We start from the raw sequence: 57,671 nt of genomic DNA, 5'->3' as shown, positions 1-57,671 counted from the left end.
GGGCGCTGTCTGGTTCGTCTCCAACATGAACATTACGCCCATGGCGACTGGTGTTGCAGCTGTCTCCATGGGGGCTCATCAAAGCCTGATGTGGACGATTGTTGCGACGGTCGTGGGGGCTTTGTTCGGTACCATTTTCATGGCTTTCCATGCTTCGCAAGGGCCTCATCTTGGTTTGCCACAATTGGTGCAGTCACGTCCTCAGTTCGGTTATGTAGGTGCAGCCATATCTGTATGGATATTCGCACTGATCAACTACGGTGCCTACAATATTTCGGATGCCATTATTTCGGGCTCGGCAGGGGAGTATCTGTTTGGAACGCCCCCTTGGGTCGCGTATCTGCTCTTTGGCGGAATAGGAACGATCATCGCTATCATGGGCTACAAGATGATCCATTTGATCAACCGCATCATGGCCATTCCGCTGATGCTGGTGACCGTCTTTATTACCATTGCAGCGTTCTATCATGTGGATCTGAGCTGGTCGATGCTCTCATTCAACCAATTCAATGCGGTTGATTTCTTTTCCATATTTGTAGTGGTGAGTGGATTCCAGCTGGGCTGGGCACCGTATGTCTCTGACTACTCACGTTACCTGCCTGCCAACACGCCCGTAAAAAGCATCTTTTTCTGGACCTATTTCCCCAGTGTGCTGGCAGGTGTTTGGGTCTTCATTATTGGTATTCTGGCGGGCAGCAAGGCACCTGGAATGGACCCCAGCACTGCGGTTGCCATCGCATGTAATGAATTTGTTCATGGGGGTGGCACGATTGCATTGCTCACCATGGTGATCGGCCTCGTCTCCATCATGTCGCTGAACCAGTATGGCGGTAGTTTGACGCTGATCTCGATTCTGGATTCGTTCATTCCGGTCAAACCTACGCGCACACTTCGTGTCGTTTCCGTGCTGGTCCTTTTTGCCGGTATCTCCGTCATTGCGCAAATGATTGGTCCCAGTGGCTTTAATACTTTCTACGCCAACGTGATGATCTTTATGGCTTATGTTTTCACGCCATGGACAGCCGTTAACCTGGCAGATTACTTTCTGGTCAGACGCGGGCGCTATGTCATCAGTGAGATATTTAACCCGAAAGGCATCTACGGACGCTGGGGGTTCCGTGGTATCTTTGCGTATCTGGTGGGATTGTTGGCGATGGTACCCTTCATGGTGACCGAGCCCTTCACTGGTTTTGCTGTCAAATATACTCACGGTATCGATATTTCGATGTTCATTGGGCTTCCGGTGGCCGCCATCGTGTACTGGCTGGTATGCCTGAATCTTGACGTCAAGAAAGAAGCCCGTATGGCTGTCAAGGAAGGTAAGGTGGACGAAGAGCTAGTTTAAAAAGCGGTAAGCCATCACTGAGAAGTGCCTTGTTAAAAAGGCACTTGTAGAAAAAGCCACGTTGTCAGCAGATTTTGCTTTAACGTGGCTTTTTTATGTGCGGAAGAGTAAACCTTCCCTGGGCGTGAGCCCCATCAGAGCAACAAGTGCTAAAACGGCAGCCGTCAAAAAAGTGGTATGCTGCCATGAATACTGAAACAGGAACCACATACCAAAGGGCCTTTATGAGCCAGCTCAGTTACGGAATTGATGTCGGAGGCACGAAGATGGAAATGGCCGTCTTCGATGAACAGTGGCAGTTACTGGACCGGTGGCGTGAACCTACTCCCGTCGATGACTTCGATGCCTTTGCTTCTGTATTGAACAGGATGGTCTCGGAAGCCGATCAACGCTTTGAGGTCAGGGGAAGTGTGGGTATGGGAGTTCCCGGTGTTGTCAAGCAGGATGGTTCTATCCTTTCGGCCAATATTCCGTGTCTGAATCAACCTGACGGCCAAGCGCTTTTAGCAGACAGAATCGGGCGTTCGCTCTCGATAGACAAAGACAGTGTCTGTTTCACTCATTCCGAAATGCATGCCGGTGGTGCTGCTGAAGGTTACCAACAGGTAGTCGGGGCAATACTGGGTACAGGGGCAGGTGCGGGTATTGCGATCCGCGGTGTTGTAGTGAATGAGCTTATGGGTGAGTGGGGGCATTTGCCGTTGCCTGCGCAATTGCAGTCGCTTTATACATTGCCATTACTCACGTGTGGTTGTGGCCTAACGGGATGCCTCGAAAAGTACATTGCCGGCCCCGGGTTGGCAGGGCTATATGAACGGCAGGGTGTAACGGGCGCAACCACACAACGATGGGTGGCTGATCTCAGAAATGGAAAAGCCGAGGCGCGGCGGGTCTTTGATATTCATCAGGATATCCTGGGGAGCGCATTGGCTAATCTGGTCAAACTGATCAACCCTCAGGTTATCGTATTGGGTGGCGGCATTTCGCTCATTGACGAAGTGGTCGCGGGTATACCGGCCGGTATTCGTAAACACTATTTCCCGGATACACCGCTTCCCCTGGTACGCCGAGCGACGCAAGGGGATTCCAGTGGCGTTCGTGGCGCCGCCATGTTTGGTCGGCAACTGGCAGATCAGTAGGCTGATAATGTTCGTGCAGGATGAAAGAACAGGTAACAACGGGATAATCAGGTAGAACAATGAACACATTAACCGGCGCTATTTTGACACCTCGGGGCTGGATTCAAGGGACGCTTTATTGGGAAGGCGAAACACTAGTCCGCATTGAGGGGAATACGGTAGAAGAACACGCCATACAGCCGCCCTACATTCTCCCCGGGTTTATTGATCTCCATGTCCATGGTGGCGGTGGGCGTGATGTGATGGAAGGCGGGGACGCCCTTGAGACTATTGCAAAGACCCATGCACAACATGGAACGACCACATTGTTGGCGACGACGATGACCGCCAGCCATGCCGATATTCTTAATGCGTTGGAGGGTATTGCAGCCTTTAGGAGGCGGCAGTCTGAATCATCTTCATCAGGAACTATCAGTACCGCAGATGTCATTGGTGTTCATTTGGAAGGGCCCTATATCAACCCGAAGAAACTGGGGGCTCAACCGGATGCGACGCGTGTCTGTACGATTGAGGAACTGCAGCAGTATCAGCACCTTGTGCCTCTCAAGGTCATTACGTTGGCGCCTGAATGCTTACAGAATAACGGCGCATTGGAGTGGCTGTTGGCACAGGAAGTCCGTGTGCAGGCCGGTCATACGCTGGCCGACTATGATACGGCAGCACACTATTATCATGCAGGAGTGGCAGGCTTTACCCACCTCTATAACGCGATGACGCCCTTTTCCCATCGGGCACCGGGTATTTTGGGCTTCGCATTGGCAAACGCCGAGTATGCCGAAGTGATCCCAGACCTTGAACATGTGCATCAAGGTGCGTTGAATGTGGCCTTCAGAGCCATTCCTAATCTGTATGCCATCACCGACGGGACGGCTGCCTGCGGTATGCCCGATGGGGAATATCGACTTGGGACTCAGCAGGTTTTCAAGCATGGCCGGTGTGTTCGATTGGCAAATGGGGCCTTGGCAGGCAGTACGTTGACGCTGGATCAGGCCGTACGGAATCTCGTCAGTATTGGTCGTTCCCTTGCCGATGCCAGTGCACGTGTGGCGACGATACCCGCGCAGTATCTTGGTCTGGAGGATAGAGGGCAATTAAGGGAGGGATATCGTGCTGACATGGTTGTGCTGGATGAACACCTTGAATTACAGCGAACCTACAGCGCTGGGCAGATGGTGCTCTAATTGGATTCTGTTTTCACCATTCGCCATGTCATTTTGAGACGACTGTAACATTACCGTCATTTGAGGCTTTCATACTGTACATAAAGAAACGATGATGAGCACACTGCTGCGTGCTCCCCATTTTTCAATTGTCCGAGTGAGAGTCGATGAATATTGCTGTAGAGTCCTCTACTTCATTCCGGGGTAAAACAGTCCAGGAGTATATTGACGAAGTCCCGTCATGGCCGGATGGTTCTCCTTCCCGTTCTACACCCATGTCTTCCATGCAGTGGGCTATCTGGGCGCTGGCTGCCGCTGGCAAGTTCTTTGAAGGGTTCGTTGTCTTCATGGGAGGCGTATCCCTTCCCCTTATTGCCGCCCAGTTCCATATTGGTGCCACGGAAAAAGGGTTGATCACCTCTGCTACTCTGGCCGGTATTCTGGTGGGCTCTTTTCTTCTTGGGGGAATGTCGGATCACTTTGGCCGCAAGCGAATGTTTATTGCGGAAATGATCATCTTCCTTGCTTTTCTTGTCCTGCTTATCTGCTGTACCAGCTATACCATGTTGGTGGTATGCCTCTTCGGGTTGGGCATGGCATTGGGATGTGATTATCCTACGGCGCACATGATTCTTTCTGAAAACCTTCCCAGTCAGTCCCGTGGACGAATGGTGCTAGGGGCATTTGCCTTCCAGGCCATCGGGGCCATGTGCGGAATTGGAATCGGTGCCATCGTGCTGATCATGCATCCGGCACTGAATGCCTGGCGTTGGATGTATGCCACGGCGTTAGCCCCGGCGATTGTCATTACGGTTGCCCGTTTCTTTATCCCTGAAAGTGCGAACTGGCTGATTTCGCGTGGAGCATTGAGTGCCGCGGAAAATTCACTGTCGCGCCTGTTGAATAATCGTCAGTTGACAGTAGGGCAGATCAATCTGATTGCTTCCCAGACACGTACACAACAGGCCCATAAAGTCAGTTTCAGTAGTCTCTTCAAAAAACCGTACCGTCGTGCCACTGTTCTGGCCGCTGTGCCCTGGTTCCTGCAGGATCTGGGCACCTACGGTATCGGTGTATTTACCCCAACCATTCTGGTGACGGCCTTTGGGCATGGCCATGAAGTGCATAGCCTGCAAGACATGATTGCCAATAGTATTCGCTCTGCCGAAGGCTCGGCATTGACGACCTCGCTGTTGATTGTCGGTATTCTTGTCGCGATTGCACTGGTGGAGTTTATTGGTCGTATCAAACTACAGGTATTCGGCTTTATTGGCTGCGCTATCGGGCTTGCAGTGGCGTCCCTCTCCATGTTCACCTCGGGGGCTTCACAGCTGGTATTGATATTCTCAGGCTTCATGCTGTTCAACTTCATGACCAATTTAGGGCCTAACTCTCAAACTTACCTGTTGGCAGGGGAAGTATTCCCTACACGAGTACGTGGTATGGGTGCTGGCTTTGCCGCCATGTTCGCGAAAATTGGTGCTGTTGCCACTACGTTCGGATTCCCCCTGTTACTCGCCGGTGTAGGTACTACTGCGGTGTTGTGGGGGCTGGTCGTTGCTTCCCTTGTCGGTGCCATTGTGACCTGGAAATATCGGATTGAAACCACCGGCGTGGATCTGGACAGTATCGGTCGGGAAGAAAAAACGGCTCATGCCTAATGCTGATATAAATCAGTACGCTGTATTGTGGGATCAGCTTGCATCAGTGATCACTTGATGACAGTAAAACTATAGTGGCTTCCATTCGGGAGCCACTTTTTTATTTTCCCAACCCCGCATCTTTTATCTCTTCCCATGGCCTCCTGTATTTTCTTGCCTGTATTATCGTAGAATCAGCAGTGGGGCTATCCTGTTCAGCGCTGCAAAACACTATGTGTGAACATGACATTCCTCAAACCATCGTTCATCAAACCAAACCGTCGTGAGCTGTAATTGCAGCTGGTAAAGGTATCTGGAGAGGCATTTTTGTGAAGATTCTGGTCGTTGATCCTGCTCATTGTTTGAGTCTGGCGCTTGTTGCCGAAACACAAGAGCGTCTGGATGTTGATCTTGAGCTGCACGATTGGACGAGTGTATTCTCCCTTGATGTCGGTGATGTCTACGCTATTATCGTACCGCCGCTGGCGCATTTGGACAGTATCTCCCAAGAGGCGATCGAGGCCCATGCTGAGGCTGTCGAACAATTGATTGATTTCTGCCGCCAGTCATTGATCGCGCTGGTATGGTGTGTCAGTGATGAAATCTACGAATATGGTTACGATGATGGTGCCATTGAAGAGTCCCTGATTCCTGAGCCTGTTTCTCCTTCACGTCGCCGTCTGGTGGCAGTTGGCAATCGTATGCGAACAGAGCTTCGTTATTTCCTCATGATTCGTCTTGGCCCCCTGTTCGGCTTAAAGGGAAAGGATGCCTGGCTACCTTCATTACTCGAAGGCCTGTACAGTGGACATATCGTTCCTGCCGAGGAAGATCTCTACATCGGACCAACCCCGGTGGATGCCTTGGCCCGAGGTATTTGTGGCATGCTCTTGCAACTCTATAACGGCGCTGACAGCTGGGGTGCGTACCATATGTCCGGGATCGAACCTGTCAGCGTCTACAATTTTGTACAGTATGTACACCAACAACTCGACAAACAGATGAAAGCCCTGGATCAATCGATTGACCACGTGGGGCATGTCGAGCCCGTAGAGCATCGGCTGGGGAATGTTCGTCGGGTGTTAAATTGTCGTCATATGTTGGGTACTTTCGGCGTACACCAGAAGCCCTGGCGCATTGAAGTGGAGCGTTTGACACATCGTTGGCTGGAAGCTCGTTTGGCATTGGGCTCAGAACTACCGTAATTCTGTGTTGCCTATCGAATGACCTGATGTGACCACAGCGCATTTCCAGAATATGACACTACATTGCCTAATCGGATGGAAACATCGTCATGTCATGTCATGTCATGTCATGTCATGTCATGTTTGTTACTGCTTTGATTGACGATCTTGATGTCTGTTCCGATACGTTGTCTGGATGTTTTTGATATAGTAATCACATTCGCATGATCAAGTCGGAATCTTTCAATGAACGCAATACGCAGTATTCTCTTCTACCTCGGTTATGGCGTCATAATGCTGATCACAGGATTGATCGTTGCACCTATCGCCTTGCTAACCTCCAAGCACCGCCGTTTCCGTATCCTGAATTTCTATAATTACGGAATCATGTTGTGGTTACGGATTACCTGTGGGATTCGAATCAAGGTGCATGGTAACCGTGATCTTCCCAAAGTGCCCTGTATTATTATATCCAACCACCAAAGTGAGTGGGAAACCCTTTATCTTCAGCTATTGAAGCCACCGACCTGTACTGTTCTCAAGAAGGAGCTGTTGAAGATTCCTGTATTTGGATGGCTTCTGCGTTTGATTAATCCCATCGCCATTGATCGCTCTCATCCCTCCAAAGCCTTCAAGGCCATGATGAAAGGCGGGCAGGAACGTGTGAAGGAAGGTTTTTCGGTGCTGATGTTTCCTGAAGGCACGCGCGTCCCCCCTGGTGACCGCAAACCTTTCAGTAAAAGCGGCGTTATGATGGCGCAGAAAGCAGGGGCACAGATTATTCCAGTGGCCCACAATGGGGGAGAGCACTGGCTGACGGGTTCATGGATCAAAAAACCGGGCGTGATTGATGTCGTGGTCGGCGAGGCGATTGATACCGTCGGACGCCCGGTGAACGACGTGCAGGATGAAGTGGTGAATTGGATAGATGCTCAGCTGGACGAGATTATCAGCGTGCCACGCCCTCAAATATCTCCCCAACAAGCTGAAGGCGACTCTGAATAGCTCACCGTTGCTTTTTCTACTGAATTTTTTGGGGGGATACGAGGGCTCAAAACCAGAGTTCGATTATAGGGCGTCTAAATATCTTCTTGTAAAGTGCCGAGTACGAATAGTTCTCGGCAGTACGGACGAGTCACTTTTCAGACGTCGTTCGTGAAAGTACGATCATGTCATCTGTCATCATAAAGTCCTCATAAAAAAACAGACCATGGGCGTGAAGCCTTCATGGTCTGTTTTGTTTGAACTAAACAGTTCATTACCCTTTGAAGGGAAGCAGATTATTTCTCTTTCAAACGCTCGAAGATCAGGCAGGCATTCGTGCCACCAAAACCAAAGCTATTCGACATGATACGGTTCAGGGTGACGCCATCACGACGCTTACGAACAATATCAAACCCCTCTGCATTTTCATCCAGTGAATCAATGTTGGCAGAAGCACAGATGAAGTCATGTTGCATCATGAGCAGGGAATAGATAGCTTCCTGAACACCTGTTGCCCCCAGTGAGTGTCCGGTGAGGGATTTGGTGGAGGAAATCGCAGGGGAATTGTCGCCAAAAACACTGCGCAGAGCCTTGAGTTCGGAAATATCGCCAACTGAAGTTGAGGTTCCATGCGTATTGATGTAATCAATAGGACCCTGTGTGGTAGCCAGGGCCTGCTGCATGCAACGCATACCGCCTTCACCGGAGGGCGCAACCATATCGTAGCCATCCGAGTTGGCAGAAAAACCTACCAGCTCAGCATAGATGTGGGCACCACGAGCCTTGGCGTGTTCATATTCCTCAAGTACGACCATCCCACCGCCACCGGCAATGACGAAACCATCTCGATCAGCATCGTATGGACGCGATGCTTTGGTAGGATCATCATTGAAATTGGTAGAAAGCGCACCCATCGCATCGAACAGGCAGGACATCGTCCAGTGTTCTTCTTCACCACCGCCAGCGAAGACAATATCCTGTTTACCAAACTGGATTTGTTCCATTGCAGCGCCGATACAATGCGCCGAAGTAGCACAGGCAGAGGAGATAGAGTAGTTGACACCCTTGATTTTAAAAGGTGTCGCCAGACAGGCTGATACGGTACTTCCCATCACACGCGTAACGCGGTAAGGGCCTACACGACGCAAGCTTTTGTGGCGCAGGGTATCTGCAGCTTCCACCTGATTGCTGGCAGAGGCCCCACCAGAACCTGCAATCAATCCCGTACGTACATTGGAGACTTCTTCGGGCGAGAGGCCTGAATCTTCAATGGCCTGTTGCATGGAGATGTAAGCGTAGGTGGCTGCGTCTCCCATAAACCGTAATTGCTTACGATCAATCAGGGATTCAGCGTCAATATCAATGGAGCCTGCGACATGGCTTCGCATGCCCATTTGTGCATATTCTTCCTTGAAGCGAATACCAGAGCGGCCTTCACGCAATGACTCCAGCACGGCATGCTTGTCATTACCGAGGCAGGAAACAATGCCAAGACCAGTAACTACAACGCGTCTCATGAGGATCCTCCCAATTAGACGCTCGCGGAGGAGCCGAACAGGCCCACGCGAAGATCGTTGGCCTGATAAATGCGCTCTCCATCCACGAGAAGTTCGCCATCGGCAATTCCAAGAATCAACCGACGCGTAATCACACGTTTAATATGAATATGATAAGTGACGACGTGGGCACTCGGCATAACCTGATCAGAGAATTTGACTTCTCCACAGCCCAATGCACGGCCACGGCCTGGGTTGCCCAGCCATGCCAGATGGAAGCCAACCAGCTGCCACATGGCATCCAGACCCAGACAACCGGGCATGACAGGGTCACCGGGGAAATGGCAGTCAAAGAACCATAGGTCAGGCTTGATATCGAGCTCAGCGATGATCTCACCCTTGCCATAGTGGCCGCCGGTTTCTCCAATATGCGTGATGCGATCCAGCATAAGCATATTGGGGGCTGGGAGTTGTGCATTACCTGGGCCGAAAAGTTCGCCTTGGCTGCACTTTAGCAGCTCTTCATAGCTGTAGGAATCTTGCTTGGTCACAAAAAACGTTCCGCAGATCGAAAAATAAAATGTACGTAATCATCAACATATTATCCCTTTTGCAAGGGATGACATGGACGCCGAGAGGCTTGCCCACTGTGACAAATGTCCGTGTTCAAGGCCAAAACATGACGTTTACTCAGGCAACCGGATCATACAGCACTTGTCCCGTTTCCCCTTCACTCTTTTGCAGTGCAATCGATGGGGCTGATGCATGCGTATTCGTTTGCATAGTATGCCACATCTAACCATGGCATGACTAAGCCAGTTGAATGTTTGAGCCAAAAAATTGAATCCTAGCGCTCAACTAGCAGTGGTGTCTTAGCCTAATGGAAGTCGCGCATCGGCTCAACTTTCACGTTTGAAGGCATCGGCAAAAACTTTCAAGGCGCGTTCACGTGCCGCTTTATGATCCACAATGGGGGCTGGATAGCCTAATTGTTTGCGCTGTTCTGCTGTAGGTGCATGTCGGTTTTTGGGTTCCAGTTGTTCAAAGCCTTTCAGCCAGGTCGCAATGAATTCACCCTGTGGATCAAAGCGTTGTGACTGTGTTGTTGGATTGAATAATCGGAAATAGGGTGAGGCATCCGTACCTGTCGAAGACGCCCATTGCCACCCACCGTTATTGGCACCCAATTCACCGTCTATCAAGTGTTCAAGGAAGAATGACTCCCCCCAACGCCAGTCAATCAGCAGATGTTTACTTAAAAACATGGCAACAACCATACGCAGGCGGTTATGCATCCAGCCTGTAGTCACCAGTTGTTGCATTGCAGCGTCTATCAATGGGTATCCTGTTCGACCTTCTTTCCATGCCTTAAGTTCATTTTCATCGTTACGCCAGGCAATATCCTTCCCTTCTTCACGAAAAGGCTGATGTTTGCAAACGCGTGGGTAACCCACCATTAAATGCTGGTAAAACTCTCGCCAGATGATTTCGTTGACCCACGTGGCCGTTCCCTTGTCACCATCGGCCAAATGTCCATGGTTTTGGTGCATCATCGCATTCAGGCACTGGCGCGACGAGATGGCTCCCACTGCAAGGTAGGCAGAGAGCTCGCTTGTTCCGGAGAGGTGGGGGAAATCACGATTTTCGCCATATCGGGCCACGCGCTTTTGAATGAAGCGGGCGAGTCGCTCTTGTGCGGCATCTTCACCTGCCGGCCACTTTTTCATGTCAATGTGTGGAGAAATTCCGGGCGCATTTAGCGTATCGCTACTAATCCCCCTGGGAGCGGATTGTTTGGAAGGCGGAGAAGAAGGGCTAAGTTGCTCGCTACTGAGGGAACGGTGCCAGTTTTTGGAAAACGGAGTGAATACTCCGTAAAAATCGCCTTTCCCTGTGCGTAAATCGCCGGGCGTGAACTGAATCATGTCGGTATAGCGGGTGACGGTGATGGATGCGTCTCTAAATGCTTTGGTCACTCGTACGTCTCGCGTCCTTTCATCAACGGCATATTCATCGTTGAAATACAAATGCGTGATACCTGCACCTTGGGCCTGTTTCAGCAATGCATCAGGAATGTCGCGGTATCGTTTTGTATCGATCACCAGCACAGGGATATTCAGTTTTTCCAACTGTGTCTTGAGCTTTTCTGCACAGGCATACCAGAAGTGAAGTTTGCTTGGGCCATGCCCATAATGCCTCCATTGTTCATAAGGAGGGGTAAATACTGCGACTATCTCACCATCGTCTTTGCCACTTTCGGCAGCCGCCGCCTTCAACGCGCGGTTGTCTTCAACTCTGAGGTCATTGCGAAACCAGACCAGATGACGTTGTTTCTCCATGTGTGGTTTCCCCGATGCAGGTGGATCAGTAAATGGCGTGTGGGTACGAAAATGATGTTCTGAAACTCTGATCGGAATCAACGATATGTTTATGCAGTCACATCCGATACAGCCCGTATTTGCCTTTCTTTGCTCAAATGAACGTTCTTCAGGAAATCGTAGCTGATGAAAGCACATTTTTCCTGGCTTTGTTCCCGCTGGATAAGGGGCGCTTTGCTTATACCGAACGTGCTTGTATCAAATGGGCAACCTCCTCTGTTCAGGGCTATGCATCTCAGGGCCATGCTTCGATAGAACCTGAGAATGAATGCGGTAGACGCCTGGCTAAAAGCACTCTAGGCTGACATATCATCACGTTCTGCCACGATCTCCGTGACGACATCGACGAATGCCGGATGCTGGCCAACCGGGGGGAGGAGTTCTATAGCCATGTGCGGGAACTCGGCTTTCAATGCTTCCAACTGTGCCGGTACGTCCTGACGCAAATGGCGTCCGGCGGCAAAGAACAAGGGGAGAACATCGACCCGATGAGGTTCATTTTGTGCCTGATGAGCCACGTCTTCGATCACTTCTTCCAGCAGTGGAGAGCACAACTCCATATAAGCAAGGCGTACGTGATCCCCCAAGCGCTCCTGAAGTCGGGTTTCCAGTATCTGAAATGGTGCCTGCCACGCGCGGTCTGTCGAGCCATGGGCTAACATGACAAGAGTATTTTTCATGAATCTTTCCTGTGCGTTTTAAGGGTATTGAAATCCATAAGGAAATTGTAACGATTAATGGGTGTGAGGACGACACTTAACATAAGGGTGCTTTCGTGAATGTGCCTGTGGAAATGAATGATCGGACCGTCAGTATCTTCCGAGTCTCGTGCCAGCATGTTTCCATCAGACTTTATTGATCACGGGTAACTGTTTCCCACCATGGAGGTATTTCCGTGAATATTCTGGTAACAGGAGCAACAGGTTTTGTAGGCAGTGCGCTGTGTCGCGCGCTACACAGGAATGATCATGATATTCATGTGCTAACGCGTGATCCACAGCATGCCAGTCGGCGCATTGGTATTGATGTTAATGCCAAAGCTGAAGTCGATGCATTCAGTGATGTCCCTCTCGAAGTTATCGTGAACCTGGCAGGCGCGCCTATTTTCAGTAAAGCCTGGACAGATACGCGAAAACAGGTACTGATTGATAGTCGTGTAAAAACTACTGAGTCACTGGTAGCGTTGTGCACTCAAATGCAGACACCTCCTCAGCTGATGATCTCAGGATCGGCCATGGGATATTACGGTGATCAAGGGGATAATCGGGTGGTGGAATCGACCCCTCCCACAAGTGAATTTGCACATACCCTATGTGCCCAGTGGGAAGAAGCGGCAAAGAGGGTGGCGTCGCCTCAAACGCGATTGGCGATTGTTCGTCTGGGCTTGGTGTTGGACCCTTCCGGTGGAATGCTTAGACCCATGTTGCCCATGGCACGCTTGGGATTGGCATCCCAATTGGGGAATGGTCGTCAGTATATGCCTTGGGTGGCGTTGAATGATGTTATTGCTGCGTTACTATGGCTAATAAAAAATACGTCCGCAGAGGGTATCTACAATCTTAGTGCTCCCTTGCCGGTTTCCAATGCCATGTTTACCGATACTCTTGCCCACGTCTTTAATCATCGGCCACATCTGCGTATTCCTGCTATTGTGCTTAAGCTCTTGTTAGGTGAACGAGCGCATATGCTTTTGACAGGGGCTAATATGCAACCAGCCTGTTTGATGGATCAGGGCTTTCAATTCCAATACCCAACGTTGCAATCGGCATTTCAGGCCATGTTTCCCGCACGATAACCCGTTGCTCACCGTAGGAATGTATGAAGCGACTTTAAAAAGGTGTTAAAGCGGATTCATATAACGTCTTCCCTATGTCCTGAACTTATAGAGGACCAAGGAGAAAAGGCCGAGGTGGGTGCTTCCTCGTGTGGAGGCTGAAAACAACAGTGAGGATAACCACTGGCTTGGCTGGATTGGGCTTTTACTCAACTCGTTACAGAATATGGCCTGTGACAGGTTACAAAAAGAACAAAGCCAAAGGTAGCAGGTAACACTGCCTGCTACCTAAGTGGTAGATGTGCGTAGTATCCGTGCTGCATTCTCGCGCTGGCACGGGCTAATAATCTTCCTGGTGTCCTCTATTTGCTCTTTTTGTTGGGATAAGATGAACTGAAGGGAAGCCAACCATTCTCACGGGCAATGTGGACCGCTTGTGTTCTGGAAGTCGCTATCAGTTTTTTATAAATGTGCTTGATATGAGATCCTATCGTGTACTTGGATATATTCAGGAATTCTGCAATCTGACGATTACTTAATCCCTCGGATACGAGCGTTAGAATTTCGCTTTCTCTTCGAGTAAGCGGCATTACCTGGAGATTGTTTTGTTCGTCCGCATCATTGTCCTGTAATGTTATTTCATTTAATTTTTTTAAAAGATAATGCAGTGCAAATGGATCAATTGATATCCCTCCTTTGAAAACATTACGAAACGACATTATAAGTTCAATATCGTGTCGCTCCTCTGACAGGTAACCCACAACACCCAACTGTAATGCTTTTAGAGCAATATCTTCATCAATGGCAGAGGTGATAATGACGACAGGAAATGACACATTATTTTGATTAAAGTCCTCAATCAGTAGCAAGGCTTCTCTGCTGTCAGTATCTACATCCAGAATAACCAATCCAATAGAATATTCCTGCCAACTTTCGCGTACTTCTGATACGGAGGGTTTTATAAGTAAATCATTATCAATATCGTATCCCATTGCACATAGAATGGCTTCCATCCGCAGTTGTATATGTCGCCTTCCAGCCACTACCCAAATAGGGTTTGGCATCGAAGCCGCCACAACCTCCTTGTGCATAACATTCCCTCACATCCAACTTAATAAACCTTAAAGTAGTATCACATACATAGGAAAATAAAAAATACCTAAAATGAGGTATGGCAAGTCTATAATCTTTGAATATCTCTATTGGGTAGAGAATAAGGAAATGTAAATTAAATGAATTTAACAATCACACCTACATTCCATGAGAATAACGTTGTGATTACATTCTGATTACATAACTCACACGGATATGACCGCACGTATTCTTAATGAATAATTATTTTAAGTAATGTGTGATCATTGGGTAAAGAAGGTATGGAAAAGAGAACAGGAAAGAAGTGGAGTGATATTTGACTAGCGGTGCGAGTCTCTCTTTGAAGATCAGGGTTGATAGAATGGGGACTATGCTAGTAGGTAGGAGTAAAATAAATTGGACAGAGTTGTAATTAGGAGGGACTAGAAAAATAAAGGCATTTTGTCTTCAAGGATATTGAAAACATTTCTTTTTATATCAACTGGACATTTCTAAATATGATTTGTCAGGGGTGTTGAGTTCATTAGTTGTACCGTATAACTATTATTTTATAACATTGCTTTGTGTGAGGGGTATATATTCATATCAAAGTAGAAAATAAGTTTTAGATAAGATAAATACGATGTTTTGTCAGCATTATCGTCGAATTTCTACATTTGCTCTTCAATCAATTACTTTCTAGTAATGAAACTATATATCAATTTTGTGGTTACATTTCGTATCATTCAATTTACTTAATAGCATGTATAAAGATACTGTCCAGATAACTTATTTTACCATTCATATTATTATGTCGCGTACAGGTTATAAAGTATCACTTATTAAAATGCCGCCTTTAAGGTATATAAAATAATCAATGCCAGTGTAAAAATAAATATCCATACTGCTGATAGCATGCAACTATTAAAGATTATAAGCGTGTGATACATATGCGAAAAAAAATTATTCTTGCAACGGCAACGTCTTGTCTCTTATTAATTTCCGAGAATGTATTAGCGGTAGACAATGTTTACGACAAGTTTATTAAACAGGCACGTCATGGCGAATATACGAATATATTTTCTTGGTTTGATCATGTGTCGACCCAACGTGCTCTGACAGGCAATGAAATAGCCGATTGGTTGGAAATATCGTTATGGGCCAACCACAACAGAGAAGCCACCGTCCTATGGCAGCAGTACGCACAAAAGGTGGTAATTCCTGAACGCGGTGAAATCGCTGCGGCACGTGCTTACCGGAACCTTGGCCATTACCCGACGGCAATCCGATTATGGCAGATGATTCTCCGGTCAGATCCCGGTAATGATAGTGTTGAAAGTGCACTGATTTTCACATTGGCAGATGCCAAACAATATGGTCAGGCCGTTTCATTGGCAGAAGAAAGAATTCGGAAATCTCCTTCTGCACAGCACTGGCGTGAATTGGCATGGGTACAAACACAGGCCGGACATAATGCAGCCGCTCTGGATGCCATTAGTTACGCGCATGAAATTGCACCGGGGGACCGCGATATTGGCTGTGATTACAGCGCGATTCTGGATAATAATCGTATCGGAAAACCTTCCCTTGAAGCTGCGCGCCAATGCGGTGCGCCTGAGGCCGTTATCCGTAGAAGAGAATTGGCCGCGGCAGCGGAGCTGGTCAGGCAATCGTTAGCGTCCCCAACCAATGATACGACCCGTTTCGAGACAGCGGATCATGCTCTCAGTGTGTATCACGCGTTACTTGTTCGATGGAAGAACGATCCCACTGCACAGGGCGTTTACCGCGATGCACGGATAGACCGATTAGGTGCATTGGTGGCTCGTGTCAGAATGAAAGAGGTAGTGAGCGAATATCAACAACTGACCGAACATGGTCAAACGATACCTGATTACGCGAAGCAATGGGTCGCTGCAGCATACCTTTATTTACATCATCCCACTAAGGCTCAGGCGCTTTATAAATCGGCATATGCCTCAAACCCGATCAAGGATGGTGATCGCACCAGCGATTTATATTACAGCCTTTCAGAAAGTGAGCACTTGAAACAAGCCACGCAGTTGGTCGATAAATTCAAGGCGAGTCAACCTTATTATCTTTATTTACCCGGTACCCCTGTCCCTCAGGACAATAATGACTGGTTGGCTGCTCAACAACTGACCGTGTCAGATATGGATGCAAGAAATAAACTGCCTGAAGCTCAACATTTGCAGGAGCACCTATTCAATACTGCGCCGGGAAATCAGGGATTGGGTATATCACTTGCTTCCATTTATCAGGAGAGAATGTGGCCGCATCGCTCTGAATTGTTGTTAAAGCGCATTGAAGGGTTAGAACCGAGGAATGTCGGCCTTGAAATACAGCAGGCCTATACCGCATTGGCGCTTCAGGAGTGGAAACAGGCGGATGAGCTTACGGATGATGTCGTTGCGCGAATGCCCGAAAACTCGTCGGTAGAGCGTCTGGATCGAATCCGTGATGTCCACCATATGTGGGAACTTCAAATTGATAGTGGTTATGGTTTGAACTCCAGTGACAATTCAAATGGCCCCAAGGCGGGTAAGCATGACCTTTCATTGGATGCCACTCTTTATACGCCTCCTATCGACGAGAACTGGCGCCTTTTCACTGGCTACACTTTTGGAAGAGGCGAATTCGAGGAAGGTAAAGGAATACAAAACAATCAAAAGTTTGGGGTCGAATTCACCAATAGGGACAACTGGGTACAGGCCCAGACGACCCACGTTCACTATAGAAAAAACAGTCGAGTGGGATGGGGGCTCACGGGATGGCATCAGTTTGGTGATCACTGGCGTGTGGGCGCAGATGCTGAACACTTGATGACAAGTACGCCCCTAAGAGCCCTGCATCATGGTATCACCTCCAATGGGGGCAACCTGTTTCTCCAATGGACCGGTAATGAACGGCAGAGTTGGAACCTGAGTACCAGTCGTGCCTATTTCTCTGATGGCAATCATCATCAGGAATACGATCTTTCAGGACAGCAAAGGGTGTATACCAGGCCCTACCTGACCGTTGATTTTACTCCCCAATTATCCTTCAGCAGTAATACCCATACAGGGACCTATTACTACAGTCCCAAACGCGATCTCTCGGTTATTCCCATGTTGACTGCGGATCATATTTTGTACCGCCGTTATCAAACCGAATGGCATCAGGAATTTGTCGCGGGTGCCGGGACCTATTGGCAGAAACATCACGGAAGTGGGTTGGCCGCTACGTTGGGTTACGGTCAGCGTCTTCTTTTCAACGACGTACTGGATGTTGGCGCCATGTTGACGTGGAGCAATCAACCCTATGACGGCACGCGCGAGAAAGATCTGACGCTTTCTTTCGATATGAGTTACCGGTTCTGAGATCTCGAAAATGTCTAAATATTGTTTATTAAGGTCACTTTTAGCCGGATTTATACTATTTCTGGCACATACGGTATATGCAGAAATTCCTACGTATATACCGCCGTCTCAGCGTCCTCTTCCTATTGACCAATCACCTTGGCCGAAGGGAAGTTACCTTGTTATCAATTATCACAATGTGGCAGATGGTGCGGCTGACCAACGTTTCGTCTCTGTACGTACCAGTGCGCTTATCGATCAGTGGACCTGGTTGCGGGAACACGGATTTCACAATATTACGGTTGATGACATCCTTCGTGCGCAACGCCATGAAAAGCCGCTGCCTCCCAAGGCTTTCCTTTTAACCTTTGATGACGGCTATCGCAGCTTTTATACCCGCGTATTTCCCTTGCTGAAAACCTACGGGTGGCATGCAGTGCTTGCCCCAGTCGGCAGTTGGCTGGATACACCGCTCAATAAGAAAGTCAATTTCAGTGGTGTACCTCTGAATCGCAAGGAAATATTGACCTGGTCAGAAGTGAAGGAAATGTCTCAATCAGGCATTGTCGAAATTGGCGCACATACCTATGCCTCACATGACGGTATCGTGGCGAATCCACAGGGAAATCTGGAGCCTGCTGCCACGAGTCGGCAGTACTTTACCAAATTGAGGCGTTATGAAACCAAGGCTGAATTCGAACACCGCATGACTCAGGATGTTGCGAAGGAAACGCAACGTATCGAGGAAGTCACTGGAAAGCATCCGCGTGTTTGGGTATGGCCATATGGGGCCGCCAACGGTGAAACACTCAGCATTGTTAAACGCTTCGGATATCAGTTTGCATTTACCCTGGGCAATGGTCTGGCTTCCATTAATAGCCCTTATAACGCCACGCGTTTGCTGATTGGGAACAATCCCAAGCTCAATGATTTTGCACAGATGATCAACACCATCGAACAGCGCCAGTTGAAGCGAGTCATTCAGGTGGATTTAGACTATGTCTACGATCCCAATCCAGTGCAGGAACAGCACAATATCAATGTGTTAATACAGCGGCTGGCCGATATGCGCGTCAGCACGGTGTTTTTGCAGGCTTTTGCTGATCCCAAAGGGGACGGCGTTGTCCGATCGGTTTATTTCCCCAATCGCTGGCTCCCCATGCGTGCTGATCTGTTCAACCGTATTGCCTGGCAGTTGATGACTCGGGCACGGGTTCAGGTCTATGCGTGGATGCCTGTGCTCTCATTCGATTTCAACAAGAGTGATCCTCGGGTGACGCAGTTGGACCCGCATACCGGCAAGGTTGATATTGACCCCAAACAGTACCAGCGTTTGTCTCTATGGAACCCCGAAAACCGGCGCAAAATCATTGGGCTTTATGAAGACCTGGCCACCTATACGCATTTCAATGGGCTGCTATTCAGTGATGATGCGCTCTTGTCTGATTATGAAGATGCCAGCCCTGATGCGATGAAAGCCTATGAGAAAGCAGGTTTTCCCGCATCGATACAAGCGATTCGGGCAAACCCTGAGTTGTTTGAAAAATGGACACACTATAAAACGCAGGCGCTGACCCATTTTACCAGGCTGATTACTCAACACGTCCGCCAAATAGAAGGCGACCAGGTCACCACCGCGCGCAATATTTATGCGCTTCCTGTTTTGAATCCTCAAAGTGAAACCTGGTTTGGGCAAAACCTGAAAGACTTTTTGGACAATTATGACTGGGTTGTTCCAATGGCAATGCCCTATATGGAAGGGGTCGATAAAAGCCAGTCGGACCAGTGGATTGCTCGAGTAGTCAACGACGTTGCCAAATATCCGCGTGGGCTTGATAAAACCATTTTCGAGCTTCAGACACGTGACTGGAACACTGGAAAACCCATCCCGACCAAACAAATCATCCAATGGATGAAAACACTGGAGTTGAATGGGGCTGAGAATTTCGGTTATTACCCGGATGACCCTATCCATAACCAGCCCAATTTAAGAAAAGTAAGAACCATCCTCTCCTCTGCCTGGTACCCGCTGTTATGAAAGATCGACTTTTTTCAATCGTCATTTTATGTGTAGTGGTGGGTGCTCCCCTCGGTATGGCGCTCTATCTCACACTTAAATTTATTCTGAATTTTGTGTTTTATTGGCCCTTGTTCATGTCTTGTATATGGATGACAGGCGGCATTTATTTTTGGTGGCGCTATGAAAGACACATGTCATGGAAACGTGAGGGAGAATTACCGGAAATTCCCGGTGAGCCATTAATTTCGATCCTCATTCCCTGCTATAACGAGGGAAAAAATGCAAGGGAGACGATCTCGGCGGCCGCCCGACAGTGCTATTCCAATATCGAAATCATCGCCATTGATGACGGCTCATCTGATAACACCTTTGAAGTATTGCTTGAGCTTTCGCATCAATACGAAAAGCTGCGTGTTATCAAGCTGGATGCCAATCAGGGCAAAGCAGTAGCACTTAATACCGGTATTCTGGCGGCGAAGGGTGATTACGTCGTTTGTATCGATGGGGATGCTTTACTTGAACCCGAGGCCGTAACGTATCTGTGTGAGCCGCTGGTCAGTAACCCGAATTTGGGAGCCGTGACAGGAAATCCACGGATACGAACACGCACCACGATCATCGGGCGCGTTCAGGTAGGTGAATTTTCGTCGATCATTGGATTGATAAAAAGAACGCAAAGTCTTCAGGGCAGGCTTTTTACGGTGTCGGGTGTTGTGGCTGCGTTCAGAAAAAGTGCGCTAGCCAGTGTCGATTACTGGAGTCCTGAAATGATGACGGAAGATATCGATATCAGTTGGAAGCTTCAGCTGCGTGGCTGGGGTATCCGTTATGAGCCCAGAGGCCTGTGCTGGATTCTGATGCCAGAAACATTAAAAGGGTTGTGGAAGCAACGACTACGTTGGGCGCAGGGTGGAGCGGAGGTATTTCTTAAAAACATACCGGCGGTATTCAAGTGGCAATATCGTGCCATGTGGCCGTTGCTGAGTGAATATATTATTTCCATCCTGTGGGTATTTGCTCTGGCGTTAAGTCTGGTTCTTATGCTTGTGGGCATGGATATCGAGTTGCCCAGAAATCTATATGTGGAAAATCCGTTCCCACCTGGTTTCTCAGGGATGGTGCTATGTATTACATGCCTTTTACAGTTTGCTATTAGTCTTCTGATTGACCGCCGCTACGAGTCTCATTTCGTACGTTCCATGCTCGCGATTGTATGGTACCCATTGGCCTTCTGGATGATCAGTTTCCTCACCAGTCTGGTGAGCTTCACGCGTGTCATGATCAAGGTAAAAAAAGGACGGGCAAGGTGGCAAACTCTGGATAGAGGGGTAGGGAATACGGGGTCAGGTAATGCTGCCTTACGTAATGCGACGGGAGAACTTCGTAATGAATGACGCTATCATCCTCACGGAAAAACGCCCCCTGACCTATATTTTTGATACAGGCGTTTTGTTACTGGGTTGGCTGGGTTTTCTCTTTCTGGTAGTGGGTCCATGGTTTTATGAACCCGCGGAAGAAATTTATTCAATCGATTCCAATATATCGCTTTTTATCTTTTATTTATGCATCGTTCTCATGAATGCCTCGATCGTGATTATCTGGGCATCTATCAATGCACAAAAAAAACCGGACAAGGTGGATATCACTTTAGATCCTCCTAAATACGTGGAAAAAACAACCAATCTTCTGTTGAAAAATGCACGCCGACTCACTGTATTTCATAATATGAATGGTCACGTTATCAGAGCGATCCCCGTTCCATGAACGAGCCACTACTAAAGAGTGAAAATGGGGTGATGGTATGAGATGAGGCCCTCAAAAGGTGAAGATACAAAAGATAAAGATATAAAATATATAAAGGTGAAAGGCTGTATTTACTGCCTTTCACCTTTTTGCTTTTACCTGAAATGTCAGTCGCCACGCGGCAGGGAAGAGCGACATGTAGAGTAACAGACAGACATGTCACATCTGGTGACATGCGCCTGTCATGGGTTAGTCCTCTACACCCACTGTAGCAATAACGCGGACTGCATCGAATCGTAGGCGTGTCTGGGAGATAGCCCGTTTAAGAGCATCGTACTCTTCTTCCAATGCCTGAATCTCATTGTCACGGACGGCGGGATTACGCTGCCTCAATGCTTTCATCCGCTCGATTTCCGGCAATAGCCCTCCATTCAACCGTTCCAGCCCTTCCTGTATCAATGCAGGCAATTTTCGGGATGACGCCTTTTCTGCCTGATCGAAGAGTTCACGTAGCTGTGGCAAACACTGTTTAATGAGCTCACGTGCCGTCGCTTTTTTCACATTCTTCAGGTTGTTGGCTAGCCCACCAAAAGTAACTTTATCACTCAGATCAGTGCCTTTATCATCCAGCAAAAGCCGTACCGTAGTAGGGGGAAGGAAACGCCCGGACTGTAGACGTTTGGGGGCAACGGTTTGAGTGACGAACACAATCTCGGTCAATAAACGGCCACCGGCAATACCCGGATGCTTGAGTAGTGCAACGGCGGTATTGCCCATGCTGCTCTCGACCGTTCTGTCGAGCATTTCACGAACAAGCGGATGTTCCCAACTCAAGCGCTGTACATCGTCTCGCTCAAGCGCCCGTTCACGGGACAATGTCGCTGTATAGCCTTCCTCACCTTTTTGCAGGTCTGGTAGGCCATCCATCATCTGTGGCCCTGCGGTCAGGTGTTGTAACTCATCACCCAAGTCCTGGCTATCGACGCCAAAGACATCAAATGCCTGATCCAGATAGCGGGAGAATCGGGTGTCCTGATCCAGTATTTCGATACTTTGACGAAGCTTGTCCAGACGCTGATGGTCGGTTTGGCCCTGGGATAATAAACGATACCGGCCTGCGGCACGTTCTTCCAAACGTGTACGGCGTTTTTCAGCGGTGTCTTCGATCAATGTGGTGAGGGTATCTTCATCCAGATAGGCTTCATCCAGCTCCGCTTCACTTTGCTCGAATAATTCTCCTCCCAGCCCGGTGGGAGCCCCAAAGGCTGCCAGGCCTTCGTTATACCACCGTGCCAGCGAGTGATCGGCGCCCCCTTCGAAACACAGCACCTGAATATCAATAGGATGCTTCTGACCGATACGATCAAGTCGCCCGATACGTTGTTCCAGTAGATCAGGATTAGGAGGAAGATCGAACATGATCAGATGGTGGCAGAACTGGAAATTTCGGCCTTCAGAACCAATTTCAGAGCAGACCAGAATCGGGCTGCCATCTTCCCGGTCAGCAAAATCAGCTGCCGCTCGGTCGCGCTCAACCAAAGAGGTTTCTTCATCGAATACGGGAACCTGATGACCATTGAGGATCTGTATCCCCGTGGCAAGTTCACGAGCTGTCTCGTTACCATGGCAAATGACCAGCGCTTTTTCACCCGGATGCGCCTTGATCCACTCACGGAGCCACTCTACGCGTGGATCAATACGCCACCAGGGCTCGGCACTGTCAGAGGCCAACGCGGTGTAGGCCAATTCCGGATAAAGCAGCACATCCGGATAAGCGAGGGAGTGCTCAACCATCAGTGTATCCAGATACTCGTCGTCTCGTTTTAGACGATTCAACAAGCGTCGATAGGCCTGCGGAGGCTCAAGTGCATCCAGCGTGAATTGACGTTCGGGAAAACCGGCAACATGGCGTCGGCTATTGTGGAACATCACCCGGCCAATGCCGAAACGGTCAATCAATAGGCGTTTCAAACGCATCAAGACCGAAGGTTTGTCCTCAGTGCTTTTATCCAGTAATGCCGCCAATTGTGATTGTGCGTCCACATCATCGGATACACGCTGTTTCAACGCATTGAGTGAGTTTTCGGGAACTGTAGTAGAATTCCCGATGGCAGCTTCGAGCGCATCAAGTTCATCGGCCAATGCGACAAACCCCTCTTCTTCTGCGCGAAACTGTTCCAGTGAGTGGTAGCGTTCAGGGTCCAGCAGATGCAAGTGGTCGAAATGGCGTTCGACACCCATTTGTTCAGGCGTCGCGGTCAACAGTAGTAAACCGGTATCCTTTTGGGCCAGACGTTCCACACAGTGGTAGCCGCTTTCTTCATTTTTGGCATTCAAGTGATGGGCTTCATCCACGATGACCAGATCCCACCCAGCCGCTTCTGCTTCACGTTGACGTTTGGGGTTGGCAAATAGCCATTGTTGACTGGCGATCACCCATTGCGTGGTTTCAAAAGGGTTACCCTCTTGTGAGAGCACTTCGCTTTGATGTTCATCCAATAGGGTGAAAGGGAGCCCGAAGCGGCGACGTAACTCGATCAGCCACTGATGAGACAGGCTGTTGGGTACGAGGATCAGCACGCGCCAGATTCGCTCGGTCAATAACAGGCGGTGTAGAATCAGGCCTGCTTCGATGGTTTTCCCCAGCCCGACTTCATCCGCCAGAAGAACCCGGGGGGTATGGCGGCTGCTCACATCCTCGGCAATCATCAGCTGGTGATCAATCAGATCTACCCGTGGCCCGGAAAAACCGAAGGCTTCTTCACGTTCAAGCCGCTGAATATGCTGGCGGGTACGATAGCGCAAATTAAACCAGTCATTACGGTCGATCTGGCCGGTAAGTAAACGCTCCCTTGCCTGGTGGAACTGCATGGCATCATTCAAGCGTGACTCTGGGAGCGTGATTACATCCTGTTGTTCTGTGTTCTCCTCATGTTCGGCAGGGACACAGTGATAGGTCAGTAGCCCTTTATTCTCTACAACATCAATAACGCGCAACCGGTCATTTTGGTCCGATTCAATGTAATCTCCCTCGGAAAAGGTGACACGCGTCAACGGAGCATCGCGAAGATTGTAGGTACGGGTTTCTTCACGTGCATTGAAAAGTACCATGACGGTACGAAAATCCGTCTTGAGGATGGTCCCCAACCCCAAATCGGCTTCGCCATCACTAATCCAACGCTGCCCGGGAATGAAGTCGTTCATAAGAAGAGAGCTACCTTGTACTAAAATCAGGGCGCGTATTCTACCTTGTCAACGGCAGAGTATCACCCGGATTCTTGATGAAGCCGTATCTAATTTCTCGTATTCAGAAACGCGTACGTCCAATTTTGTAATCCTGCACACGTGCAATGCCCTTCAAAAGCCCCTTGGCGTCCAGCAATAATGTGATGGGCAGGACCTGTAGTTTTAATGAGGCTAAAAGCTGCTGCCGTTTATCCCACACGATTTCTCCCGTCAGTGACTGCACGTGTACGAGGGCTCTCGTCAACGTCAGGATATCATCGCCTTCATTGATGATGATCAAACGCGTATGTCGCCACGCTTCGGGAAAATGCTTCTGATGCTGCGCCATCTGCTCCAGCAGCTTTATGCAATCCCTACTATCCGCCCGCCATAATACCCATACCTGCGTGGCAATCGAGGCCTTGAGTCTGCGCGTATGATGGATATTGGGTGCCTTGGCGTGGACTTCGCCTAGTGTATTCCGGGGCTGGGTGACAGGTGGCCCGTGTACTGCCTGAACAACCGGCGGTAAAGCACGCGTATTCGGGCTTACTTCCTTGTTATCACTTCTCTTTGCGGGAAGTGACACTGGCCGTTCAGATAAAGTAGGTTCGAATAAAAAATATTCGGACAAGGAGGCCAGTGTCGATATCGATATACGTGAGCCATCTGGTCGCGCCAGGAATAGCTCGTTGAGTGAAATACCTTTTTCCACGACTTCTCTGGGTAAACGTGTTGCGAAAGGGTCGAAGACATAGGCTACAGTGGCCATGAGTAAACCCAGTCCTACTCCATAGGGCATTCTGTCATTGGCAAGCTGTCGGGAAGGCCATCGGGTTCTATATTTCATCCAGACTCTTACGGTCATCAACAGCACACTTTGTACTATTAGTGTTCTATACCATGAAGAAGCAAGCGAACCATCGGGGAGCCTTTCGGTCAGATTCGTTACACCGCTTCTGGCGTTCATCATGAATAAATCAGCGATTGTCTGCCAGCTATACAGCAGGGGGCCTATCAGTACTGCTGTCCCTAATAGAAACAGGAACATGGCCTTACGCTGTGATTGTGGCGTAAAAAGCAACAGCACGCTCCATACCAGTGTGGTATAGAGTACAGGCGTGGGCAGTATCCTGTTTGCCCACACAAGGACGGATGGGACGGGAGAAAAAGAAATGACCTGATCCATAAGAGAGCTGAAATATTCCGTGTGCGTTTGAGCTGAGAAAATGGCAGGCACAATGCGCTATCTTTTGCCATGCTTGAGTCAAGGCTTATGGAGGCACTGGCCGTTAGAAATAATGGCATTCGTGAAGCGGTATTTTTCCAACCGAGGGGCTGGATCCAGTAAAACCGGTATCTTATGCAGTTCCTTTAGACCATGATGAAACGGTTGATTGGTATTATCGGCAAATGGCGAAGAATCTTTAGGTCTTGCTTCTTTTATTTATTCGTCCTCATGTCATGCTGCATGGTTTGATAGGCACTTTTTAGTACAGGAAGGCGCCATCTCATGCATGTTGGATAAAAGAATTGAGGATGAAAATATAAAAGTGATAGCGGATGAGGGGCGTTGGTGGAATATCACCCCGCAGGTGGTGCCGGGCGTGAAACATGTACTCAGTTATGAGTCTTGACGAATACCGTAATCAAGGATGAATGTAGCCGAGGCCATTAATACTATTACATCTTCGGTGGTTGGAAGGTGGGTAGGTAAGTAAACAAGATAGCAGGTGGTGGTCTCTACGCTGCAAAATGGAGCAGGGTAATAGTGCAGCAAACAGTCGTGAGTGAGAGTGAATGGGCTCGCCAGCAATCAGCACAACATGGGGGCCTGAGTGGTTTCCAGTTGTTACCCCATGGCATGGAAGCGTATGCGCGCAGAATGCTATTGGCGGAGCGGGCAGAGCACACGCTGGATATTCAGACCTATATCCTTGAAGACAGCCACAGCATTCGCCGTTTGCTGCGCCATTTGATTGCCGCAGCCGAACGTGGTGTAAAAATACGCCTGCTGATTGATGATCTCACCGTAGGGCATCAGCAGGGGCGACTATCACGCCTTGAATCCCACCCTAATATCAGTATCCGGGTTTTCAATCCCATTCGGTCAGGGCGTCGGTTCGCGATCACTCGTATCTTCAGCCTGATGCTGGATGCCCGCCGACTCAACCGCAGGATGCACAACAAGCTGTGGATTACCGATGGCGCCTATGCGATCTGGGGAGGCCGTAATCTAAGCGATCGTTACTTTTACTCCGACGCATTTTCCTTTTTCGATATGGATGCGCTGGCGGTAGGGGGGGAAACTGTTTCCGATCTTCAGGCATCGTTCGACTGTTATTGGAAACATCCATTGGCGGAGCCTCTTTCTTCTTTTATTCGTGCGAAAGCGGGTGAATGGCAGAGGTTGGATGTCGAACTGCGCCTACGCTGTCATGAGCAGTCTGAAATCGGGCAGGTATATGATGATGCCCTTGCAGATCTGCGGGATGACCCTCGTGAGGTACTGCTGGAACAATTGGAATGGGCGAAGGCCGTTGTCCATTATGATGATCCTGAAAGCATGACCTTTACGGAAAAGTCGCCCAATCCCCTGCGCATGAATAATGCGATTAAAAAAGAGCTGGAGAGCGTAAAAGAGAGTCTACAGATTGTGGCTGGGTACTTCATTCCCCATGATCTGAATGGAATCGATATATTTGCGCTTCTGAATCGGGGCGTTAAAGTCGCCATCATGACAAATTCCCTTGAATCTACGGATGTTCCTCTGGTTCATGGGGCCTACGCACGATGGCGCCGTCCATTGCTAAAGGCGGGGGCAAAGCTGTTTGAAACCCGCTACCACGTTCGTAGTCGACAACGGCTTATTGCTCGTATCAGAACGCGTACACGCCTGAAATTATCGCGCACGCGTACCAGCTCGCTCCATGCAAAAACATTCGTGTTCGATCGTGATCGTATCATGATCGCTTCCTTCAATTTCGACCCCCGCTCAGTATGGTGGAATTCCGAGATAGGGGTTGTCATTCACAGTGCAAAGCTGAACCGAGAGCTTAGTTTGATCAATGCGATCGGTATGCTTCCCGAATACAGTTACCGGTTACGTTTGATTAATGGCGTTTTGCGTTGGTTTTCCATTTCACATACCCAAAAACTGAGGGAGTATACCTTTGAGCGAGGCAACCCATGGCGCCGTTTTCAGGGCTGGCTTTCCCGTGTATTGGGCATTGAGCACCTGCTCTGAGGTTAAGCGAAGCCGTATAGGCGAGCAGGATTCTCAACCAGTATTTTATGCACCTGTTCCTCCGATCCTGCCCACTCTTTCAGAAGCGCCAGATTGTGTAGATCATCGACCTGTCGAAATGGGCTGATCTCCATCGCGCCCTTACCCGCATCCCGATCAGTATGTGGCCAGTCACTTCCCCATACTATGCGTTCCGGGTTTGCTTTTATGAAAGCCTTCGCCGCGGACGCCAGATCGTGGTAGTCGGGTATATGGTGTGATGAAGGTGGGGGGGATAGACGATAAGGGGCTGACAGTTTGACATAGGCTTTACCTGAGCGGATCAGCGATAAAATGGCCTCCTGGTCTTCTGCAGATACCTGTTGCCCCGGTTTGACCATGGCAAAATGATCGAGCACCACTTGTGTGTTGAGTGAGGCAAGCATTTTGGCGGTTTGGCCCAGCATATGGGCAGACGCATATAATTGGATATGCCAGCCAAAGGGCGTTACGCGTGATTCGATCTTCTCCAGCGCTTTCTTGATGATGTCTGGATTACCTTCGCCAAAGCTGGCCAGATTGATGCGTACCCCCTTGACGCCCCCCTGATGCAGAGCATTCAGTTCTGCCTTCGGGGTATTATCGTCAATCACCGCGACACCCCTGGCGCTGTTACCCAGTACCTTGAGTGCATCCATCATGCACCGGTTATCAATGCCATAAAAACTGGGCTGAATCAGTACCACACGCGATAAGCCTTCTTTATCCAAATGCATCTGTAATTGTTCGACGGAAGCGGGTGGAGACGTATATGCGCGTTCGGCAGAAAATGGATAATCTTCGGGTGAGCCAATGACATGAACATGGCAGTCGCAACCATCCGTAACGTGGGCCGTTGCTGCTTTCGAAGGAGCATTAGGGTGGGTATCAGATAAATCGTCTGGATGCATGGGAAACCTCATGCTTATGGGTGAAAACGACTCTTGATAAAGATAAAACTGGGAAGGACGCTTTATCTACTTTAATGGATAGGGTGCTTACCTTCAGTGCGACATTGGTTAGAGTCCACTTCATCGCATTGGTTGGTCATGCCAATGTACCAGATGGGGAACGCGTGGCGGCTTTTATCGTTAATGCCTGGTACGTCATAATAAAGAGACGGTAAATCACAACTGTGTCAGGCGGAAGTCCTGGTCAGCCTCTTCGTTCGATGGGTACAATAGGATACTGAACCGGTTTACACCGCTGATGCTTTGGTGGTCGAGGTTTTTGGGGGCAATGATGTCATGTTGAATTTGCCAATCAAGAAACAGGCAAATCCTCCTTACAATGGCGAGTCCCAACCCAAGTCCGTCTCCTTCTGAGGTTCCCCTCACCAAAGGCGTGAACAGTTGCTCCAACGACTCCTTGGGGATGCTGGGGGCCTGATCTGTAATGTGGAAATATCCGTTTCCCAACGTAAACAGGATTTCACCGGGTTGACTATAGTGGACGGCATTACGCAACAAATTACCGACGACGCTATGCAATAGAGGTGCCGGATAGGGGGTTGGATCGTCATCAACGATTCGTATCAATACCCTGATATGCCGATGCTGAGCGGTTTCCTGCCAATAGTCTGCCTGTTGTTGAATAACGTCTTTCAAATAAGCAGTGGGAACGTTATTCAATTCATCCTTTCGTTCACGTGCCAGTAAAAGAAAAGCACTGACCAGCTCTCCCATTTGCTGGTGGGCTCTTTCCATTCGATCCAGTAGGTCCTGTTGTCTGGAAGAGAGAGCAGTCATCCCCAATAGCTCCAATGCCCCCTGTTGCGCCATTAAAGGACTTCGTAGCTCATGACTGACAGCACCGGTAAATTCACGTTCACGTTGAAGTAGCCGGTTTGCCTGTGTAAAGGCTGTATCGAATGCGCCCGCCAAAGAGCCGACTTCATCCCTTGGATAGCTTGTGGCCAATGGTTGATAATCGGTACCTCCCTGAATGTCATTGACCTGCTGAGCCAGCCGCCTGACCGGAAGAATGGCGCGTCGTACCATGAGTCGGGCACTGATGAAAGCCAATAACATACTCAATAACCAACAGACAAATACGATCCGGTGAATACGGCGTTCACGGCGTTCAAAATCGTTTTGACGCTGAATAATGATGTAGCTTTTACCGTTCACGTCCCTACGAACAATGTGGTACCAATTGTGGCGAAACTTGTGTTCCGAGAAACCTTCAGGTGCTTTTCTCAACCATTTGGGCAACTGATTGCCGTCTGAACTGCTCTGGTAGAAAAATCGTTCCTGATCCATCACTGGATAATGATCGCTATGGTGACTTTGAATAATACGTGTCAGATCACGGCCAAGATCCAGTAGCACCAGATGCCTTTCGGTATAGGTAATGGTAAAGGTGACCCCCAGGGAAAAGACCGTTGCAATCACAAAGCTGAGGAAGAGAAACGTCACCGTTATTCGGCGTGAAAGGTTCTGGCGGTACTGTTTCATCAGGGAGCATCCGTTAGTCGATATCCGATCCCTCTAAGCGTGTGTAACAGTGGTGTCCCGAAAGGTTTGTCGACAACACGCCGCAGATAGTGGATATGCGTACGTAAGCTGTCACTGTCCGGTATATCATCACCCCACAAGTGCTCTTCCAAACGCTGACGAGAAACGATAGACGGACTATTGCGCATCAGCAATTCCAGAATCCTGCCGGTGGTTTGATTGATGCGGATTGCTTCACCGGCGCGGGTCACTTTCTGTGTATCCAGATCATACGTCAAATCACCCACTTGCAGGCAACGTGCTGCGTTGCCTTGTGTTCGGCGTAGCACTGCTTCCACGCGTGCGCGTAGCTCATAAAGTGAAAATGGTTTGACCAGATAATCATCTGCCCCTGCGTCAAATCCTGTCAGGCGATCCTCTAATGTGTCCTTGGCTGTCAGCATGATGATGGGGGTCATGCATCGCTGTTCGGTACGCAGCTTATGGGCGATGGTATAGCCATCCAGACCGGGTAGCATGATATCCAGAATAATCAGATCAAATGATTGCTCACAGGCAAGGCGGTAACCACTGTTACCATCGGTAGCGTTGTCAACGATATAGCCCTGAATGTCGAGGAAATCGACCAGATTGGAAAGAATATCGATATTATCTTCAATAATCAGAACTTTCATGGGCCTACGCTCAATTTCATTAACAGGGTGAGAACACTTCTTTATCACGTGAAGGTGAACACAAAACTTTCCAGTGAGTCAGCTCATCACCCTGGAAGCGTTGTAAAGCGTAACGTATATGTTCGCAAGAAGTGTTAATAGAAGTATTAAACGCTGTGGAATGTAAAAAAAGTGTCAAATCAACCGTATTAACATCGTTCAACTTAGTGCAGCTGATACCTTGTCGCTGGCGTTACATCAATGGATCTATACCTGCTTTTCTCAGAAATTCACATAACCGGATGAGCGGTAGCCCCATCAACGTGGTTGGATCATCGCCTTCCATTCGGGTGAAAAGCGCCACACCCAGCCCTTCCATATAAAAGGAACCGGCGCTATCAAAAGGATGTTCCCGTTCAAGATAATGATTTATTTCCCTGTCGGACAGCTGTCTAAAATCGACATTGTAGCTTTCCACTGATTCTTGAATATGCCCGCTTTTACCGTCGATAAGTGCTAATCCTGTATAAAAGGTGACGCGATCCCCGCTGAAAGAAGCCAATTGTGCATGGGCTTTCTCGGCGCTTCCTGCTTTGCCCAATAAACGACCGGCATGTGCACAGACCTGATCCGACCCGATAACGCAGGCATTCGGATATTGTTTGTGGATTGCTTTTGCCTTGGTCAGGGCTAGCCTGCGTGCTAGCGATGGCGCCCCCTCTTCCGGTGTTGGGGTTTCATCTACATCAGGCGCAATGGCCTGAAACGGTAGCTTCAAACGTTCCAGCAGTGTACGTCGGTAGGGTGAGCTACTGGCGAGAATCAGGGGTATAGGGTGCGATGGCTGAACCATATGGATGTTATAACCTTCACTCGGGAAATGAAGTCGGTCATGACTTTCGATAAGACAAAGTTCTTATAACAAAAAGTGGCTATAAGAAAAAAGTGCGATGTTTACTGTACAAACATGATCTTTAAGACAGAAGTTCAGTGTATAGAGTTTCACTTATCCGTTCATTTTGTCCTACATTATGCTTGAATATTGGTATGTTCGAGGGTAATTATCATCAAGCACGCTGATATTCCATACGTTTTAATAAAAGATTGGGAATCTAACAGGCTGTACAAGTATCTATTAAGACGTTTGATTATTTATCCATATAAAGTTTTTACAACAAGGCGGCTCGAATGAAGAATATAATCATGCTGGTATGTTGCGCACTGTCGGTAGTGGCTCTCTCCGGCTGTGGTCCCTGGTGGTCACATGGCCCCAATGGTGGGCAGAATGGTGGTGACATTCCCCACGCAGCGCCGGGTAGCGGTGGTACACCTTCCGGTATCGAGGGTGGTCCTGCTGGCCAGTAAATTCGTCAGTGGTTAAGGGCTAGCGTTCCTAACACTTTGACGTGGTGATGGCGGTCAATATCCAGTACCAGATTGCTCAGATATTTGGCTGTCATTGCCTTATGGCCGAAATGAGCGGCGAAAAATTCCAGGCATTCACTGTGCGTAAATACGATTTGCATTTTATGCATGGGGTTTTGTGTTACGGCATTGATGAATGCAGGAAATGTCCGGCGTGTACACTCATTGCTATCCAGCTCGTTATTGACAACGACTGGCATGACTCCGGCAAATGAGCTGGCACTTTGTTGCGTACGCAGGGTATTACTGCTCATCAGGCTGTAATTGGACGAAAATAGCTGCCTCATTTTTTCACCCAGGTGTGCGGCTTTTCTATTTCCCCTCACCGTAATACCTGCCGGATCTTTCAAACATTGACCTTGCGACCGATCGCAACGTTCGGCATGCCGATAAAGAATGACAATGTGCGAAAGTTCTCGTGCCTCGATCTTCCCGGTAGTAATCTTCGGCAGTTCGAAATATTGAAAATAACTCCAGACAGCAACCGCTCCCGCCAATAGAGTAATGGCCCAACAGAGGCGTATTCGCCTGGACATGTAGAACGGACACCAGGGGGTAAGTGAACGTGTCATGGGAGATCCATACTCATTATCACTAGGCTAGAATATATAGCGTAAACAGATTCTGGTTTACCAGAAGACGCTTGGCTCAGCAGCCCCCGCCTCTCCCAGAGGGATTCCGTATTGAGAGAGAGACGTCGACCGAAAATAGAGTGCCATATTGCAGGTTAAATCAGTGTGAAATCATAGTGAATATCACTCCGGGGGGCGCTGTCGCATGGAGAGTGAAATATGAGGGTAGGGATATAATTCTTTTGGAAACAATGAATTAAAATATTTCCCAGAATGGCATGGATGAAAGAGATACCTGAAGAAGTAGAAAAAATGTTGGGGAATCTAGCTGAGGGGGGCCGCTGCAATGCAGCGGCTCTCATCAATAGGCAGGCTAGTTGCGCCGCCTAATCAAAGGTGGTGCTTTTAGTATATCTGTACAGGATCACCCCCGATTAATGATCCAGTATTCTGTGGGTAGCCATTTGGGAGCCGTATTGCGTTAGCCATCGCGCTGATAGACAGGCACCTGCTACACAGGTGGTAATCGGAAAAACGAGAGGCAACGGAAGATGTGCCAGTTCCATAACCAGAACGATGGTGGTTATTGGCATTGCCATGGAGACTGACAAAAAGCCTGCCGCCGCCGCCATGATGTAGGCAGGGAAGCCCTCCAAGGGGAGAACCCATCCCACCACCATGAAAATGATGGCACCCACACATCCACCAATAGCGAGGCTAGGCGTCATTACGCCACCTTCTACCCCTCCTCTTAGTACAACAATAACGCTCAGACTCTTGAAAAAGAGCAGGGCACATGCGAGCGTCAGCGGCAATTGATTATCCAGACCGGTTTGAAGCATGCCTTTACCATTACCGGGTATTTCGGGAAACCAGATGGATATAATCGCGACCAGTAAGAAGCCGATCATGCAGATGATAGCCAATCGATGCCCGCTAGCCGCCAAATGTTTGGCCTGATTACATAGATGCCTGAAAAAATAGGCAACGCTTCCAATCAGCGGGCTGGTGAGAAGGGCCAAAAGGGTGAGGGTGAACATGCCGGGTAATGGCGCATCGTGAAAGGTATATTGCCCACCTGTCCCCAGTGCGAGCGAGCCTATCCAGGCCGCAATAAAGGAAGTCAACAAGGAAGAGAGCACGGTGCGTAGCGTGAGCCGACGAAGTAACACTTCAAGGGTAAATAGCGCCCCGGCCAAGGGGACATTGTAGACGGCAGCCAATCCGGCTCCAGCCCCACAGGCAATGAGTATGCCCATCTCTTCTTTGGTAAAGAGGGGCATTGAAGAGGCGCTCTTCCTGCTTGCCATGTGTTGCACACAGACACTGGCGAACAACGCACCCAGCTGACGTGGTGCTGTTTCCCTTCCCAGTGGAGACCCCATGGCGACGGTGATTATTTGCAGGATCACCTGAAACAGGCTGGTACCTATTGCCATCCTCTTCAAGGGGTGTTTGACCGCCGTGGGCACACTGACCAATGTGTTCCGCTTGTGGTACAGATATATCCCCCCGCTGGTGGCCACGAGTCCGGCCATCAGTATTCCCCAGAATCTGTGTTCAGGGTTGATGCTCATGAGACCATGCAGGAAGGACTCGCCGTGCAAAACCGAATCCAGGCTGTAGTCGAAAACCAGATGTTGAGTTTCATGCAGCAATAAGGAGAGTACAATACCGCCTACACCTGCGCCGACACCAATCAGAATGAGCGCTGCACTATAGAAGAGATATCGTTTCATGGGCCTGAAAGCTCGGAATGAGTCATTGCCAATTGTTTCTTCAGTATAGCGAGTGAATATAAGGGTGTAACGCTTAAATTTTAATATTTATTTAAGCAATTGCAGTCAACCGAGGCATTCGTGCACTTGTTGCAATAGAAGTATGCCTCGTGGTGGTTATACGCACTGTTATACGCTTATGAGGAATCAAAACGCGAGGAGTGAGCATGGAATAGCCCCAACATGGGAAAGAATATCCATATCACTGTTAAAAAAGCATGATTTATTTTCTAAATCGGCAATATTGTAATAATTGTGCAGTGTGCTATATACCCTCAATCCGCGCGGTATGTTATGTTACTCCACGCCAAGGTAGCTCAGCCTCATTGGGGTTTCTTATGGTCATTCAGCACTTGTGTGGTCCGTCTCAATGAGCTTGAGTTTTCTTGGGCAAGCTATATTTTTTTCACGAAAATTATACATTTTTTATTGCGGAGCATCTAAAAATGAAATGGGAAGCACCTAAAATTGAAGAAGTCAGCGTTGCACTCGAAATTACCGAGTACATGCCGGCTGAGTTCTAGGATCAGTGTTATCAGGTAATCATAAAGCGGACGGGCATGCCCCGTCCGCTTTACGTTTGATAGTCCTTGGCGCTGGTGCTGGGGGTGGAGTTCCGCAATGGAACTGCGGTTGCAGGCTTTGTCAGCTCGCGCGCACCCAACCCGACAAGGTTAGGCCGCGTACTCAGGCCTCTTTGGCCGTTTCGGTTGATGATGAACACTGGACATTGATCGACTGTGCTCCCGAGATTCTGGCCCAGCTTCAGCATACGCCTGAGCTGCATCCGCGAAATCTGCGTGACTCTCCCATAAGTACCGTTGTGCTGACGGGCGGTGATATCGATCACATTGCTGGTTTATTGAGCTTGAGGGAAGGCACGCCCTATACCCTGATGGCTACTCAGCCGCTGCACCAGACCCTCAAAGAGAATGGTGTCTTCAATGTTTTGGCTGAGAGCGTGGTTACGCGAGAAGTTATCTCTCCTGAACAACGGTTGGAACTTCCCGGCGGGTTAGATGCTTCGATATTTACTGTGCCAGGCAAGGCAGCGCTTTATCAGCCGGGTGAGGGCGATAATATTGGGCAGGAAGATGAAGATACCATCGGTGTTGCTTTCGAATTCCAGGGCAAGCGTATTTTCTACATCCCGGGATGCGCCCGTGTTACCTCGGCGTTGGCTGAACGTATTCGAGGAGCTGACCTGATCTTTTTCGATGGCACATTATGGAGCAATGATGAGCTGATTGATGCGGGGCTGGGCCACAAGACCGGCTCACGCATGGGACATCTTTCCATGTCAGGGGAGGACGGATCCATTGCAGCATTGAGCACACTGGATATCAAACGTAAAGTCTTCGTACATATCAACAATAGTAATCCCATCCTGATGGAAAAGAGTGAGCCACGTCGGCTGGCAGAAAAGGCTGGCTGGGAAGTGGCCTACGATGGCTGGAAGCTAACACTCGATGCATAGCCGGATTGGTAACGGTTTCGACATCAAATCAATGCGATGTTGTGAATAGACGTCATCCGTGATGAATGGATTTAATTTTAATCGTCCTTGTTCGGCCAGTGTCAGATCCGTTTGATGGCATGGATGTGGATGAATCACGAGGTTTAATCATGAATCTTTCCGCAGAATACTTGCAGGAAGGGACTATTCTGTCGCCTGAGGCGCTGGAAGAGCGACTCAGAACCATCGGCGCGGAACGTTATCATTCGAATCACCCTTTTCAGATTGCCTTGCAGCAAGGGAAGCTGAATAAAGCGCAAGTGCAGGCATGGGCGCTGAATCGGTACTACTATCAGTCCATGATCCCCATCAAGGACGCCAGCCTGATGGCACGTTGCGAAGATGCTGCGTTACGCCGTGAATGGCGTCAGCGCATTATTGATCACGATGGCGATCATCCCGGAGAAGGCGGGATTCAGCGTTGGCTCGCCTTGACCGATGGTTTGGGGCTGGACCGCACCATGGTGGAATCCACCGAGCGGATTTTGCCGGCGACTCGCCATGCGGTGGAAGCCTATGTGCACTTTGTGCGTGAGCGTACCCTATTGGAGGCCGTGGCGTCTTCACTGACAGAGTTGTTTTCTCCCAGTGTGATCCATACCCGCGTTGAAGGCATGCTGAGCCATTATGACTTCGTGACACCGGAAACGCTGGCGTATTTCAAGCCGCGTATGACGCAGGCGCCACGAGATGCCAACTTCGCATTGGAGTATGTGAAAGAGCATGCGGTGCGTTCTGACCAACAGCAGGATGTCCTGAATGCACTGATTTTCAAATGTGGCGTGCTGTGGACTTTGCTGGATGCAGTGGATTATGCCTATGTGAGCCCGGGTAATATTCCTCCCGGTGCTTTTGATCCTGAGCGCCATGTGTTGGATCAGGTGCACTCGGTGTCGTGAGTACGTGCGGGCCAGTACCGAATTGATCAATTTATGGGAGTCATGATAATGCCGACAGAGACGCCGCTTCACGATGCAACCCCTCTTGATTCAACCCCTCTTGATTCAACCTTTCCTGATGCAGCCGACGAGCATCGTATTCCCCGGTTGGTCCGAGGGGTACGCATGCGTGAAGATGCCGTGCGTGGTGGCTGGGTGTTGCTTGCGCCTGAAAAGGTTTTCAAGCTGGATCAGAGTGGTAGGGAAATCATGTCGCTGGTGAATGGCGAGCGTAGTGTGGCGGAGATTATCGATACGCTGGTCGAACGTTTTGATGCGGATCGGGCGGTCATCGCTACGGATGTAGCCCAGTACTTTAGTGGTTTGTCTGTACGGCAGGTAATAGAGTTTAGCTGATGGGTATTCAAACAGATGCTCGGCAGGCGTTTATTGAAGCAGGTAAACCGGTGCCTATTGGGATGCTATGTGAATTAACACACCGTTGCCCCTTGCAGTGCCCGTACTGTTCGAATCCGCTTGAGCTGGATCGTAAAAATGTCGAACTGGATGTTGATAGCTGGGCCCGTGTCTTCAAACAGGCAGCGGCACTGGGAATTCTTCAGGTTCATCTTTCCGGCGGAGAACCGGCGGCGCGCAAGGATCTTGAGCAAATTACCGAGGCTTGTCGTGATGCAGGCCTGTATGCCAACCTGATCACGGCAGGTGTTAACATTGATCGTACGCGTTTGGAGCGTTTGGAAAAAGCGGGTATTGATCATGTCCAACTCTCTTTTCAGGGGGCCAATGAGCAGACCACGGCGCTAGTGTCCAATATGAAGGATGCCTACGCGCGCAAGCGAGCCTTTGCGGAGGATGTGAATGCGCTGGGCTTACCCTTGACGATCAATGCTGTCATTCATCGCGCCAATATTGATCAGGTTGAGGATTTTATCGAGCTGGCTTTACAGCTGGGCGCACAGCGTATCGAAATTGCTCATGCGCAGTACTATGGTTGGGCCCTTGCCAACCGCGCGGCATTGATGCCTTCGCGTGAACAAACCGAACGTGCTATTCGCGTTGTGGATGAGGCAAGAATCAGGTTGAAAGGGCGCTTGGCGATTGACTCTGTCATTCCTGACTATCATGCCCGCTACCCCAAAGCCTGTATGAGTGGCTGGGGGCGTCAGGCCCTGAACGTGACGCCTTCAGGGAAAGTACTGCCGTGTCATGCAGCGGAGACCATTCCCGGCCTTGAGTTCTGGAATGTTGAAGATCACACGCTGGCTGAGATCTGGTTCAAGTCCCCCGCGTTTGTGGCATACCGTGGCACCTCCTGGATGCCTGAACGCTGCCATGAATGTGACCGCCGTGAAATCGATTGGGGAGGGTGTCGTTGTCAGGCCCTGGCATTGGCGGGCGATGCCTCCGAAACGGATCCAGTATGTATCAAATCCCCCTATCATGAATCGATTGGACAGATGGCGGAAGAGGAAAGCCTACGAATCGTTGACGGCTTCCGTTATCGCCGCCCCGGAGGCTAACCCCCTTTCTTCCGGCTGTAGTTTTAGGTATAGATTCAGATTGTAGTTTCAGGCTGTCCACCTCATCCGGAAAAAGGTGAACAGCTACTATTTTCTATCGGCGCGTGACGTTAATGAGAAGAGAGACGCGCACGTGTTCCCGGTGAGAGCACGGCCGCGATAATCACCATGGCAAGCACGACGACCATTGAGGCTCTCAATCCATAGTGTTGGCCGATAAAGCCCAACAGGGGCGGCCCTACCAAAAAAGCGCAATAGCCGCCTACTGCGACAATACTGACGCGTTTACTGGGGTTGTTGCCGGAGGCACTGGCTGCAGAGATCGCCACCGGAAAGCCGAGAGAAGCCCCAATACCCCAGAAAAGAACTGAAAGGATGGCGCACAGAGTGCTCTCGGTAAAGATGGCGAGCGCTAGCCCGATTGCACAGGAAAGAGCGCTGATACAAATGATGACAGGGCGGCCATACCGTTGAACGAAAGGGTTGCCAAAAAAACGGCCAATTGCCATTCCCAGCGCGAACAGCGTGTATATGAAGGCGCTCGTGGATGGGTCAAAACCATGTCCTGTCACCATCAGCAAGGGCAACCAATCGTTTGCGGAACCCTCGGCCAGTGCCATGGCCATACAGATGATGGCAATACCCCATAGTCGTTTATCTTTCAATAATGCCATAAGTGTGCCAGAGGCTCTGGCGGTGGCGGAATTATCGGTTTTATCCAGTCCGTGGTCAGGTAATACCGCAAAGGTGCGTAAAATGGGCGCTAACATGAGTAATGCCACACAGCCCAGATGCCAATAGACCGGGAAATCAAGATGTGTCAGCAAAATGCCAATCAGCGCACCGACAGTAACACCACTGCTGAAAAAGCCATGTAATTTGGGTAGAAATGTTCTATTGAGCGTGGTTTCAAGCCGGCTCCCCTCCAGATTGATGGGGATTTCAGAACTCCCCATACCGAATCCGAAAATGAATAGCCCGATCACCATGATACTCCAAGAGGTTGTCAGGCAACTGATCGCAATTAGCACCAGCCCGATCGGAAGAAGTATCACCCCTCCTGAAGCAACCCAACGCGTTGAGCTATATCGTATGAGTGTATTGGCGCCAAGCAGCCCAGCCATTGCGCCGCAGGAAAGCCCGAGCATCAATGTGCCCATTTCTCCAATACTGGCGCCCAAAAGGCCGCGGATATCGGGGGTGCGCGTCACCCAAGAGGAGAGCGCAATGCCTGTGACGAAGAAAAGCACGAAAAGCGCAGACCGCTGTTTCAACGCATCGGTAATCTCTTTTTCCACAAAAACTCCCTAAAGGAATAGCGCCACTGATGAAATGGACAAGGACTGTATTCAATTCAATGACTTTAGCGAATGACGATGCTCAATGACAGATCTACGGGCCTTATATTCGATGACTGACAATATTTTCAGGCATCGGGGAACGCATTTATTCGAAAGATCATTGCGATAAAAAACGATTCACTTCGGTAAGTCGTAGTGGAAGCGTCCTTTCCCAGCAGGGAAACCTTTTGATATAGCATGAAGCCAGTGGTGAAATTGATTATGTTCAGCGTCAGGGTATATCCGTGTTGACTATTACGGCATTCACATTGACAACCAATGAAAAAGACGCTTTATTTATGAAGGTAGTTTTGGGGTAGCAAACCCCTTGTACCACCGCCCCATAATAATGCCAATATAGAGATGCCCCGATGATTTAAGACCGCTTTTGAAGTTTAGATCTCCCTTATTTACTTTTTTGAGGATCTCTTCATGAGCGTTCGGCGTTTCTGCGCGCTGTTCAAGCGTGCCTATGTCATTATGGGACTGGCCTTTGTTGTTTCCGACATTGGTTCCCGTCTGATTGAAAGCGCAGTTCCTGCGCTGATTGTATTGGGCATTTTGCCGATGGTTTTCCGGCCGGTTATTTATACGCTGGAAGATCTGACCGATGCCTTTGCTTTCCTTGCATCCACCTTGACTCATCGACTCTCACCCGTGTCGATGATGTTGTGGTGTGACCTCTACGATTTGACGCTTACGGCTGTAGCCATTGGCGTCTTATTTTTCTTTCCCGGGCAGTTGGATGCGGTGCTCATCACTTATATGGTGTTGATATGTCCTATACCGGTGTTCATTGATATTGCAGATGAACGGTATGCGGGCGAACTTTCAACGATCAATAAGGACGATGCTGCACGCTTCAATACGTTCTTCTATAGCGCACTGGCTTTTACGGGAAGTGTTATCGCTTCCCCCATAGGTAATCTGCTGGCAGGTGTTTCCGTCATGAGCCTACTGGGCGCCAATGTAGTGCTTACGTTGGCTGCCATCCTATGTCGGCAATGGGTGGTACAGCGAGAGAAACGATCGGTGACTTCAGCCGTGCCATCATCGACTATGAATGACGGTACGAGTCATACCTCGTCCGAAGCAGATGCTATCGAGCGTTATTCAGGTGGAAATGAAACGGCGGAACAGGATGAAGACGATGAACTGCCTGATAGCTTTTTTTCCAGACTGACAGCCATCAAGCGGTACCATCGCATCGTCATGTCATTGAAAATAGGCTCTCCCGCCTTTTATCCCTGCGTGTCCTTTGCCATCCAGCTCAGTAGTGGTTACCTCTTTCTGTGGTCGGTACTGAATTATTCAGGTCACAAGACCCGACTCATGGCAACCATTATGCTGATCGTGGGCCTGGCGGGGACTGTGGCGCCGCATATTTCCTATCAATTGAGGAAATACTGGAGCAATCACGCACAGGTGCATGTTAACCTATTGGCAATTATTGCGGCCAATGTAGTGATTTTTATCGCAATCCTCATGGATGGCGGGGCTATCTCCTTCCCCTTTATGGTATTACTGCTTGCGGTTTATTGCCTCTCGGTGATCGCTCAGACCTGCGTGGCACTGGCCCATGTGGCTGAGCGACAAAATCGCTTTGCTACCTTGTCCTATTATGGGGATCTGGTTGGCTTGAGCCACTCCCTCTCCGGGCTCGCTGCCCTGTTGGCCACCTGGTTGGGGTATGTGTTTCTGGGTTATCGGCATCCCATTCCTGTGCTGCTGATAGGGACACTTCTGTTGATCATTCTGCTGGGGTGCTCTTTCGCCAGACGCCCACGTTAATCGGCGGTGATATTTGAGTGGGGCCTATTCAGGTAGCAAGTGAAAAGCATGAATAGCGCCTCACTCAGTAGTATCGTGGTGAGTAGAAGAGAAGAGGAGAAGGTTTCATTGTACTGCGTTGGAAAAATGATTTGGTATTTATAGTCGATAATTTGTTATTACTTCATATATTCCCGCTACGAATTTCATCCTTACTGCAACAGATGATATCCCAAAATAATGTCATTTGGTTCTAACCTCGAAAGTAGAAGCGCTTGTATTCGTAGATGTTAAATTGCCTCTTAGTTTCATCTTTGTGCATAAATTATGCAACATTGATAAAACTGTTCTAGTATTCGTTCTTGGTAAACCACACATTTTGACTTTTGCCGATGGTTGAAACTGTAGATTTGACTCACCGAGGTATCTGATTCCCAGACAATGGGATCGATTCCTTTCATGTATGAGCAATGCACGGCTTCGCGGCTGTCTTGGTATTACCCAGTGACTCGAAAAGAGACCCTATGAATATTGATCTTTTGCTTTTACTAGCCCGCATACTTATTTCCGTTTACTTCCTGATCATTGGGATCAGGCAGCTCATCCGTTACCCCGAAACGGTAGAATACGTTGCGAGTCTGGGGATTCCTTTCCCACCCATGTCAGCTGCGGGTGCCATGGGTGTAGAGGTTATTCTTGGGACATGTATCCTGTTAGGTATTTTCGTTCCTTTCGCCGCCATCATTCTTGCTCTTCATACATTGGTGACCGCGTTTCTGGGGCATGCATACTGGAAAGCACCTGAACAGGCGAGAGGTGATCTCTTCTTGCATTTCTATAAAAACGTCAATATGGCGGGTGGGATGCTCGCATTGGCAGCGGCAGGTGCTGGACACTTTGCATTGTAATTGTGAGATAAGGTTGCCTATTTTCAGTGATATTGGAAGATTTTGCTTAAATATTAATCTGGCTTAGCTAATTGAGTGGTTGGGATACCCACTTAAATAAACTGAAATTTAACGCCATCAGGTTCATAATTGAACCTATGGTTTCAAATGACAGGCAGAAATGGCGAGACGAGTTTGCCGCTCGACTACGGGCAGCCCTGAAACAGAATGCTGTGCCAGAACATGGCTCCGGTGCTTACCTGAGGCGCTTGACTGGCGTATCGGGCAAAGCCGCAAGTAAATGGCTCAACGGTGAGTCGGTACCCGGTGATGACAAGATCGCCAACATTGCGCAGGTGCTCAGGGTTCCCATTGAGTGGCTGCGATATGGTGTGGGCGAAGTCCCCGATGTCCTGAAGGTGGATCAGCCCAATCCCTCCCAGCCCGAGGTGTCTGGCCTTGCCCAGCCGCCTGTTTATGTCGATTTGCCGGTGATCTGTGAGGTGGCGTGTTCGAGCAGCAATACTCAGAACAAAAGCGCTAGTCAGGTTGTTGAGTCTTCTGATACATCACTGACATTCAGCCGTGCCAAATTGGATAGAGCAGGTATCCTTCCTGAGCAGGTGGCACTTGCCACAGTTCACGGCAATGCCATGGTGCCTACGCTAACGGATGGTTCATCTGTTGCGATTGATAGAAAATGCAATACCATCTTTGATGGCAAAATCTATGCGCTGGATCATGGTGGCATGTTACGTATCAAACGCCTATATAAATTGCCTTTGAATAAACTACGTTTAGTCAGTGATAATGCGGATGAATATCCGGAAGAAGTGGTGAGCCTGGACAATGAGGAAGGGCTGACAATCCTGGGCCGAATTTTTTGGTGGGAAGTTTTTGATTAGCCTGTGAGAAGGCGCTCTTATTCCGCGGCTAGCTCTTCTAGCGGCAAGAGTTGATTACTATAATAATATGAACCAAAAGTACTTGACTGTATGTGTACTTTTGGTTCATATTGTGTGTCGCCAAAGTATATGTCCATTTTTGGATGAAGAGGGCGTGTGCTCTATAAGGGGGAACAACTTTATAGGGGGCACAACTTTCTTCTTGTTTATTCCTTCAATCAGGATTATTTACCCTTTTGAATATTGCCTTCACCACCATGTAATCCCTCCCTTCTGATCATACAGGTATATTGGCCTGTGGATTTGTCCTGTTCCCGCAGTATGCCGGTGTCCGCGTAATTAATGGGAAAAGTCTTGGATACTTATCCTGTCCATACTGAGTGCTTTCATATGACCGACACGTATCGGTGATTGTCCTGCCAGTATCAGGGGGTTCACCCATGCGTATCCTTCTGGTCATGTTCTGCTTATTACCTATCTGGTGGAATTAAAACCTGGTGGGAATGAGTAAGAGTACCTGAAGCATCGGACGACGCATGCAATAGAGTAAAAATTATTTAGAGAAGAATTTATGAGTGATTCGATGGCTTTTCCATCATTGAATTTGAGTAGTATTGATAAACCGAAAATGACTGATTCAGATATTGAGCTAAGAGATTGGTTTGCTGGGCAGGCAATTACCGGTTTTGAAGTTGATAAAATCAAGGGAATACCTTACCAACAGCGTGAACATCTACGTAATGTTGCGACCATGGCTTATAAAATGGCAGATGCCATGATGAGCGCGCGGAAATAGTGATATTGTTTTATCTGGGGATTAAATGGCGCTCGAAATGTTCTTGTAAAATAATTTAAAGAATTTTTATTTATGAAGTCACTCACGCTGAAATGAACTGGATAACTTACGTTATGATCAACTGATTGTCACATCAGTGATTAATGAGTTTATTCGCTGGGTTGATTAGTGAGATAGAAGAGAGCAGGCCCATGATGCTCAAATATGGTGGGCCTTGCCTATTCCATGGCTATTTCTATAAGGAAGAATAACGCTGGCAAAGATCAACAGGAGTGCGCCAACAAAGATCCCCATACGTATACCAAGATATGTACCTATTATGCCACCTGCCAATGCCAGCATAGGAGCAATGAGTCTTGAGGATAGTGTGAATGCCGTCACGATGCGTGTGATATAGGCGTCATTCATGGCCTGCATTCTAATAGGGATATAGAGCACTCCAAAACCACCTGCAGCTAACAGCAAAAAGAAATTGGCGGCGGCGATTTCTAGAAAGCTCCATGGCCCTGTTGGAATAAATGGAATCGCTATCACTGGCAGTCCACGTAGTACAGAACATATATTCATCATATATCGTTCGCCAAAACGCTTGCCTAGCTTAGGGGCTAGCCACGCCCCCACGATTCCTCCAGCGCAGGGTAGTCCGAGCGTCAGGCCATACTGCCAGGCAGGTAATTGCAGGTCTTTCAACAGTAGCATTGATTCCAGTGGACTGATCCAGGCAATAATTCCGCCAAAGAGTACCGAATTGACGAAGAGAGGGCGCAGCATGGGCGTGTGATGAATCTTGTTAAAGCCTGCTAGAGACTCTTTCAGGAAATGCCTTTTTTGTGCAGGAAGAGGAGGTGCTTCGACGTGTGAAATACGTGTAACTCCCAGAGCCGATATAATCAGCCCCACACTGGTCACTGTTAGCGTGGCTGTAGCGCCCACCCATTGGATAATGCTCCCTCCAAGTGCTGGCCCTATTGTATTAAACAGCCACGCCGTTGAGCTTAGCCTGGCAATTGCTCGTGTTCTTCCGTCAGGAGGGATCAGGTCTTTAATATAAGCAGTGGAAACGCCGCCGAATACGATGCCGAAGAAAGTGGATACAGCACTCACCATCAGGAGTTGTGTAAAAGTGAGTATTCCAAACATGGCGGCCAAGGGTATTGATAGATAGAGAAGAGATCTCACAATATCTGCGCATAACATGGTCGGCCGTTTGTCTCGTCTGTCTATATAGGCACTGAGCAGGAAGGCAAGGAGAGCTCCGAATATACCTGAAATTGCGGTAATGAGAGACAGCATAAAGGGGGTGGCATGAAGTTCTCTCACTGCTATAAGGCTAAAAGCCCCCATGGAAATGGCGGAAGTTGCCATGGAGGAAGCGCGCGCGAACCACAGCCAATGGAAATTGGATGAATCCATGTTCACAGAGGATTTGCTGCGCGGTTGAGCATCCGGTAGTAAGGTCACGGTAAATTCCTGGGAGGGTAGGGCCTCAACGCTTTAAACATGGCCGCAATGTATTTATATCAAGGTTTTATATTCATCCATTTTCGGTTTTTATTGTATGTAGGGTGACGTGACGATCGGATTTTAATAATGCGGTATACGGGTGCCGAACCTGTGATTGTGATAATTATAGTTTCCTCGAGTACCATAATTATCATACTGAGTCTGGTTAGGGTTCGTTTGATAGTGACCACGGACATAATGAGACGTCATAGAGCGGTGATAGCCATAAATATTACGTAGACGACTCATGCGATAACTATTGTAGCGGTATCCACTGGTGTAATAGCCTCTTACATAATGGCTGTGGGGGTTACTGCCTGTGCCCATGCAACCCAGTGCACCACATCGTGCGAATGCTACGTTAGTCAATAAGATGCATGAAAATAGGGTTAAAAAGAGGAACGTTATATATTTCATTATTTTATAATCCTGCCGTTTTTTATTTTGATTCTTTTCTATTGACCTATGTTGGCATGATATCAATCTGGAGACAGGTTATCACTCCAGATGGGTGTGTTCCTAGCCATGTTGCATACAGGATTTATGAATGTTTCATGTGTTTGGGGAGTGATTTTACTTTGAGAGGCAGAGTGGCACGTTTTGGTCACGTTTTCAGGTATAACAAAAAAACCGCCAGCTACCTTTCGGCTAACTGGCGGTTTTTTATATATTTCTGGTCGGAGTGAAAGGATTTGAACCTTCGACCCCTGCCTCCCGAAGACAGTGCTCTACCAAGCTGAGCTACACTCCGACACTTTTACTCTTGCGATATTAAAATTATGCTTCCGATTTCAATATCTCCCAACACCCTGATCTACATGGCTTTTAGCGGTAGGTCAAGGCACGTAAAGAGTGGTGCGCATTATAATCCTTCACTCCATATTTGCAAGTGAAGATGCGCCATTCCTCCTAGGCGGTACGTTCGACAGCCTGATGAGCAAGAATGGTCAAGGCTTCCTTGTAAGAGCTTTCAGGAAGGTGTTCGAGGTTTTTCAACGCCCGATCACGCATGTCCAGCGCTTTTTCGCGCGTGTATTCCAGCGAACCTGTCCGTGCGATGATAGCCAGTACTTCCTCAAGGTGATCCAGACCGCCGCCTTGTTCGATGACCTTGCGGATAAGTGCAGCATCTTCTTCATTTCCGTGCTTCATTGCATGGATCAGCGGCAGGGTCGGTTTGCCTTCGGCCAAATCATCCCCGACGTTTTTGCCCATGGCATCAGCGTCACCCTGATAATCAAGCAGGTCGTCCACCAGTTGGAACGCCAGGCCCAGGTGGCGGCCATACAGTTGTAGCGCCTCGATCTGTTCGGCACTGCTTTGTGTCAGCATGGCGCCGGTATGTGAGGCTGCTTCGAACAACATGGCTGTTTTGCCTTGAATGGTGCGGAAGTAATCAGCTTCATCGATAGAGGCATTACCGATATTGGTTAGCTGGAGAACTTCGCCCTCGGCAATGGTGGCCGTGGCGCCGGAAAGTACTGCCATGATGTCCATCGAGCCGACATCAACCATCATCTGGAATGAGCGGGAATAAAGGAAATCCCCCACTAGCACGGAGGGGGCATTGCCCCATTCGTCGTTTGCGGTGGTCTTGCCACGGCGCATATGAGATTCATCAACGACGTCATCGTGCAGCAGGGTAGAGGTATGCATGAACTCAATCAGCGCCGCCAGCAAAACATGTTTGTCGCCTTCGTATCCCAGTGCACGTGCAGCCAGCAATACAAGAAGAGGGCGCACGCGTTTACCGCCGCTCTCGACAATATAATGTCCGATGGTTTCCACCAGGGGGACGTCGGAAGCAAGGCGTTCCTGAATAGTGCGGTTGACAGCCAGAAAGTCGTCGGCCACTGGGGCGTGGGTCGGTAGATCTCGTAATGCCATGATGTTGTCTTCTTGATACGAATTCGGTTTCAGCGACTATTATCGACGACTTTACTGTCGTTTTCCTTGAAGTTTTGCTTAAGCGTCAGACCGAAGTTCGCAAAGGGTGGATAGCCGATTCACAGGGCGTAAATCTGACCAATTCAGTTTTGTCTTGCCGGTATGCTAGGGGGGTGTAGCGGGGGCGTCAAGCTGCAAGCGGTGGCTGGCGGATTTGTTATACTCTAGAGCAAGGGAAAAATAGTAGGTGGGGAGTTGTGAAACGTACGGATGGAGGTTATACTACGCGACCCTAAAACTCGTCGTGCTCCCTGTTAGATGGTACCAAGAGGGGTGCCAATCGAATCAGGTAAACCAAGCAGCGATATGTGAAGTGTTGAAATGCCCGCGTGGCTGTCACCACTTCGAGATGAGTCCTCTGGAGATATCCCAATGTATGCAGTAATTAAAAGCGGTGGCAAACAGTACCGTGTTGAAGAAGGTCAGCGTATCAAGCTGGAAAAGCTTGAAGTTGCGACTGGCGAAACTGTTGATTTCGATCAGGTGTTGCTGATCGGTGGTGACGAAGTCAAGATTGGTGCTCCGCTGGTCGAAGGCGCCAAGGTGACTGCTGAAGTCGTCACTCATGGTCGCGGTGATAAAGTGAACATCATCAAGTTCCGTCGCCGTAAGCACCACATGAAACGTCAGGGCCACCGTCAGTGGTTTACTGAAGTCAAGATCACTGGAATTTCTGCGTAATTCAGAACTTCCCCAAAGCGAGGTAATGTGCAATGGCTCACAAGAAGGCAGCGGGTAGTACGCGTAACGGACGCGATTCAGAATCCAAACGCCTGGGTGTTAAACTGTTCGGTGGTCAGGCGGCTATCGCAGGTAACATCATCGTTCGTCAGCGTGGAACCAAATTCCATGCGGGCACTAACGTAGGTGTTGGCAAGGATTACACTCTGTTCGCACTGACTGATGGTCACGTTAAATTCGAGACCAAAGGCCCTAAACAACGCAAATTCGTTAGTGTTGTTCCTGCGTAATAGTATGTTTTCGCGCAATTCGGAAGTCCTTTAGGGGATTTTTCTTAAGCGCTACACAGGCTCTGATGTTCTCATCGGGTCTGAACCAAGAGAGCCCCGCCCTGTTGCGGGGTTCTTTTGTCTTGGGTATTCATGTCCCAAGTCTTTATCTTGCCATACCACGTGCTTCAATCCGCTGTGGTGTGGCCTATAATGAAGCTCTGGAGATTTCGAAATCTCTAAAAGTTTCGAAAGTTCCGAAAACGTTATAAACCGGTTTGTTGTCGCAAGGGCCTAATCCCTTTGCGAGAAAGACGTCGATACGCTTGAGGCAGTTGTGTCAAGGCCATGCCAAACTGCTCTTCACGGGTTGTTGAGTGCTTCGTCGTCCGACCAAAGTGAATGCCCTGACAGGGCCAGGAGACGTCATGCAATTCGTGGATGAAGCAGCCATTACCGTTGAAGCGGGTAAAGGGGGTAAGGGGTGCATGAGCTTTCGCCGAGAGAAGTTCGTTCCCAAGGGCGGGCCGGACGGCGGTGATGGTGGGCACGGTGGCAGTGTGTATCTTGTGGGGGATGAATCCCTCAACACATTGATCGATTTCAAGTTTCAGCGTTTCTACAAGGCTGAAAATGGTCGTCCCGGACAGGGGAGCCAGATGAGTGGCCGCAAGGGAGAAGACCTTTTCATCAAGGTGCCGGTAGGGACTACGGTGATTGATGTTGAGACGCTTGAAGTCATTGGTGATGTCACTGAAGCTGGACAGGAGCTGCAAGTCGCGCAGGGTGGTTATCGAGGGTTGGGGAATATTCATTTCAAGTCCTCCACCAATCGTGCTCCAAGGCGGACGACGCCGGGAACGGAAGGCGAACGCCGTGAGCTGCGTCTTGAGTTGAAGTTGATGGCGGATGTCGGTTTGTTGGGCATGCCCAATGCGGGCAAGTCCACACTGATTCGTTCTGTGTCTGCGGCTCGCCCCAAAGTGGCTGACTATCCTTTTACCACGCTGGTGCCGAATCTGGGCGTCGTGAAAATCGGTTCCCATGAGCATTTCGTGATTGCAGATGTTCCCGGTTTGATTGAAGGGGCCTCGGAAGGGGCGGGGCTGGGGTTACGTTTCCTCAAGCATTTGTCGCGTACGCGTTTGCTGTTCCATGTGGTGGATATCGACCCGATTGATGGAAGTGATCCGGTTGATGCCATCAATATGATCAGTGCTGAGCTTGAAAATTTCTCCCCAACGCTTGCTTCCTTACCCCGCTGGCTGGTTATCAATAAGCTCGATCTGATTGCCCCGGAAGAGCGGGATGCCAAAGTGGCTGATCTGGTTAAGCGTCTGGGGTGGGAAGGTCCGGTATTTCGTATCTCTGCCGCGAGTGGAGAAGGGTGTGCTGAACTCGTACAGTCTGCTCATCGCTGGTTGGATGAGCAGCGTATTGAAATTCGGGATAATGAACAATCTGCCCAACGTGAACAGGAACGTATCGAACGGCTTGAACAGGAAGCTATTCGGCGCACGGAAGAGCGTATGTCTCGCAAGCGTCGTCATGAGGAAGTGAACGACGATGATGATTGGGATGACGATGATACTGATGTTGAAGTCGAATATGTTCGCTAATCGGTAAAACCTGAGTTAGGAAACAAGGCCATGGTTAGTCAGGTTCTGAATCGTAAAACATTGGGGCAGGCACGTGCCATTGTCATCAAGATTGGCAGTGCACTGCTGACTAATGACGGTCAGGGGCTGGATACTGATCGTGTTGCGTCCTGGGTGGATCAGTTCATTGCGTTGAGGCAAAGCGGCATTCATCCGATCATTGTATCTTCGGGCGCCGTTGCTGCGGGAATGGCACGCCTGGGATGGTCCCAACGCCCCACGGAACTGAGCGAGCTGCAAGCCGCTGCCGCTATTGGTCAATCAGCATTGGTGCGCTGCTGGGAAGATCAGTTTGCTGCGCACTCTGTCATGAGTGCGCAGATATTGTTGACGCATGATGATCTGTCAAACCGCAAGCGCTATCTTAATGCGCGTTCCACGTTGAATAGTCTGGTTGATCTGGATGTTGTACCGATCATCAATGAGAACGACAGCGTAGTCAATGACGAGATCCGTTTTGGGGATAATGATACGCTGGCAGCATTGGTGGCCAATCTGATCGAGGCAGAAGCGGTTATTTTGTTAACCGATCAGGAAGGGCTCTTTACGGCAGACCCACGTTCCAATCCTGAAGCAACCCTGATTGAAGAGGCAGATGCCGAAGATCCGTCTCTTGATGCTATTGCAGGCGGTGGCGGAAAGCTTGGGCGAGGGGGTATGGCGACCAAACTACGTGCTTCCCGCTTAGCGGCGCGCTCCGGTGCAGTGACATTTATTGCCAGTGGTCGTCAGCCACAGGTGATTTCGCGCTTGGTGAAGGGTGAGGTATTGGGTACCCTCCTCAAGCCAGAACATGCACCCATGACAGCGCGGAAGCAGTGGATTGCTGGGCATCTCCAAGCCCGTGGGGAGTTGACGCTGGATTGGGGCGCGGTTGAACGTCTTGTAAAACACGGCTCCAGCCTGTTGTCTGTCGGGGTAACGCATGTGGCAGGAACGTTCAAGCGTGGTGATTTGGTGCACTGTCTTGATCCGGACGGTCATGTGATCGCCAAAGGGTTGGTAAACTACGAAGCTGATGAGGCCTCCCGCATTATGGGGCACCCCAGTGCAGAGATTGAATCATTACTGGGATTTGTCGAATCACCGGATCTTGTGCATCGCGATAATTTAGTGGTCTTGTGATCATGGCCGCTTATCTTCACGGTTTTGACAAAATGGTAGCAAATCTGGTTTTGGCTGAATGAAGAACCGCTCTATGCATTTTGTTGAAAGAGTTGAAAGATAAGCTTATGGCTGAATGGATGTCGAGAGTTCGAATCCCTTTGTCTGCCTAAAACGCCATCAGATACCATTTTCGACTGGAATGCGGCGTAAGACGCTGCTAGAATGTTGCATCCTCTCAGACATGGCCCGTGTGGTCACGGCTTTGTCCCTGAGAGCTGCCTGTCACTACAGGGCCGCCGTTGTTACTGCTGTTATCAGTCAGGGAACACGCTGCCATGTGCGAAAGGCACGCTGTAGAGTATGCACCGGCTATATGCACGTGTGCGTAAAAGGTGTATCCAAACATGCACTCTGCAGGGCAAAAGTGACCACATCTGTTTTCCTGAAGCCAGTACCTGATGACGTGTGAAAACGCCACGGATAGCTTTCCTGAAGGATCGCTTCATTCGATCAGGCAGATGGGCATCAGGGAAACAGGAAAGAGTTAAAACGAATCCTTAAATTTTACTGTCGATAACCTTAGGGAGTAGACGGTGGCGAATACTAAACAAGCCCGTAAACGTGCACGTCAGTCTGAAAAGCGTCGTGTCCTGAAATCCAGCCAGCGCGCAATGGTGCGTACTTACATCAAACGCGTACTGAAAGCGGTTGCCAATGGCGACCACGCTGCAGCTACTGCTGAGTTCAAGGCAGCACAGCCGGTCATCGACCGCATCGCTGACAAGGACGTAATTGCCAAGAAAAAAGCGGCTCGTATCAAGAGCCGTTTGAACGCACGAATTAAAAAGCTGGCTGCCTGAGCCGGTCTTGTGCTGTAAAAAAACCGGCTTTGGCCGGTTTTTTTGTGCATGCGATTCATTGGTTACCATGTGCTTTCCCATAAAAAATATCGAGTGCTAGCGTCTCTCCGCCAATTTCAGCACAATAGACGCGACTGAATATTGATGAACGGGGGAATTATCCCCGCTTTATGCAAGGAGCTTGGAGTGGCAGGACTGCTCAGATCCGGCGCTGTTGTCGGTAGTATGACGCTGATCTCTCGAGGGTTAGGATTGGTTCGCGATATTTTGATCGCCGCACTGTTGGGTGCCGGTGGTGGCGCGGACGCCTTTTTTGTAGCCTTCAGGATTCCCAACCTGTTTCGTCGCTTGTTTGCCGAAGGCTCATTCAATCAGGCCTTTGTACCGGTGCTTTCCGAATATGCGACAGAAGGTGACAAAGCAGAAACAAAACGCCTGCTGGATGCCACGGCAGGTAGTCTTGCGTTGGTACTTTCGATACTGACCGTGGTGGCCATTGCCGCAACGCCCTGGCTGGTATGGGTGTTTGCCCCCGGGTTTGCCAAGGACCCGGGCCGTTTGTCATTGACGGCGGAAATGCTGCGTATCACCTTCCCTTACCTACTATTGATCTCTCTTACCGCTTTTTGTAGCTCGGTGCTTAATAGTTGGGGACGTTTCGCAGTACCGGCATTGACACCGGTGTTCCTCAATCTGTCGATGATTGTGTCATTGCTTTGGGTGGCGCCGCACCTCTCCGTCCCTGCCATGGGGTTGGCATGGGCAGTCTTGATCGCAGGGTTGATCCAGCTGTTCTTTCAGCTTCCATTTCTCGCTAAACTCAAGTTATTGCCGCGACCCTGGCCGGATTTCAAGCACCCCGGCGTACGGCGTATTCTCAAGCTGATGCTGCCTGCGCTTTTCGGTGTGTCTGTGGCGCAGATCAACATGCTATTGAATACCATGCTGGCCTCTTTTCTGGTAACGGGCAGTGTGTCATGGCTGTACTACTCTGATCGTTTGGTGGATCTCCCCACCGGCATCGTCGGTGTGGCTATTGGCACCGTTATTTTGCCGGCGCTTTCACGCGGGCATGCGTCCAAGGATCCAGTACGTTTTTCAAGAATGATTGAGTGGGGGCTGCGATCGGTCATCATCGTTAGTTTGCCTGCCTCGTTGGCCATTTTTATTTTGGCCGAGCCTTTGTTGATCACGCTTTTCCACTATGGCGCCATGAACAATTACGATGTGGTGATGACGGCAAAAAGTCTGCGTGCCTTGAGTTTTGGCATGATCGGCTACATGTTAATAAAGGTATTGGCACCCGGTTATTATGCGCGGCAGGATACACGGACACCGGTTCGTATTGGTATTGTGGCCATGGCGTCGAACATCATTTTTAACCTGATTCTAGTGTGGCCCATGGCGCACGTAGGGTTGGCATTGGCGACAGTATTGGCATCCTTTGTAAACGCGGGGCTACTGGGGCGTGGTTTGATCAAGCGTCGTATCCTGACGTTGGATAAAGATATGCTTAAATTTCTGCTGCAAGTAGGCAGCGGCTGTGTGTTGCTGGTAGTCGGCCTTTACCTCTTCGTACCCTCGTGGCAGGTGTGGACACAGTGGCATGCCATTCACCGTGTGTTGGTCATGTTATTGACTATTGGCATCTCTATTGTTGGCTACTTCGGCTGGTTGTGGATAACAGGAGTTCGCCTTTCTCACTTCAAAATGAATGTGGTGTAAAAAGGGTGCGCACGCAGGTATCGGCGTTGCAGCTTCCCTGGGCGATGATGGTTCGCTGGAAGGGGTTTTATGAAACTGATTAGAGGACTGCATAATATTCGTGCCGAGCACCAGGGCGGCGTTGCCACGATCGGCAATTTCGACGGTGTGCATCAGGGGCACGTTGCCTTGCTCGAACAGTTGCATAACCGTGCACGTGAAGCACAGGTGCCGTTGACCGTCGTACTATTCGAGCCGCAACCACGTGAGTACTTTGCGGGGAAGCAGGCACCGCCTCGTCTGACGCGATTACGTGACAAGCTCAAGCTGCTTGCCGAGCATGGTGTGGATCAGGTGTTGTGTCTGCCGTTCAATCGGCACCTTCGGGAATTATCGGCACAAGCGTTCATTCAGAAAGTACTGGTGGATGGGCTTAAAATCAGTGATCTCGTCGTGGGTGATGATTTCCGTTTTGGTTGTGACCGCGATGGAGATTTTCATTTGCTCCTGGAGGCAGGAGCGCATGCCGGTTTTCGTGTAGAACATACACAGACCTTTGATGCCGAAGGTGGCCGAGTGTCCAGCAGTCGTGTTCGTACTCTGTTGGCATCGGGGAATTTTGATTCAGCCGCCCGCTTGTTGGGCCGACCCTATGGCTATAGCGGAAGAGTGATTGCAGATCGTCAACTGGGGCGCACCATTGGTATTCCAACGGCTAATATTCCCTTGCCGGATGCTCCGTTGGTACTCAGTGGTGTGTATGCCGCTGCCGTTTTTCTGGAAAATGGTGCCTACTATGCGGGTGCATTGAATGTAGGGTGGCGTCCTACGGTAGGAAGTAAGCGCCCGGTGCTTGAAGTGCATTTGATTGATTTCAAGGGAGATCTCTATGGGAAGCGTATTACGGTCATTCCCTGTTTGCGTTTACGTAGCGAGATCTCCTTTGATGGAATAGAGGCATTGAAGCGCCAGTTGGAATTTGACGTGAATTTCTCTCGGATATATATGCGTGGGGCTAAAGAAAGCCTGGCTGCTGCCGATAATTCCTTTGCGTCTCATGGGGATAGGGAAACAATGCGTCAGGAAGATGGTAAAGGCAAACGCCATGGTGGGGCGCCCCACCGCTTTTTCAATGCACATGATCTCCCTTTGGCAACAGCACCGTTAACGCCTCCCAGCCAACAACAGCTGGCTGATCTCATGCGTAATGAATGAGGTAGTAAGTTGACTATGGATGACGTCAATATACGTATCCAAATGATTTTAATCGCATAGCGATGACCGCTGTGTGATACAGAAATTGTGCAGTACAGAAATATAGTAATGAGTACGGAGGGCATTCTCCGTCTGACCTTTTGATTTGACTGACTTTCGTGAGCAGGCCATGAGCGATAAACCGCAAGAATACAAGCATACATTGAATCTGCCTCATACGGATTTCCCCATGCGTGGGAATCTACCGAGCCAGGAGCCTCGTCGTCTGGAAAAGTGGATCGATATGGATCTCTACGCCCAGGTGCGCAAGGCGCGTGCCGGCCGTGAGAAATTTCTCCTTCATGACGGCCCTCCCTACGCCAATGGCAGTATTCACATTGGTCACGCAGTCAACAAGATTCTGAAGGACATTATTACCCGTTCGAAAACCATGGCGGGGTATGATTCTCCCTATGTTCCCGGTTGGGATTGCCATGGTCTCCCGATTGAACACAAGGTTGAGATCACCCATGGCAAACATTTGCCTGCCGATAAAGCCCGTGAGCTTTGCCGTACCTATGCAGCTGAGCAGGTGGATGGCCAGCGTGCTGACTTCATTCGTCTGGGGGTGTTGGGTGATTGGTACAACCCGTACCTGACGATGAATTTCGCCAATGAGGCGAACGAAATTCGTGCGCTGGGAAAAATCCATGAACGTGGTTTTGTCTACAAGGGGCTGAAACCGGTTAATTGGTGTTTTGATTGTCAATCCGCATTGGCAGAAGCCGAAGTGGAATATCAGGACAAGGACTCCGATGCCATCGATGTCGCCTTCCCGATCAAGGATAGCGAAAAACTGGCGAGCGCCTTTGGACTCGATACGCTTGCAAAGCCTACTTTTGCGGTTATCTGGACGACCACACCCTGGACCATCCCGGCCAACCAGGCGTTGAACGTTCATCCGGATTACGAATACGTACTGGTGGATACCGGGGATCGTTTCCTGTTGTTGGCTGAAGAATTGGTCGAGAGCAGTCTGGAGCGCTTCGGGCTGACCGGTGAGGTGGTGGCTCGCACGCAAGGTCGCGCGCTGGATCATATCGAGTTCCATCATCCGTTGGCCGAGGCTGACAAGGGGTACGACCGTGTATCACCTGTTTTCCTGGCGGATTATGTTGAGCTGGGTGCTGGCACAGGGGTGGTACACTCAGCTCCCGCTTATGGTGAAGATGACTTCTATACCTGCGTTCGTAATGGTTTCAGCTATGACGACATTCTGAATCCGGTGCAGAGTAATGGGGTCTATCTGGAGTCCTTGCCTTTGTTTGGCGGTCAATTTATCTGGAAAGCCAACCCGCATGTCGTAGAGGCACTGGACAATGCCGAACGCCTGTTGGCATCGAAAAAGATCACCCACAGCTACATGCATTGCTGGCGTCACAAGTCGCCGCTTATCTATCGTGCGACGGCGCAGTGGTTTATCGCGATGGATCGTGAAGGGGCTGATGGAAAAACCTTGCGTGAAGTGGCATTGCAAGGGGTGGATGATACCCGCTTCTACCCTGCGTGGGGGCAGGCGCGTTTGCATGGCATGATTGCCGGGCGCCCTGATTGGTGTATCTCACGTCAACGTAACTGGGGTGTGCCTATTCCATTCTTCATCCATCGTGAGAGCGGTGAACTTCATCCCCGTACGCAGGAAATACTGGAAGAAGTTGCTACCCGTGTAGAAAAAGAGGGTATTGAAGCCTGGTTCAAGCTTGAGCCCTCCGAATTGCTCGGGGATGAAGCCTCCGAGTACGAAAAAGTCACCGATACGCTGGATGTATGGTTCGATTCCGGAACCACTCATTATCATGTGTTGCGCGGCTCCCACGGTTTCCTTGGGCACAAGGATGGCACCGTCGCGGATCTTTATATCGAAGGTTCTGATCAGCATCGTGGCTGGTTCCACTCTTCCTTGTTGACTGGTTCGGCGATCGATGAAAAAGCGCCCTATAAATCCTTGCTGACTCATGGCTTCACCGTGGATGCACAGGGCCGCAAGATGTCCAAGTCTGTTGGGAATGTTGTTGCGCCTCAGCAGGTCATGGATCGACTGGGTGCCGATATTCTTCGCCTTTGGGTCGCTTCCAATGATTACTCGGGTGAAATGGCGGTCTCGGATGAAATCCTGAAACGTACGGCGGATGCTTATCGTCGTATTCGTAATACCTCGCGCTTCATGTTGGGTAACCTGAGCGGTTTCGATCCGGCGAAGGATTGTGTTCCTGCAGAAAACATGATCGCCCTCGACCGGTGGATTGTGGATCGTGCAGCACAGTTGCAGGCGCGAGTTCTTGCTGCCTATGAAGAGTTCCGTTTCCTTGATGTTTATCAGCAGGTACTGACGTTCTGCTCACGTGATATGGGTAGTTTCTACCTCGACATTATCAAGGATCGTCAGTA

The 57,671-nt window shown here is 49.4% G+C and carries 46 protein-coding genes and 1 tRNA gene (2 of these 47 running past the window's edge); 30 read left to right on the top strand and 17 right to left on the bottom strand.

The window, feature by feature from the left end:
• The 6 genes from LMG33818_RS11255 to LMG33818_RS11230 form a co-directional block, all read left to right on the top strand.
• Nucleotides 1–1,345 carry the 3' portion of a purine-cytosine permease family protein gene (locus LMG33818_RS11255; protein ID WP_442323489.1) on the top strand. 146 nt of this gene lie to the left of the window's left edge, so the window shows 1,345 of its 1,491 coding nt (coding positions 147–1,491); the start codon falls outside the window, past its left edge; the stop codon is at nucleotides 1,343–1,345.
• A gap of 224 nt (nucleotides 1,346–1,569) precedes the next feature.
• The gene (locus LMG33818_RS11250; RefSeq protein ID WP_442323488.1) at nucleotides 1,570–2,484 is read left to right on the top strand and encodes an ROK family protein; all 915 of its coding nucleotides are present in this window, start codon (nucleotides 1,570–1,572) and stop codon (nucleotides 2,482–2,484) included.
• A gap of 59 nt (nucleotides 2,485–2,543) precedes the next feature.
• Nucleotides 2,544–3,665: an N-acetylglucosamine-6-phosphate deacetylase gene (locus LMG33818_RS11245; RefSeq protein ID WP_442323487.1), complete on the top strand. Its 1,122-nt coding sequence runs from the start codon at nucleotides 2,544–2,546 to the stop codon at nucleotides 3,663–3,665.
• A gap of 146 nt (nucleotides 3,666–3,811) precedes the next feature.
• A complete protein-coding gene (locus LMG33818_RS11240; RefSeq protein WP_442323486.1) occupies nucleotides 3,812–5,305 on the top strand; it encodes an MFS transporter in 1,494 nt (497 codons plus the stop codon).
• A 308-nt stretch (nucleotides 5,306–5,613) separates the two neighbouring features.
• Nucleotides 5,614–6,489 (top strand): sugar nucleotide-binding protein, encoded by an 876-nt coding sequence (locus LMG33818_RS11235; RefSeq protein WP_442323485.1) that lies wholly within the window; start codon nucleotides 5,614–5,616, stop codon nucleotides 6,487–6,489.
• 225 nt (nucleotides 6,490–6,714) lie between these two features.
• Nucleotides 6,715–7,473, top strand: coding sequence for a lysophospholipid acyltransferase family protein (locus LMG33818_RS11230; RefSeq protein ID WP_442323484.1), 759 nt, complete (start codon nucleotides 6,715–6,717; stop codon nucleotides 7,471–7,473).
• Between the two features lie 275 nt (nucleotides 7,474–7,748).
• Here LMG33818_RS11230 and fabB read toward each other — a convergent pair whose 3' ends face one another.
• The 4 genes from fabB to LMG33818_RS11210 form a co-directional block, all read right to left on the bottom strand.
• Entirely contained in the window at nucleotides 7,749–8,969 is a 1,221-nt protein-coding gene (gene fabB / locus LMG33818_RS11225) for a beta-ketoacyl-ACP synthase I (protein WP_442323483.1), read from the bottom strand.
• 14 nt (nucleotides 8,970–8,983) lie between these two features.
• Complete coding sequence (gene fabA, locus LMG33818_RS11220) at nucleotides 8,984–9,499, bottom strand: 3-hydroxyacyl-[acyl-carrier-protein] dehydratase FabA (protein ID WP_442323482.1); 516 nt, start codon at nucleotides 9,497–9,499, stop codon at nucleotides 8,984–8,986.
• Nucleotides 9,500–9,847: 348 nt separating this feature from the next.
• Nucleotides 9,848–11,287 carry a deoxyribodipyrimidine photo-lyase gene (gene phrB, locus LMG33818_RS11215; RefSeq protein WP_442323481.1) on the bottom strand — a complete coding sequence of 480 codons (1,440 nt, stop codon included), beginning with the start codon at nucleotides 11,285–11,287 and terminating at the stop codon, nucleotides 9,848–9,850.
• Nucleotides 11,288–11,622: 335 nt separating this feature from the next.
• The gene (locus LMG33818_RS11210) at nucleotides 11,623–12,006 is read right to left on the bottom strand and encodes a sirohydrochlorin chelatase (RefSeq protein WP_442323480.1); all 384 of its coding nucleotides are present in this window, start codon (nucleotides 12,004–12,006) and stop codon (nucleotides 11,623–11,625) included.
• 215 nt (nucleotides 12,007–12,221) lie between these two features.
• Between LMG33818_RS11210 and LMG33818_RS11205 the strand changes: the two genes are divergently transcribed.
• The gene (locus LMG33818_RS11205; protein ID WP_442323479.1) at nucleotides 12,222–13,121 is read left to right on the top strand and encodes a TIGR01777 family oxidoreductase; all 900 of its coding nucleotides are present in this window, start codon (nucleotides 12,222–12,224) and stop codon (nucleotides 13,119–13,121) included.
• A gap of 341 nt (nucleotides 13,122–13,462) precedes the next feature.
• On the opposite strand, the gene LMG33818_RS11200 is transcribed toward LMG33818_RS11205, so the two are convergent.
• Entirely contained in the window at nucleotides 13,463–14,191 is a 729-nt protein-coding gene (locus LMG33818_RS11200) for a helix-turn-helix transcriptional regulator (RefSeq protein ID WP_442323478.1), read from the bottom strand.
• A 930-nt stretch (nucleotides 14,192–15,121) separates the two neighbouring features.
• Between LMG33818_RS11200 and pgaA the strand changes: the two genes are divergently transcribed.
• The 4 genes from pgaA to LMG33818_RS11180 are packed head-to-tail and all read left to right on the top strand — an operon-like array spanning nucleotide 15,122 to nucleotide 21,314.
• A complete protein-coding gene (gene pgaA / locus LMG33818_RS11195; protein WP_442323477.1) occupies nucleotides 15,122–17,551 on the top strand; it encodes a poly-beta-1,6 N-acetyl-D-glucosamine export porin PgaA in 2,430 nt (809 codons plus the stop codon).
• 10 nt (nucleotides 17,552–17,561) lie between these two features.
• On the top strand, nucleotides 17,562–19,568 hold the full coding sequence (gene pgaB / locus LMG33818_RS11190) for a poly-beta-1,6-N-acetyl-D-glucosamine N-deacetylase PgaB (RefSeq protein WP_442323476.1): 2,007 nt from the start codon (nucleotides 17,562–17,564) through the stop codon (nucleotides 19,566–19,568).
• On the top strand, nucleotides 19,565–20,944 hold the full coding sequence (gene pgaC / locus LMG33818_RS11185) for a poly-beta-1,6-N-acetyl-D-glucosamine synthase (protein ID WP_442323475.1): 1,380 nt from the start codon (nucleotides 19,565–19,567) through the stop codon (nucleotides 20,942–20,944). The genes pgaB and pgaC overlap by 4 nt, the downstream gene beginning before the upstream one ends.
• Nucleotides 20,937–21,314, top strand: a complete 378-nt coding sequence (locus LMG33818_RS11180; protein WP_442323474.1) for a PgaD family protein — start codon at nucleotides 20,937–20,939, stop codon at nucleotides 21,312–21,314. Before pgaC ends, LMG33818_RS11180 begins: the two co-directional genes overlap by 8 nt.
• 228 nt (nucleotides 21,315–21,542) lie before the next feature.
• Here the strand turns inward: LMG33818_RS11180 and rapA are convergent, their stop codons facing one another.
• Together rapA and LMG33818_RS11170 are read right to left on the bottom strand one after the other, a co-directional pair.
• Nucleotides 21,543–24,497, bottom strand: a complete 2,955-nt coding sequence (gene rapA, locus LMG33818_RS11175) for an RNA polymerase-associated protein RapA (RefSeq protein WP_442323473.1) — start codon at nucleotides 24,495–24,497, stop codon at nucleotides 21,543–21,545.
• Nucleotides 24,498–24,600: 103 nt separating this feature from the next.
• On the bottom strand, nucleotides 24,601–25,758 hold the full coding sequence (locus tag LMG33818_RS11170; RefSeq protein ID WP_442323472.1) for a hypothetical protein: 1,158 nt from the start codon (nucleotides 25,756–25,758) through the stop codon (nucleotides 24,601–24,603).
• 531 nt (nucleotides 25,759–26,289) lie between these two features.
• Between LMG33818_RS11170 and LMG33818_RS11165 the strand changes: the two genes are divergently transcribed.
• Entirely contained in the window at nucleotides 26,290–27,765 is a 1,476-nt protein-coding gene (locus LMG33818_RS11165) for a phospholipase D family protein (protein ID WP_442323471.1), read from the top strand.
• 2 nt (nucleotides 27,766–27,767) lie between these two features.
• Here the strand turns inward: LMG33818_RS11165 and LMG33818_RS11160 are convergent, their stop codons facing one another.
• From LMG33818_RS11160 to LMG33818_RS11145, 4 genes are all read right to left on the bottom strand, one after another.
• Nucleotides 27,768–28,694 carry an amidohydrolase family protein gene (locus LMG33818_RS11160; protein WP_442323470.1) on the bottom strand — a complete coding sequence of 309 codons (927 nt, stop codon included), beginning with the start codon at nucleotides 28,692–28,694 and terminating at the stop codon, nucleotides 27,768–27,770.
• 216 nt (nucleotides 28,695–28,910) lie between these two features.
• On the bottom strand, nucleotides 28,911–30,239 hold the full coding sequence (locus LMG33818_RS11155; protein WP_442323469.1) for a sensor histidine kinase: 1,329 nt from the start codon (nucleotides 30,237–30,239) through the stop codon (nucleotides 28,911–28,913).
• Nucleotides 30,239–30,913, bottom strand: a complete 675-nt coding sequence (locus LMG33818_RS11150; protein ID WP_442323468.1) for a response regulator transcription factor — start codon at nucleotides 30,911–30,913, stop codon at nucleotides 30,239–30,241. The genes LMG33818_RS11155 and LMG33818_RS11150 overlap by 1 nt, the downstream gene beginning before the upstream one ends.
• A 232-nt stretch (nucleotides 30,914–31,145) precedes the next feature.
• Nucleotides 31,146–31,745, bottom strand: coding sequence for a Maf family protein (locus LMG33818_RS11145; RefSeq protein ID WP_442323467.1), 600 nt, complete (start codon nucleotides 31,743–31,745; stop codon nucleotides 31,146–31,148).
• Nucleotides 31,746–32,080: 335 nt separating this feature from the next.
• Between LMG33818_RS11145 and LMG33818_RS11140 the strand changes: the two genes are divergently transcribed.
• Complete coding sequence (locus tag LMG33818_RS11140) at nucleotides 32,081–32,257, top strand: hypothetical protein (protein WP_442323466.1); 177 nt, start codon at nucleotides 32,081–32,083, stop codon at nucleotides 32,255–32,257.
• A 5-nt stretch (nucleotides 32,258–32,262) separates the two neighbouring features.
• Here LMG33818_RS11140 and LMG33818_RS11135 read toward each other — a convergent pair whose 3' ends face one another.
• On the bottom strand, nucleotides 32,263–32,889 hold the full coding sequence (locus LMG33818_RS11135; RefSeq protein WP_442323465.1) for a histidine phosphatase family protein: 627 nt from the start codon (nucleotides 32,887–32,889) through the stop codon (nucleotides 32,263–32,265).
• A 434-nt stretch (nucleotides 32,890–33,323) separates the two neighbouring features.
• Nucleotides 33,324–34,628 (bottom strand): chloride channel protein, encoded by a 1,305-nt coding sequence (locus LMG33818_RS11130; RefSeq protein WP_442323464.1) that lies wholly within the window; start codon nucleotides 34,626–34,628, stop codon nucleotides 33,324–33,326.
• Between the two features lie 485 nt (nucleotides 34,629–35,113).
• Here LMG33818_RS11130 and pqqA point away from each other — a divergent pair, with 485 nt between their 5' ends.
• The 5 genes from pqqA (at nucleotide 35,114) to pqqE (ending at nucleotide 38,602) form a co-directional block, all read left to right on the top strand.
• A complete protein-coding gene (pqqA, locus tag LMG33818_RS11125; RefSeq protein ID WP_442323551.1) occupies nucleotides 35,114–35,191 on the top strand; it encodes a pyrroloquinoline quinone precursor peptide PqqA in 78 nt (25 codons plus the stop codon).
• Between the two features lie 5 nt (nucleotides 35,192–35,196).
• Nucleotides 35,197–36,144 (top strand): pyrroloquinoline quinone biosynthesis protein PqqB, encoded by a 948-nt coding sequence (gene pqqB, locus LMG33818_RS11120; RefSeq protein WP_442323463.1) that lies wholly within the window; start codon nucleotides 35,197–35,199, stop codon nucleotides 36,142–36,144.
• Nucleotides 36,145–36,293: 149 nt separating this feature from the next.
• Nucleotides 36,294–37,082, top strand: coding sequence for a pyrroloquinoline-quinone synthase PqqC (gene pqqC, locus LMG33818_RS11115; protein ID WP_442323462.1), 789 nt, complete (start codon nucleotides 36,294–36,296; stop codon nucleotides 37,080–37,082).
• Nucleotides 37,083–37,130: 48 nt separating this feature from the next.
• Nucleotides 37,131–37,478 (top strand): pyrroloquinoline quinone biosynthesis peptide chaperone PqqD, encoded by a 348-nt coding sequence (gene pqqD / locus LMG33818_RS11110; protein ID WP_442323461.1) that lies wholly within the window; start codon nucleotides 37,131–37,133, stop codon nucleotides 37,476–37,478.
• Nucleotides 37,478–38,602, top strand: coding sequence for a pyrroloquinoline quinone biosynthesis protein PqqE (gene pqqE, locus LMG33818_RS11105; RefSeq protein ID WP_442323460.1), 1,125 nt, complete (start codon nucleotides 37,478–37,480; stop codon nucleotides 38,600–38,602). The genes pqqD and pqqE overlap by 1 nt, the downstream gene beginning before the upstream one ends.
• Nucleotides 38,603–38,712: 110 nt before the next feature.
• Here the strand turns inward: pqqE and LMG33818_RS11100 are convergent, their stop codons facing one another.
• A complete protein-coding gene (locus tag LMG33818_RS11100; protein ID WP_442323459.1) occupies nucleotides 38,713–39,900 on the bottom strand; it encodes an MFS transporter in 1,188 nt (395 codons plus the stop codon).
• A gap of 474 nt (nucleotides 39,901–40,374) precedes the next feature.
• Between LMG33818_RS11100 and LMG33818_RS11095 the strand changes: the two genes are divergently transcribed.
• The 4 genes from LMG33818_RS11095 (at nucleotide 40,375) to LMG33818_RS11080 (ending at nucleotide 44,300) form a co-directional block, all read left to right on the top strand.
• The gene (locus LMG33818_RS11095; RefSeq protein WP_442323458.1) at nucleotides 40,375–41,733 is read left to right on the top strand and encodes an MFS transporter; all 1,359 of its coding nucleotides are present in this window, start codon (nucleotides 40,375–40,377) and stop codon (nucleotides 41,731–41,733) included.
• Between the two features lie 503 nt (nucleotides 41,734–42,236).
• Nucleotides 42,237–42,620 (top strand): DoxX family protein, encoded by a 384-nt coding sequence (locus LMG33818_RS11090; protein ID WP_442323457.1) that lies wholly within the window; start codon nucleotides 42,237–42,239, stop codon nucleotides 42,618–42,620.
• A 137-nt stretch (nucleotides 42,621–42,757) separates the two neighbouring features.
• Entirely contained in the window at nucleotides 42,758–43,504 is a 747-nt protein-coding gene (locus LMG33818_RS11085) for an XRE family transcriptional regulator (RefSeq protein ID WP_442323456.1), read from the top strand.
• Nucleotides 43,505–44,075: 571 nt separating this feature from the next.
• Entirely contained in the window at nucleotides 44,076–44,300 is a 225-nt protein-coding gene (locus tag LMG33818_RS11080; RefSeq protein ID WP_442323455.1) for a hypothetical protein, read from the top strand.
• A gap of 198 nt (nucleotides 44,301–44,498) precedes the next feature.
• Here LMG33818_RS11080 and LMG33818_RS11075 read toward each other — a convergent pair whose 3' ends face one another.
• From LMG33818_RS11075 to ispB, 3 genes are all read right to left on the bottom strand, one after another.
• Nucleotides 44,499–45,761 carry an MFS transporter gene (locus tag LMG33818_RS11075; protein WP_442323454.1) on the bottom strand — a complete coding sequence of 421 codons (1,263 nt, stop codon included), beginning with the start codon at nucleotides 45,759–45,761 and terminating at the stop codon, nucleotides 44,499–44,501.
• 716 nt (nucleotides 45,762–46,477) lie between these two features.
• Nucleotides 46,478–46,554: transfer RNA gene (locus LMG33818_RS11070), tRNA-Pro, on the bottom strand.
• A gap of 158 nt (nucleotides 46,555–46,712) precedes the next feature.
• Nucleotides 46,713–47,690: an octaprenyl diphosphate synthase gene (gene ispB, locus LMG33818_RS11065; protein WP_442323453.1), complete on the bottom strand. Its 978-nt coding sequence runs from the start codon at nucleotides 47,688–47,690 to the stop codon at nucleotides 46,713–46,715.
• 432 nt (nucleotides 47,691–48,122) lie between these two features.
• Here ispB and rplU point away from each other — a divergent pair, with 432 nt between their 5' ends.
• From rplU to ileS, 8 genes are all read left to right on the top strand, one after another.
• Nucleotides 48,123–48,431: a 50S ribosomal protein L21 gene (gene rplU, locus LMG33818_RS11060; RefSeq protein WP_442323452.1), complete on the top strand. Its 309-nt coding sequence runs from the start codon at nucleotides 48,123–48,125 to the stop codon at nucleotides 48,429–48,431.
• A gap of 32 nt (nucleotides 48,432–48,463) precedes the next feature.
• On the top strand, nucleotides 48,464–48,721 hold the full coding sequence (gene rpmA / locus LMG33818_RS11055; protein WP_442323451.1) for a 50S ribosomal protein L27: 258 nt from the start codon (nucleotides 48,464–48,466) through the stop codon (nucleotides 48,719–48,721).
• A 407-nt stretch (nucleotides 48,722–49,128) separates the two neighbouring features.
• Nucleotides 49,129–50,319, top strand: coding sequence for an Obg family GTPase CgtA (cgtA, locus tag LMG33818_RS11050; protein WP_442323450.1), 1,191 nt, complete (start codon nucleotides 49,129–49,131; stop codon nucleotides 50,317–50,319).
• A gap of 30 nt (nucleotides 50,320–50,349) precedes the next feature.
• Nucleotides 50,350–51,483: a glutamate 5-kinase gene (gene proB / locus LMG33818_RS11045; protein WP_442323449.1), complete on the top strand. Its 1,134-nt coding sequence runs from the start codon at nucleotides 50,350–50,352 to the stop codon at nucleotides 51,481–51,483.
• A gap of 575 nt (nucleotides 51,484–52,058) precedes the next feature.
• Nucleotides 52,059–52,325 carry a 30S ribosomal protein S20 gene (gene rpsT / locus LMG33818_RS11040; protein WP_442323448.1) on the top strand — a complete coding sequence of 89 codons (267 nt, stop codon included), beginning with the start codon at nucleotides 52,059–52,061 and terminating at the stop codon, nucleotides 52,323–52,325.
• Between the two features lie 186 nt (nucleotides 52,326–52,511).
• Nucleotides 52,512–54,050 carry a murein biosynthesis integral membrane protein MurJ gene (murJ, locus tag LMG33818_RS11035; RefSeq protein WP_442323447.1) on the top strand — a complete coding sequence of 513 codons (1,539 nt, stop codon included), beginning with the start codon at nucleotides 52,512–52,514 and terminating at the stop codon, nucleotides 54,048–54,050.
• 69 nt (nucleotides 54,051–54,119) lie between these two features.
• A complete protein-coding gene (gene ribF / locus LMG33818_RS11030) occupies nucleotides 54,120–55,244 on the top strand; it encodes a bifunctional riboflavin kinase/FAD synthetase (RefSeq protein ID WP_442323446.1) in 1,125 nt (374 codons plus the stop codon).
• A 169-nt stretch (nucleotides 55,245–55,413) separates the two neighbouring features.
• Nucleotides 55,414–57,671, top strand: the 5' portion of a protein-coding gene (gene ileS, locus LMG33818_RS11025; RefSeq protein ID WP_442323445.1) for an isoleucine--tRNA ligase. 610 nt of this gene lie beyond the right edge of the window; only the first 2,258 of its 2,868 coding nucleotides appear in the window; its start codon is at nucleotides 55,414–55,416; its stop codon lies beyond the right edge, outside the window.

Source organism: Cernens ardua, from assembly GCF_051251085.1.
Classification (GTDB): domain Bacteria; phylum Pseudomonadota; class Gammaproteobacteria; order Pseudomonadales; family Halomonadaceae; genus Cernens; species Cernens ardua.
This window is presented reverse-complemented; position numbering and strand designations above follow the sequence as displayed.

Coding starts and splice junctions, on each gene's coding strand:
- LMG33818_RS11180 (WP_442323474.1), top strand. CDS start 20,937: ATGAATGACGCTATCATCCTCACGGAAAAACGCCCCCTGACCTATATT.
- LMG33818_RS11150 (WP_442323468.1), bottom strand. CDS start 30,913: ATGAAAGTTCTGATTATTGAAGATAATATCGATATTCTTTCCAATCTG.
- LMG33818_RS11230 (WP_442323484.1), top strand. CDS start 6,715: ATGAACGCAATACGCAGTATTCTCTTCTACCTCGGTTATGGCGTCATA.
- LMG33818_RS11140 (WP_442323466.1), top strand. CDS start 32,081: ATGAAGAATATAATCATGCTGGTATGTTGCGCACTGTCGGTAGTGGCT.
- cgtA (WP_442323450.1), top strand. CDS start 49,129: ATGCAATTCGTGGATGAAGCAGCCATTACCGTTGAAGCGGGTAAAGGG.
- ribF (WP_442323446.1), top strand. CDS start 54,120: ATGAAACTGATTAGAGGACTGCATAATATTCGTGCCGAGCACCAGGGC.
- proB (WP_442323449.1), top strand. CDS start 50,350: ATGGTTAGTCAGGTTCTGAATCGTAAAACATTGGGGCAGGCACGTGCC.
- LMG33818_RS11240 (WP_442323486.1), top strand. CDS start 3,812: ATGAATATTGCTGTAGAGTCCTCTACTTCATTCCGGGGTAAAACAGTC.
- pgaA (WP_442323477.1), top strand. CDS start 15,122: ATGCGAAAAAAAATTATTCTTGCAACGGCAACGTCTTGTCTCTTATTA.
- LMG33818_RS11085 (WP_442323456.1), top strand. CDS start 42,758: ATGGTTTCAAATGACAGGCAGAAATGGCGAGACGAGTTTGCCGCTCGA.
- pgaB (WP_442323476.1), top strand. CDS start 17,562: ATGTCTAAATATTGTTTATTAAGGTCACTTTTAGCCGGATTTATACTA.
- LMG33818_RS11200 (WP_442323478.1), bottom strand. CDS start 14,191: ATGCACAAGGAGGTTGTGGCGGCTTCGATGCCAAACCCTATTTGGGTA.
- ispB (WP_442323453.1), bottom strand. CDS start 47,690: ATGGCATTACGAGATCTACCGACCCACGCCCCAGTGGCCGACGACTTT.
- pqqC (WP_442323462.1), top strand. CDS start 36,294: ATGAATCTTTCCGCAGAATACTTGCAGGAAGGGACTATTCTGTCGCCT.
- rpmA (WP_442323451.1), top strand. CDS start 48,464: ATGGCTCACAAGAAGGCAGCGGGTAGTACGCGTAACGGACGCGATTCA.
- LMG33818_RS11080 (WP_442323455.1), top strand. CDS start 44,076: ATGAGTGATTCGATGGCTTTTCCATCATTGAATTTGAGTAGTATTGAT.
- LMG33818_RS11145 (WP_442323467.1), bottom strand. CDS start 31,745: ATGGTTCAGCCATCGCACCCTATACCCCTGATTCTCGCCAGTAGCTCA.
- LMG33818_RS11250 (WP_442323488.1), top strand. CDS start 1,570: ATGAGCCAGCTCAGTTACGGAATTGATGTCGGAGGCACGAAGATGGAA.
- fabB (WP_442323483.1), bottom strand. CDS start 8,969: ATGAGACGCGTTGTAGTTACTGGTCTTGGCATTGTTTCCTGCCTCGGT.
- LMG33818_RS11245 (WP_442323487.1), top strand. CDS start 2,544: ATGAACACATTAACCGGCGCTATTTTGACACCTCGGGGCTGGATTCAA.
- phrB (WP_442323481.1), bottom strand. CDS start 11,287: ATGGAGAAACAACGTCATCTGGTCTGGTTTCGCAATGACCTCAGAGTT.
- rplU (WP_442323452.1), top strand. CDS start 48,123: ATGTATGCAGTAATTAAAAGCGGTGGCAAACAGTACCGTGTTGAAGAA.
- LMG33818_RS11155 (WP_442323469.1), bottom strand. CDS start 30,239: ATGAAACAGTACCGCCAGAACCTTTCACGCCGAATAACGGTGACGTTT.
- pgaC (WP_442323475.1), top strand. CDS start 19,565: ATGAAAGATCGACTTTTTTCAATCGTCATTTTATGTGTAGTGGTGGGT.
- LMG33818_RS11160 (WP_442323470.1), bottom strand. CDS start 28,694: ATGCATCCAGACGATTTATCTGATACCCACCCTAATGCTCCTTCGAAA.
- LMG33818_RS11090 (WP_442323457.1), top strand. CDS start 42,237: ATGAATATTGATCTTTTGCTTTTACTAGCCCGCATACTTATTTCCGTT.
- LMG33818_RS11095 (WP_442323458.1), top strand. CDS start 40,375: ATGAGCGTTCGGCGTTTCTGCGCGCTGTTCAAGCGTGCCTATGTCATT.
- pqqE (WP_442323460.1), top strand. CDS start 37,478: ATGGGTATTCAAACAGATGCTCGGCAGGCGTTTATTGAAGCAGGTAAA.
- LMG33818_RS11130 (WP_442323464.1), bottom strand. CDS start 34,628: ATGAAACGATATCTCTTCTATAGTGCAGCGCTCATTCTGATTGGTGTC.
- LMG33818_RS11210 (WP_442323480.1), bottom strand. CDS start 12,006: ATGAAAAATACTCTTGTCATGTTAGCCCATGGCTCGACAGACCGCGCG.
- pqqD (WP_442323461.1), top strand. CDS start 37,131: ATGCCGACAGAGACGCCGCTTCACGATGCAACCCCTCTTGATTCAACC.
- pqqA (WP_442323551.1), top strand. CDS start 35,114: ATGAAATGGGAAGCACCTAAAATTGAAGAAGTCAGCGTTGCACTCGAA.
- LMG33818_RS11135 (WP_442323465.1), bottom strand. CDS start 32,889: ATGACACGTTCACTTACCCCCTGGTGTCCGTTCTACATGTCCAGGCGA.
- rapA (WP_442323473.1), bottom strand. CDS start 24,497: ATGAACGACTTCATTCCCGGGCAGCGTTGGATTAGTGATGGCGAAGCC.